Genomic DNA, 45150 nt, shown 5'->3' on the forward strand with positions numbered 1-45150 from the left:
CATTTTTATCGGTAATTATTAAATTTTTAGTATAATTAAATTCCTGATTTAAAGCAACTTGTCTTATAATAGTGTCAATTTCTTCTTTAGAGAATTCAAAAGCAACATATGCATTTTCATAAGCTGGTTTTTTAAATCTAATTTCTGAAGATTTATCCCAAACTACATAATCATTTCCTAAAATATGCATTAATTGAATCATATAAATTGGATCTGTTGCAGAAAACAAACTTCCTCCAAACATTGATCCTACATAATTACGGTTTTTATAACTTAATTTTATTTTAACTTTAACCAAAAACAAATCATCTGAAACAAAAGTAATTTTACCACAACTCCTTTTGTACATTGGAGACAAGTTAAACATGGATTTAAATAAAGTCGCTTTTTTAAAGAATTTATTTAGAAAAACAAAAATCTTATCGTACATATTAATGTGTCAAATTAGAAACTATATCTTTTAAAGGCAAAATTGCTTTTGTAGCTTCAATACTTGGTCCGGCAACCCAAACGGTTTTATATGTTGCTTGTGTTGCAGCTTTTTCTGTAGCTTTCATTCCAATATAAAAACGAACCATTTTTACCCATTTTTTGAGACTTTTGTTTTTATTCAATACCCTTTCTAACCAAGTTTCTTTAGTACCAATTTTTTGAACATAAGGTGTATTTATAACTGTACAAGGTGTTCCAGAAATTCGTTGTGTCATTACGATATCTTTTAAACCATAATCTACACAAGCTTGTTTGTATTCATCTGAAACTCCTGCTTCAATTGATGCTATAAAGGGACTTCCGACAGAAACTCCAACCGCACCATAACTTGTCATTTTATCAATATCTGTTTTACTACTTACGCCACCAGCAGAAATTACAGGTAAAGAAGTATTTTGATTTAATTCTTTAATTAAAGTTTCTGGATCAATATTTCCTCTATGTCCACCTGCTTGATTATTTACTGCAATAATAGCATCACCACCTAAACTCTCTACTTTTTTAGCAAAAGATAAATCAGTCACGTCACAAAAAACTTTTATACCCACTTTATGTGCTTGGTTAATAGTTTCTTCTGGACTACCTAATGAAGTGATAATAAAATCAACACCTTCTTCACAAATAACTTGTAATTGATCTTTGTATTTAGGATTTGATTTGTTTACGATTAAGTTATATCCAAAACTTCCTCCTTCAACTTTAGCCGCTTTTAATTCTTGAATGGAAGCTCTTAATTCTTCTAATGTTCTATAATTTAAGGCTGGGATACAACCTGCTACTCCACTTTTCATGCCTTCAATTACCATTTTTGTATTGGAAACTAAAAACATAGGAGCAATTATTATAGGATGCTTTATATTTAATAACGAAGTAAGAGTTGATTTTTGCATTTTGTACTTATTTAATGAATATCAAATATACTAAAAGTTATCAGACATACTATGCATGCATATAAAAAAATCCGAATTATTTCTAATTCGGATTTAAATCAATTTATTTTTTTGTATTAGTCTTTTTGAGATTTAACTGCTAAGGTATAAATCACTAAACCAAATCCGATTTTGTTGATTGCATCTGCAATATTGTACGCTACATCAATATTTCCAGCTGGAATTAGTCCGTTATACCATCCTGTTGTTCCCATCATGTAACCCAAAGGGTAAATCGCCCATCCAACAAGTACAAACCAACATAAAATTTTGTGTGCTTTTTGAATTTCTCCACCAGCTGCTGCAGCTAATTTTGAAGCTTCTCCTAACCAAATTTCATAAACAATTGCAAAATAAGCAATTCCAGAAACTAGTCCCCAAATCCAAGCATTAGAAGGATCAACTACCTCACCAAAATAACCTGTTACTAGCATTACTATAGAATATACAATCATTTTCCATAATAAAGATTTTTTTGCTCCAGCTACTTTTAATATTAGATAGAACTCTAAACACATTAATGGCACAGTTAATACCCAATCCACATATCTAAAGAATGTTGGTGATTCTCCAAATGAAGCCCAATAATCTCTCATGTAAAAATAGTGAACTGCAGCAATAAATGTAATTAATCCAGAAACTAAAACAGAGGTACGCCATTTTTTATCAAATTGATTTAATGATAAAAAGAAAAAAGCAGATGCTGCCATCATAGCCATACATCCGACAAAAAATGTAAATCCAACATAATCTGTTGGATTAAGTTTAGAAACTAAACCCGAAATCATAATAAAGTTTGACATAATTTATTAATTTTAAGTTAAAAATGTTAATTTGTTAAAGCAAAGCTACGAAACATTAAACAAATAAAAAACATTTTGTTTAATTATTTTTCACTATATTTAAACAAAATTTAGATAAATGTCAGTATTTAATAAGGTTTTACTAGTCTTAAGCTTTTTTGGAATGTGGATTTCACATTTCATTTCAGAAGATAATTTGGTGATTTTAGCTTACTTTTTAATACTTTCCTTTGGGATAATACATGGTACAAATGATTTAGAACTCATTCAAAAAAATAACAACATTAATAAAAAAGGCTTTTCTAAAAAGAAATTTGGTTTTTTAATTTCGTACATAATAAGTATACTTTTTTTTAGTATTTGTTTTTATTTTTACCCATCTATAGGATTTATAATTTTCATATTCTTAAGTGCTTATCATTTTGGAGAGCAACATTTAAATTTTAAAGTTTATAATTCACTAAAATGGACTTTATTAGCATTTAGGTTTTTCTATGGATTATTAATTTTATCTCTATTACTTTTTTTTCACAAAGAAGAAGTATCAAAAATTATTTTAAACATTACAAATTTCGAAGTCGTAAGTGTTTTATTTAATTATTTACTTATTATATCCTTTGCCTATACTCTTTTTACTTTTTATCTAAAAATTATTTGTCACAAGATTTTTCAATCTTTTTTGAAGCTTTCTTGTTGATAGTTTTATCATTAATATTTAAATTTTCTCCTCTCATTTGGGGGTTTTCATTATACTTTATATTATGGCATAGTATTCCTAGTATAAAGAGTCAGAGTGAGTTTATTTATGGAGAATTTAATTCTTCAACATTTATTAAATATCTAAAATCGGGTTTTTTAATTTGGTTGATATCAATAATAAGTTTTATACTTTACTTCTATTTTATGAAAAACAATTCCATGCTAGAAACTATTTTGTTTTCATTTATAGCAGCCATTACTTTTCCACATGTTTTTACAATTTTCAATATATTCCAAAAAAAAACCGAGTAATTGCTTACTCGGTTTAATTTTGAATTAATAATATTTAAATTATTTATCTTCTTTTACTTCTTCGAATTCAACATCTTGAGTTTGATCTCCAGAAGCATCTGCCTGTGGTTGAGCTTCTTGAGCTTCACCTTGAGCGTACATTGCTTCAGTTGCGGTTTTCCAAGCTGCGTTAATATTGTCTAAACCTTTATCAATTGCGGCTAAATCTTGTGATTCGTGAGCCATTCTTAATTCAGTTAAAGCAAATTCAATTGCAGTTTTATGGTCATCAGATAATTTCTCACCTAATTCTTTTAATTGAGTTTCAGTTTGGAAAATCATGCTATCCGCTTGATTTAATTTTTCAACTCTTTCTTTTGCTTGTTTATCAGCATCAGCATTAGCTTCAGCATCTTTTTTCATTCTTTCGATTTCTTCAGCAGTTAAACCAGAAGAAGCTTCAATACGAATATCATGAGATTTACCTGTTCCTTTGTCAGTTGCAGAAACTTTGATGATACCATTAGCATCAATATCAAAAGTTACTTCAATTTGAGGAACTCCTCTTGGTGCTGGTGGAATACCATCTAAGTTAAAACGTCCAATAGTTTTGTTATCAACAGCCATTGTTCTTGCACCTTGTAAAACGTGTAATTCTACAGTTGGTTGAGAATCTGCAGCTGTAGAGAATATTTGTGATTTCTTAGTTGGGATTGTAGTATTAGACTCAATTAATGTTGTCATAACTCCACCCATAGTTTCAATACCTAAAGATAAAGGTGTAACGTCTAATAACAATACATCTTTAACATCTCCAGATAAAACTCCACCTTGAATAGCAGCTCCAATTGCAACTACTTCATCAGGATTAACTCCTTTAGATGCTTTTTTACCGAAGAATTTTTCAACTTCATCAGCGATTCTTGGCATACGAGTAGAACCTCCAACTAAAATTACTTGATCAATATCAGATGTAGATAAACCTGCATCTTTTAATGCTTTAGCAACTGGTTCCATAGAACGTTTTACTAATGTATCAGATAATTGTTCAAATTTAGCTCTAGTTAATTTTTTAACTAAATGTTTTGGTCCTGTAGCAGTAGCTGTTACATATGGTAAGTTGATTTCAGTTTCAGCACCAGATGATAATTCAATCTTAGCTTTTTCTGCAGCTTCTTTAATTCTTTGTAATGACATTGGGTCATCACGTAAATCAATACCTTCTTCAGCTTTGAATTCTTCAGCCAACCAGTCAATAATAACTTGGTCAAAATCATCTCCACCTAAGTGTGTATCTCCATTTGTAGATAGTACTTCAAATACACCATCACCTAATTCAAGGATAGAAATATCAAATGTACCTCCACCTAAATCGTAAACTGCAATTTTTTGATCTGTACCTTTTTTATCTAAACCATAAGCTAACGCTGCAGCAGTTGGTTCGTTGATAATACGCATTACTTTAAGACCTGCAATTTCACCAGCTTCTTTTGTAGCTTGACGTTGTGCATCGTTAAAATAAGCAGGAACAGTAATAACTGCTTCTGTAACTGTTTGACCTAAATAGTCTTCAGCTGTTTTTTTCATTTTTTGAAGTGTCATTGCTGACAATTCTTGTGGTGTATAAAGTCTTCCGTCAATATCAACTCTTGGTGTGTCGTTATCTCCTTTTACTACTTTGTAAGCCACATTCTTTGCTTCTTTAGCGCTTTCAGAAAATTTATTTCCCATAAAACGTTTAATAGATGCAATAGTTTTAGTTGGATTAGTTACTGCTTGTCTTTTTGCAGGATCTCCAACTTTAATTTCTCCACCTTCAATAAACGCAATGATTGATGGTGTTGTTCTTTTTCCTTCTGCATTAGGAATTACTACTGGTTCGTTACCTTCCATTACAGATACGCAAGAGTTAGTTGTTCCTAAGTCGATTCCAATAATTTTACTCATCTTATTTAATTTCTAATTTATTTATAATTTTAAACTCAAATAGTATAAGTCAAGGATTATGCCAACACTTTATTTCTCAATAATTTGTCAGTTTTTGAATAAGTCATATGACAAGATGACATTTATAATTCTATAATTCATGAATTAAATGCATTAACTCCTAACAACTTAACCTCTTAAACTTTTAAACTCTTAAACCCATAAACTCTTAAACTTTCTTCTATCTTTGCAACTATAACGATTTAGCTATGGAATGTATTTCAGTTTTTGATATGTTAAAAATTGGTGTTGGCCCTTCAAGTTCGCATACACTTGGCCCTTGGCGAGCAGCCGAACGCTTTTTAGGGGAATTAAGAGAAAAAAATATGCTAGATGATATCAATCGCGTCAAAGTAGATTTATATGGTTCTCTTTCTTTAACTGGAAAAGGTCACGCTACTGATCTAGCTTTAATGCTGGGCTTAAGTGGTGGAGATCCAGAATACATTCCGGTCGAAAGTCTTGATGTTATTATTACAGCCATAAAGAATAAGAAGGAAATTTTTCTAGGAAACGAAATTATTATCTCTTTTGATTTTGAAAAAGATATTGTTTTCAATCGTGAGTTTTTACCTTTTCATGCTAATGGAATGAAATTTACGGCTTATACTTCTAACGAAGAATATCAAACTACCTACTACTCTATTGGTGGTGGATTTGTAGTTGTTGAAGAACGAATAAATTCTACTAAAAATGAAGAGATAAAATGTGCTTTCCCATTTAGAACTGACAATGCTACAGACTTATTGAAATTCTGTAATCAAGAAAATAAAAAAGTTTGGGAAATTGTTTATGAAAATGAAAAGTCCATGCGTTCTGAAGAAGATATTCATAATGAACTAATGCGTATTTGGGATACAATGCTTGAATGTATGTATATTGGATGTCATTCTGAAGGAACTTTACCTGGTGGATTAAATGTAAGAAGACGTGCTTATGACATGCATAAAAATTTAATTGGCGTTTTACCTTATACTGATCCTCATTCTTGGATGCAAGTTATAAGACAAACTGAAGTTAAATTTAGACAAATATTAAAATGGGTAAGCTGTTTTGCTTTATCTGTTAATGAAGTTAATGCTGCCTTAGGAAGAGTTGTAACGGCTCCAACTAATGGAAGTGCTGGAGTAATTCCTGCTGTTTTGATGTATTATTTGGTCATTGAAAACCATGAAGCGGGTGAAGAAGAAATCAAACAATTTTTAATGACAGCTGGTGAAATAGGCAGTATCTTTAAAAAAGGAGCTACTATTAGTGCTGCAATGGGTGGTTGTCAGGCTGAAATTGGTGTTTCTAGTGCTATGGCTGCTGCTGCATTATGTGAAGCAATGGGTGGAACACCTGAACAAGTAACAGTTGCTGCCGAAATTGCTATGGAACATCATTTGGGATTAACTTGTGATCCAATTGGTGGTTTGGTACAAGTACCATGTATTGAACGTAATACTATGGGTGCAATAAAAGCCATTAATGCAGCTGAACTAGCTTTAGAAACTGATGCAAAAAACGTAAAAGTACCTTTAGACAAAGTTGTTAATACTATGTGGGAAACAGCAAAAGACATGAATACCAAATATAAAGAAACAAGCGAAGGTGGTTTAGCTGTTGCTGTAAATCTAGCTGATTGCTAGGGGTAATATTTTGAAACAAAGATTAAGATATGCACTAATTTCAATTAGTATTTTACTTATTGGAATACTTTCAAGGAAAATTGATTTTATTCCATTATTTATTGGTGATATACTGTATTCCGTTTTAATCTATTTTGGTTTTTGCTTTTTATTTCCAACAAAAAATAGAATTCTAGTGCTACTTTTTAGTATACTATTCTGCTTTACTATTGAAATTTCTCAATTAATTGAATGGAATTGGTTATATAAAATCCGATCAACTAATTTGGGACATTATATATTAGGTCAAGGTTTCCTTTGGACAGATTTACTTTGTTATTCAATTGGTACAATTATAGCCTATTTGATTGAATACAAGACTTATAAAAATTAATTTCGTCTTCGTGTATCTATAATGTAAATAATTTGCCATTCTGTATTTTCCTTAAACAAAGTAAACGAATTAACTCCTTTATGACTTATATTTCCATTTACATAGAATTCATAAGGTGTCCAAACGTGAGCTAAATTACCATCAATTTCAATTTTATAATTCAGTATTTTTTCTTCAATTTTAACTTCATTAGGAATTGCTGAGATAGAAACCAAAAAGGCCTTAAAATCATCAGTTTTAAGTTGATTTCCTTGTTTTGTTTTGAGAATAGTTTGGACTATAACATCCTTATAACATTCTTTTCTGATGGCTATTGTGTCTTTTGAATTTAGTCCCACAAAAAAATCATCTATTGTTTTTTGGACTTCTTTTTCTTGGGAAAAAATCAGACTTGAACTAAACACAACCATTATTGTAATAATTTTTTTCATCTTAAAATGTTTTAATGCATTAGTAAATTAATCACTAAATATGTTACAATTCCAGCTATATATCCAGCAATTGCAAGCGGTGTAATTTTTTTTAAATACCACAAAAAAGTCATTTTCTCCTTTTCCATAATAGCAATTCCAGATGCTGAACCAATTATTAACATACTTCCCCCAGTTCCAGCGCATAGGGCAATAAATTCCCATAAACTATTATCGATAGGAAATTCGGTTAACGAGAACATTCCTTGTGTAGCTGCTACTAAACTACCATTATCAACTAATGAAGATAAAATTCCAATAGTAATAATCATAATATTATTGTTTGGCAAATGAGTTTCTAAAAATGTAGCTAAATGTGTTAAAATATGTACTTCTTGTAAGGCAAACACCATTAATAAAATTCCCATAAAATATAAAATCGAACTAACATCTACTTTGGAAAGTGCTGTTGCTACAGAATATTTATCTTTTTCTTCTTGTGGTTTTTTTCTATGATAAACAATTGAAACCAATGAAACCATACTTAGTGAAACTAAAACACCAATAAAAGGTGGCAAACCAGTAACTGACTTTATTACAGGGACTAATAACAAGCCAATAACACCAGCTACAAAGACACTAAAACTCCCTTTCATTTTTTCTTCTTGCTTAGCTTCGGCCATTGAGATTTGAGCTCTTAAAACTGCAAATCCTTTCATTCTAAAACTCGCAATAACTAATGGGACTAACAAAACCATTATTGAAGGTAAAATTAAGACTTTTACAATTCCAAAAGCACTTACTTGACCACCAATCCATAACAAAGTTGTGGTAACATCCCCAATCGGACTAAATGCACCACCAGCATTTGCAGCTATTACTACAATTCCAGCTAAAGTCATTCGGACTTCACTTTTGGGCATTAATTTTCGTAAAAGTGTAACCATAATTATGGCTGTAGCTAAATTGTCTAGCATTGCAGATAATACAAAAGTCACAAAACCAACTATCCAAAGTAATTCTAAAACCGATTTTGTTCTAATTCTATGAGTAATAACTGTAAATCCTTTATGCAAATCAATTAACTCTACAATAGTCATTGCACCCAATAAAAAGATTAGTAAGCCTGAAATTTCACCAAAATAAGTGACTAATTTTTCTGAAATTATTGGAGCATTTCCTGGATTGAATATAGCTATAACTATCCAACACATTGCTCCAGTTAAAATCGCTGTAATGGTTTTATTAATTCGAATCGGAGATTCAAAAATCACAAATAAGTAGCCTAAAATAGCTACCATTAATAAAATTGGTATCATTTTTTTATTTTCTATAAAATCAAATAAATGTACTCTGTATTTATCAATTAGAATTGAAATAGTAAAAAAATATTTTATTATAATTTAAAAGAAATTTTGATTTACTACATTTGCTTAAATTATATACTATTTACTATGTCAGTTGCAAAGAAAGATTACAAAAGAATTACCACAAAATCATTAATTGAAATGAAAGCTAATGGAGAAAAAATCTCTATGCTAACGGCTTATGATTACACAATGGCCAAGATTGTTGATTCTGCTGGTGTTGATGTAATTCTTGTAGGTGATTCTGCAAGTAATGTAATGGCTGGTCACGAAACAACTTTACCAATTACACTAGATCAAATGATTTATCATGCATCAGGAGTTGTTAGAGCAATTGAACGATCGTTAGTTGTCGTAGATTTACCTTTTGGTAGTTATCAATCAGATCCTAAAGAAGCATTGCGTTCTGCTATTAGAATCATGAAAGAAAGTGGTGGCCATGCTGTAAAATTAGAAGGTGGTTCTGAAATCAAAGAAAGTATAAAACGCATCTTAAATGCTGGAATCCCTGTTATGGGACATTTAGGACTTACACCTCAATCCATATATAAATTCGGAACTTACACGGTTAGAGCAAAAGAAGAGGAAGAAGCAGATAAACTAATTGAAGATGCTAAAATGCTTGAACGTGTTGGATGTTTTGCCTTAGTTTTAGAAAAAATCCCTGCTAAATTAGCCCAAAAAGTTGCCGAAAGTATCTCTATTCCAGTAATTGGAATTGGTGCAGGAAGTGGTGTTGATGGACAAGTTTTAGTATTACACGATATGATTGGAATGACACATGAATTCAGCCCAAGATTTTTAAGAAGATACATGAACTTATTCGAAGATATGACAGCAGCAATTGGACAATATGTTTCTGATGTAAAAGCAGTCGATTTTCCGAATGAAAATGAGCAATATTAATTCTGAATAAAAAATTTAGAATTTAAAAAAATGGCTGGAAAAATAATTTCTACAAAAGATAACCTTCAAATCCTTCATGAAGACAATCATATAATTGTGATTAATAAACGCGTAGGTGATATTGTTCAAGGTGATAAAACAGGTGACAAACCTTTATCTGAAGTTGTTAAAGAATACATTAAAGATAAATATAACAAACCAGGAGAAGTCTATTTAGGCGTTGTACATCGTTTAGATAGACCAACAACAGGAATTATTGTATTTGCTAAAACTTCCAAAGCATTAACTCGTTTAAATGAATCATTTAAAAACAGAGAAACACAAAAAACTTATTGGGCTGTTGTAAAAAACTTTCCACCAAAAGAAAAAGATACTTTGATTCATTTTCTAAAACGAAATCCTAAAAATAATACTTCAAAAGCGCATTCAAAAGAAGTTCCAGAAAGTAAAAAAGCTAGTTTAGATTATTCAATAATTAAAAAATTAGATAATTATTTTGCATTAGAAATTAATCTTCATACTGGAAGACATCATCAAATAAGAGCACAGTTAACAGCCATTGGTTGTCCCATAAAAGGTGATTTAAAATATGGCTTTGACAGAAGTAATCCTGATGGTGGAATTCATCTTCATGCTAGAAAATTAGTTTTGACTCATCCAGTAACAAAAGAAACTTTAACTTTTGAAGCTCCTGTTCCAAATGATGTCGTTTGGAAGGCTATTTAATTGTATTTCGTCGTATTAATGTTACTTTATAGTTTTATATTTGATTATCTCTCTTAAATATTAACATTTTTTTTTACATTTGTTTTAAGACTAAAATCTAAAATCTTATGCAAATAAAAAAAGCACTTTTGTTTTTATCGCTATTCATATTAAATTTGAGTTTCGCTCAAGAACATTTTTCGGGAATTAATATTTCAAGAAGAGTTGGAATACTAAATGCTTCTTTTAATCCAGCTGAACTGACAAATTTATCAAATACATATGAAGTAAATGTTTTTAATACTAGTTTAAATGTATCAAACAATAAAGTCAGCTTTGGTGATATTGTAAATTCTGATAAAGATATAGAAGACTTAATTTTTGACGGAAATGAAGCAGCTAATATGCGTTTAGATCTCCTCGTTAATGGTCCTTCTTTTGCAATGAAATATAATAAATGGGCTTTCGGAATCTCAACAAGTGCCGTAGCCAAAGCCAATATAATTGATGTTGATGTAAATTTAGGAAATGCATTAACCAATTCAGGCTTAAACTCTATTTTTGGAGCAACATCAGTTAGCAGTAACTACAATCAAAAAATTAATGCTGCAACATGGGGTGAAATTGGTCTATCGTTAGCACGTGATATTTATGACACAGACAAATATAAAGTTAGTGTAGGTACGAATATACGTTTACTTTTTCCGAGTTCTTATACAAATTTTGCTGCTGATAAGTTTAATGGAACAATTGTAAATACTGCTGGAAATCTTAGCTTAACAGATACACAAGCCAACTTAAATATCGCTTATTCAGGTCCAATTGCAGATGGTTTTACAGATGCAAACAATTTTAATGATTTCTTTAGCTCAGGAATTAATGGGTATGCAGTAGGTTTAGGTGTAAATTTTAGAATTAAAGCTGCTGACAATCCTAAAGATTACAAATTCAACTCTGGTTTATCTATCAAAAACATTGGTTCAATGACTTTTAAATCAGATAATAATGAATCTAGCAACTATAATTTAAACATTTCAAATACGCAATTTTTAGATTTAAATCAATTTGAAAATGTTGACAATATTAAAGATATAGAACAGATATTATTAAGCAGTGGTTATTTAACTAAGACTAATGATCAAAAAGATTTCACTATTAAATTGCCTACATTGTTTACTGCCTATGCTGATTTAAAATTAGCAGAACGTTTTTATGTAAGTGCCTTTACACAACAAAAATTAGTTGATGACAGTGACAATGATTTTTCTACAACACAAAATAGTATCACATTAACACCACGTTTTTCAGGAGAAAATTATGAAATATTTGTACCCCTTTCCGACAATGAAATTTCTGGATTCACAGGTGGATTTGGTTTTAGATTAGGTGGCTTTTTTATGGGTTCTGGCTCAATTTTAACGGCTATGATTGACGACACAAAGCAAGCTGATGTTTATTTAGGATTTAGAATTGGATTTTAATTATATAAAAAATGAAAAATAAAATTGATTCAAAAATCCAAAACGGATATACTTTAGATACTGGTAGCCTAATTGACGAAAGTATTGCAACTTTTAAAAAGACATTTTTAATATCTGGTGTTGCTATGATATTATTAGGTATAATTTTTGCAATTATTTATGGAACACTATTTATTGTAATTTATGGCTTTTCAGATTTGACTTCAACCATGACTCAATTACAAACAAGTAAATCGACTGCAATTGGTTTGTTAACAACTGTAATAATAACAACTGTAACAAGTGGCTTTTTTGCTCCTGTTACGGCTGGATTTATTCATGCAAATCATTTAGCAAAAAACAATCAAGAAATTGGAATAAATGTATTCTTTGAATTCTATAAAAGTAAATTTTTTAAAGATATTTTCCTTAGCTATTTAATACTTGGATTAACAACGGGTATCTTAAATGCAGGTTTAGTATTAATTAATTTAGAAATTCTGAGTTATATTGTACAATCTGTTTTAGCATTACTAACCGTATTTACATTACCCTTAATTATTTATGGTAATCAAAATTTTGAAAATGCAATAACTAAAAGCATACAACTGTTTTTTAAACAACCTATATTAATTTTTGTAGCCTTATTATTAGCTTTCATTGGAATGATTTTGGGAATATTTGCCCTTTGTATAGGTATTATTTTCACCTTCCCTTATTATTATTCAATGGTTTATGCTATTTATTATCAGGCAATTGGTTTTGAAGAAAAATCAGTAATTGACGAAATTGGACAAGAAGAAATTTAAAACAAAACATTATGAAATGGAAAAAACAATCAAGTGATTCATTTGAAGATAGACGTGGAATGTCTGGAGGTGGAAAAGCTGTCGTTGGTGGTGGTTTAATTGGAATTGTTATATTATTACTAAATATTTTTGGTGGCGAAACCGGACAAACCATTGGAAATGTTTTAGAACAAACTCAAGGTTCTCAAAATCAAACAGAACAAACACAAACAAGAGAGTTAACTGCTGCTGAAATAGAATTAGGTGAATTTGCAAAAGCTAATTTTGTTTATAATAACGAAACTTGGTCTAAAATATTTACTGAAAACAATATTGGAGCTTACGAAGAACCAGGAATGGTTTTATTTTCTGATTCAGTAGAAACTGCTTGTGGTGGAGCAACTGCTGCTTCTGGCCCATTCTATTGCCCTGCTGATAGAAAAGTTTACATGGATTTAACATTCTTTGAAGAACTTCGCACCCGTTTTGGAGCTAAAGGTGGTGATTTTGCCATTGCATATGTTATTGCTCATGAAATGGGACATCACGTGCAAACTTTATTAGGTACTTCAGGAAAAGTGAGACAGGCGCAACAAGGAAAAAGTCAAGCACAAGCCAATAAATATTCTGTAGCTTTAGAATTACAAGCCGATTTTTATGCTGGACTATGGGCGCATTACAACAAAGATTTACTAGAAGCTGGTGATATTGAAGAAGCTTTAAGTGCTGCAAATGCTGTTGGTGATGATGCCATTCAAAGTAAAATGCAAGGTTATGTTAACCAAGAATCTTTTACTCACGGTTCGTCTGAGCAAAGAATGAAATGGTTTATGAAAGGTTATAATTCAGGGGATATAAAATTACACGACACTTTTAAAGAGATTTTATAACATAAACAAAACATCATAAATTAAAAGAGTTGCTTTTTTGTAACTCTTTTTTTATTAACTAATAAATTAAATATACTGAATAATTTATCCCTAAAAATAGATGCTCCAGAATCAGACTATTTATATGTTGAAAATTCTCAAATAATTAATGCTGGAAAAGGATTATTTACTGCAATTGAAATTTACAAATACGAAGTAATTTCAATTTTTAAAGGAGAAATCTTAACCGAAATTGAAGCTAAAAATCGGGTTCAAAATGGCAATGATAAATACTTCATTAACATGATTGACGGAACAATTATGGATTCCATGCATATAGATTGTTTTGCCAAATATGCTAATGATGCTGAAGCTTTTGAAAATTCAGAATTCAAAAACAATGCAAAAATCACATTAGATGATGATGATAATGTATGCATTATATCAACAAAAAATATCAAATCAAAAAGTGAAATTTTTTGTAGTTACGGAAAGCGATATTGGAAAAAACACATTTAATTTCAAATGTATTTTTCTATTTTAAATATTTTTTGTAATTTTGTTTAACTTTTTTAATTAAAAATTAAACAAATGATTATTTCTTCTAAAAAAGACTTTACAGAAATTGAAATTGACAGAATTATAGAAATGGCTTGGGAAGACAGAACCCCTTTCGAAGCTATAAAATTTCAATTTGGTTTAAATGAAGCTAATGTAAAAATTTTAATGAAAAGAGAGCTCAAATTTAGCAGTTATAAATTGTGGAGAAAAAGAGTTGAAAATTGCAAAACCAAACATTTAGCAAAACGAGCAGAAGGCATTGACCGATTTAAATGCAAACTGCAAAGAGCTATAACAAACAATAAAATTTCTAAAAGATAAAAATGAAAAGTAAAATTCCTGATAATGTAGTTTTTTCTGAAGAAAATGGATACAATGCAAATACATTAGCTTATCCTACTAGTGTTGGTGCACCAGCCATAAAAATTGATAATATTGTTGATTGGAAAAATAAAGGGGTTAGAAACGTAAATAAAGAATTTGAAAGTAAGTTCAACGAACTTAAAGTTCAATATGAAAAATTAATGCAAGAATTCGAATGGAATGATATTTTATACAATGCAAAATATTCATTTGAACCTATAATTGGAGAAATTTATCATTTATATTTAGCTGAGGATGGATCAAATTTTCTTTCTTTAATCCATCCTGATAACTGGAATAAAGAACATATTGGTTCCTTTAAATTAAACAGCAACAAAAAATGGATTCATCTTGACTCGAAACAAGATGGTTATTTTGAATAATTTATATTTGCCTCTAGTTTAACTAGAGGCTTTTTTTTTATCCTAGCCATCCATCTCTATCCAAACTTCTATATTGAATAGCTTCCCCAATATGATTTGAATTCACACTTTCTGAAGCTTCTAAATCAGCAATAGTTCTAGCAACTTTTAAAATTCTATCATAAGCTCTTGCCGATAAATTTAAGCGTTCCATTGCTGTTTTTAGCATTTGCAACGAAGCTTCACTCAATTCACAATACTGTCTAACTTGTTTACTACTCATTTGTGCATTATAATGTAAATTTTCAAAATTTTCATAACGCAAAGATTGAATTTCTCTTGCTTTTGTAACTCTTTTTCGAATTTCAACACTAGATTCAGCTTTTCTAGTTTCTGTTAATTTTTCAAAAGGTACTGGTGTGACTTCAATATGAATATCTATTCTGTCTAATAACGGTCCAGAAATCTTGCTTAAATAACGTTGCATTTCCATTGGAGATGAAGTAACTGGTGCATCAGGATCATTAAAATAACCACCTGGACTTGGATTCATACTTGCAACCAACATAAAAGAGGAAGGATAAGTAATCGTAAATTTGGCTCTAGAAATTGTAACTTCCCTATCTTCTAAAGGTTGTCGCATAACTTCAAGAACTTCTCTTTTAAATTCGGGTAATTCATCTAAAAATAAAACTCCATTGTGCGCTAATGAAATCTCTCCTGGTTGTGGATAACTTCCACCACCAACTAAGGAAACAGAACTAGCCGTGTGATGTGGACTTCTAAACGGTCTTTGAGCCATCAATCCAACTTCTTTTGTTTTCCCAGCTACAGAATGAATTTTTGTGGTTTCCAAAGCTTCTTTCATAGTCATTGGCGGCAAAATACTTGGCAATCGTTTGGCTAACATAGTTTTTCCTGAACCTGGTGGCCCAATTAAAATTATATTATGTCCACCAGCAGCTGCAATTTCCATACAACGCTTAATACTCTCCTGCCCTTTCACATCACTAAAATCAAATTCAGGAAACTCTAACGTTTTTGAAAATTCTTCTTTGGTGTCAATTACAGTAGGTTCAATTGTTCCTCGTCCTTCAAAGAAATCAATGATTTGCATTACATTTTCAATTCCGTAGACATCTAGTCCTTCGACTATAGCGGCTTCTTTAACATTCTGAATCGGTAAAAACAAACCTTTAAATCCTTCTTCTTTAGCTTTAATAGCAATAGATAATGCTCCTTTTATAGGCTGCAAACCACCATCAAGAGACAATTCTCCCATAATGACATATTCCGATAAACTTTCAGCTTTTATTTGGTAAGAAGCAACAAGAATTCCGACTGCTAAGGTTAAATCATAAGCAGAACCTTCTTTACGCAAATCGGCTGGAGCCATATTTATCGTAATCTTTTTTCCGGGAAGTTCGTAATTATTATTCTTGAGTGCAGCAGCAATTCGGTAACTGCTTTCTTTTATCGCGGAATCTGGCAATCCTACTAAATGATATCCAATTCCTTTATCAATGTTTACCTCTACGGTAATGGTTGTGGCTTCAACGCCAAAGACAGCGCTTCCAAAGACTTTTACTAACATGGCTTATAATTTTATTTAAATGGCTTATACTGATACAAATATCTAAAAAATAAATTTAATTATCCTAACATTAATTCCACTTTTTAAGGTAAAAAAAAGCATTTAGTTAAATTTTCTTACCTTTGCATAATTATTTATGAAAATAAGACGGTCAATGTGACCATCTGTGATTTAAATCTTAAATCTATCTTATTTTCATCTTTTGCAAAATTTTGCATCTTGTCTTTTGGAAAAATTCCATCGTAGACAATAAATCTAAATTACTAAAGAATGCACACAATAGATTATTTAATCTTTGTGGTTTACATGATAGCAATGCTAGGTGTAGGCTTTTATTTTTACAGAAAAAACACATCCTCCGAAGATTTTTACGTAAGTGGAAGAAACATGAGTAGTTGGCACATCGGTTTATCCGTTGTAGCAACTGATGTTGGTGGTGGATTTTCAATTGGACTTGGTGGCTTGGGTTTCACTATGGGTATTTCAGGCTCATGGATGTTATTTACAGGTTTAATCGGAGCTTGGTTAAGTGCTGTTTTCTTAATTCCAAAAGTGAGTAAATTAGGTCATCAATATAAATTCTTCACTTTCCCACAAATATTTAATCATTTTTACAATGGTAAGGTGGCATTATTGGCTGGAATCATTTCTGCCATAGGTTATATTGGTTTTACCAGTTCACAAGTTTTAGCTGGAGCCAAATTAGCTTCTGCTACTATTGATGGATTAGATTTACAATGGGCCTTAGTCGTTATGGGAGCAATAGCTGTAATTTATACGGCTGTAGGTGGTTTAAAAGCTGTAATTTATACGGATACCATTCAATGGATTATATTAATTGCTGGTTTAGTTTTTATTGGAATTCCTATTGCCTATAATGCTGTGGGAGGGTATGATGTAATTAAAGCATCACTTGCACCTGAATATTTATCCTTAACCAATGTTTCTTGGCATCAAATTTTAAATTGGTCTGTTACTATTATTCCTATTTGGTTTATTGGAATGACCTTGTACCAAAGAATTTATGCTTGTAAAGATGAAAAAGAAGCGAAAAAAGCTTGGTTCATAGCAGGATTATTCGAATGGCCTATAATGGCTTTTATGGGTGTGATTTTAGGAATGTTAGCAAAAGTAGCCGCTAATCAAGGAATGTTTAACGGGATTACTGATGCTGCTTCCATGGATAGCGAAATGGGATTGCCAATTCTTTTGAGTACTATTTTACCCGTTGGTTTAATGGGTTTGATGTTATCTGCTTACTTTTCTGCCATACTTTCTACAGCAGATAGCTGCTTAATGGCTGCTTCTGGAAATATAGTTACAGACATAATTTCGAAATTCTCTAAAAAAGAAATCACAGAAAAGAAAATGCTACAATTATCACAAATAGTTACGCTTTCAGTGGGTGTTTTTGCTATTCTTTTAGCTTCACAAATGCAAAACGTATTAGAGTTAATGCTCTACTCCTATGCTTTCATGGTTTCTGGATTATTTGTACCTGTTATTGGTGCTTTATTTTGGCCTAAAAGTAATCCAATTGCCGCTTTTTGGAGCATGCTTTTAGGAGGCTCAACCACTATTGGTTTAATTTTATCAAATAACAAATTACCATTAAATTATTCATTACCAGAACATTTAGACGCAAATATATTCGGAATTAGCGTATCTTTAATAACGTTTATTTTACTATCAAATTATCATTATAAAAAAAACAACAATGGACTTTAAAATCATTAATCCAGAAACTGGAGAAAATTTAACTTATACACATCAAATCATCGCTGAATTCTTATACACTCACTTAGAACAATATGGTGACAAAATAGAAGATATTTTAAAATGCATCGATTATGCCATGAATCCTTCTAAAGGAGGAAATATTATCGTAGGTATAGACAATGACAAAATTGTCGGTGTTGTTATTCTAAATAATACTGGAATGAAAGATTTTATACCAGAAAATATCTTAGTTTATATAGCTGTTGATAATAGCCAACGCGGAAAAGGTTTTGGTAAAAAACTAATGCAAAAAGCTATTGATACAGCAGAAGGAAATATTGCCTTACATGTTGAGCCAGATAATCCTGCTAAAGGTTTATATGAAAAATTAGGATTTACCAATAAATATTTGGAAATGCGTTTAACGAAATAATACATTTTGGAAGAACTTATTCAATTAAGACAAGAATTACATCAACATCCTGAAGAATCTGGAAATGAAAAAGAAACCGCTAATCGTATACTGCATTTTCTTTCAAAATATCCACCAGATGAAATAATTACTAATCTTGGTGGTAATGGTGTTTTAGCCATTTATAAAGCTCGGGATGAAGGAAAATCAATTCTATTTCGATGTGAATTAGATGCTTTACCTATTCAAGAAACCAATTCGTTTGATTATAAATCGATTTATGAAGGTGTCTCGCACAAATGTGGTCATGACGGTCATATAGCTATTTTGTGTGGATTGGCTAAAAGATTGCATAAAAATCCTTTAAAGAAAGGAACAGTAATGCTTTTATTTCAACCTGCTGAAGAAGATGGAAATGGAGCCAAAAGAGTTTTAAACGATTCAAAATTTGAAGCTATAAAACCTGATTTTGCATTTGCATTACACAATCTTCCTGGTTATAAAAAACACCAAATAATCGCCAAAGAAAACACATTTACTTCTGCCGTTAACAGTATGATTATTCAATTAACTGGAAAAACTTCTCACGCAGGTGAACCCGAAAACGGAATCAATCCAGCTTTGGCTATAGCAGAAATTATTCAGGTTTTCAATTCAAAAATAAATAATGATGTAGCTTCTCAAAAGTATTGTCTTATCACTCCTATTCACATCAACATGGGTGAAAAAGCTTATGGTGTTTCGGCTGGTTATGGGGAAATTCATTTTACGGTTAGAAGCAATAGCAATGTAAAAATGAAAAGTATTGAGTCGAATTTGGCACAAAATGTAAAAGAAATTACGTCAAAATTCAATCTAAAGACAGAAATAAATTGGACGCAGAGTTTTCAAGCCAATGAAAATAATGTTGACGCTGTTAATTATATCAGAAATGCTGCTTCAAATCTAAATTTAGAAATTTTAGAAAAAGAACAACCATTTACTTTTGGGGAAGATTTTGGCATTTTTACCCAACATTTTAAAGGTGCTATGTTAGGATTAGGTTCTGGTGAAAATACTCCTTCATTACACAATCCGGATTATGATTTTCCAGATGAAATAATACAAACCGGAATACAATTATTCCATCAAATTACAAAAGAAATTTTACATGCATAGAAATTCTATCATAGAAATAAATCAGAAAGCTTATCAAAATAATCTCGCATTTTTAAAAAAAATGTTAGGTAAAAAAGTAATCTTTTCTTCAGTCGTTAAAGGAAATGCTTATGGCCATGGAATCAAAGAATTTGTCACAATGGCTCATCAAAGCGGAGTCAATCATTTTTCTGTTTTTGATGTAGAAGAAGCTAAAATTGTATTTGAAACATTAGGAAATGCTGTAACTATTATGATTATGGGGTTTGTGGCAGATGATGATTTGCCTTGGGTAATTGAACATGAAATTGAGTTTTTTGTTTTTGAACGGTATCGATTAGCAACAGCTACAAAAACAGCTAAAAAGCTAAAATTAAAAGCTAAAATTCATGTTGAAATTGAAACAGGAATGAACCGAACTGGTTTTTCTAAAAATGAATTATCTAGGCTTTCAAAATATTTAATAAAAGAATCAAAACATCTTGATTTTGTTGGAGTTTGCACGCATTATGCTGGAGCTGAAAGTATTTCTAATTATTATAGAGTGGAAAGTCAAATTAAACGATTTAATGAAGCTGTAGCGACTTTCAAAGTACATGGAATAGAACCAAAAATAAAACATACAGCTTGTTCAGCAGCTTCCATGATGTTTCCAGAAACGCAAATGGATTTAGTTAGAATAGGTATTTTACAATATGGTTTGTGGCCAAGTCCTGAAGTTTTGGTAACTTACTTAAATTCTAAAAAGAAAAAAGAAGATCCATTGCAACGCGTAATTTCATGGAAAAGCGAAATCATGAATGTAAAACGAGTAAAATCGGGTGAGTTTATCGGCTATGGAACTAGTTATATGGCAAAAAAGAATATGAAAATTGCGACTATTCCTTTAGGATATTCGCATGGTTATAGTCGCTCTTTGAGTAATCAAGGTCGTGTTTTAATTGCTGGTCATCGATGCTCAGTAATTGGAACTATAAATATGAACATGTTATCTATAGATGTGTCTGAAATTGAACATATCAAAAAAGGAGATGAAGTCATTCTAATTGGAAATCAAGGTGATTTATCAATTACAGTTTCATCGTTTGGAGAATTAAATAATTTATTGAATTACGAGTTTTTATCACGGATATCAAAATCAATACCAAGAAAAATAATTGACTAATGGCATTTTTAAAATTATACAAGCAAAAATTAAAAGAAAATTTCACTTTTCTTGATACGATTTTTAAAGAGAGAAATATAGAATGGGGTGTTGTAACCAAATTACTTTGTGGAAATACTATTTACCTCAATGAAGTAATTGATTTAGGTGTAATGGAAATGCACGATTCTAGAATTAGTAATTTGAGGAAAATCAAAAAACTAAATCCGAATATTCAAACGGTTTACATCAAACCACCTTCAAAACTGAATATTGAAAAAATCGTAAAATATGCTGATGTAAGTTTCAATACTGAAATTTATACTATTAAACTTTTATCGGAAGAAGCCAAACGACAAAATAAAACCCATAAAATTATCATTATGATCGAAATGGGTGATTTACGTGAAGGTGTTTTGGGAGAAGAGTTAATGTCTTTTTACGAGCAAATTTTTAGTTTACCTAACATTGAAATTAGAGGAATTGGCACCAATTTAAACTGTTTAAGCGGTGTAATGCCAACTCAAGATAAATTAATTCAATTGAGTTTATATAAGCAATTAATTGAAGCTAAATTTAATGTAAAAATTCCATGGGTTTCTGGTGGAACTTCTGTGGCTATTCCTTTAATGCTTAAAAATGCTAGACCTATGGCTGTAAATCATTTTCGTGTGGGTGAAGCTCTGTTTTTTGCAAAAGATTTGTTCACTGGTGAAACTATTGAAGGAATGCATAATGATGTCTTTAAATTATATGCAGAAATCATTGAGATTACAGAAAAACCTAATAATCCAACAGGTGAATTAGGAGAAAATGTAGCGGGTCACACTTATGAAATAGATGAAAATACCGATTTAAGTGAAACGTCATTACGAGCCATTTTAGATTTTGGTTTATTAGATATGCAACCTCAATATTTATCACCAACAGATGATTCGATTACTATTATTGATTCCAGTTCGGATATGACAGTTATTGATATTAGCAATGCAAAAAACAAATACAAAATGGGTGATTTAGTTTCTTTTGACTTACAATACATGGGTGCATTATATCTTCTAAATTCAGATTACATTGAAAAGAGAGTGGAATAAAAAGTATAGTAAATTTTACAAAAAGTAAAATTTATTTGTCTATATGTAAAATATACTTTACATTTGAAATGAATTTAAAATCATTTCTTATGAAAACACGTTTTCTTTTTCCGAACAGCTTTAAAACTCTAGGTTGGGTTTTATTAGTTCCAAGTTTATTATTAATAATCTCTAGTTCCATTTTTAATGTTTCTACTGATGATTATATAACTGTTAGCGTTTTTGCCATTTATCAAGAAACATTAGGTGAAACTCCTGGTTTTTTTGATGTAATAACCAATAGTATTTCAGATGAATTATTAACTTTTGGGATGATTCTTGGTGGCATTTTTATTGGTTTTTCTAAACTTAAAGAAGAAGATGAAATGATATCGAAAATTAGATATGAAAGCTTAGTTTGGGCAACATACCTTAATTATGGTTTAATACTGTTTTTTGCCTTATTTATTTACGGAATGCCATACTTAAATGTATTATTTTATAACATGTTTACTTTGCTTTTATTCTTCATAATACGTTTTCATTACATGATCTACAAACTAAATAAAACCAATTAAGATGACTAATAATTTAAAAGTATTACGAGCCATCAAAAACATTTCGCAAGAAGAATTGGCCAAACAAATTGAAGTCAGCCGACAAACCATAAACGCAATGGAAAAAGGAAAATATGTTCCTTCTACCCTATTAGCTTTAAAATTAGCAAGATATTTTGAAAAATCAGTTGAAGAAATATTTTCTTTAGAAGAAACAGAATAAAAAAAATCCCAATCAAACTAATGATTGGGATTTTTAATTATAAATATTTATTACTTTTTAAAAGCTGTTAAACCTTTCTCTAACCAAGCCTTATATTCTTCTATATCTGGTGAATATCCAACAGGCTTACTTAAATCTTTTCCATCATCATCTAAGATAATATAATAAGGTTGAGCGTTATTTTGATATCTTGTAATTTGATAGTCACTCCATTTATTTCCTACAGTAACAATTTCTTTTCCTGTTTCAGGAGAAACGTATTGATCTGCTTTTGGTAATTCTGCTTTTGAATCAACATATAATGAAATCAAGACAAACTCTTCTTTCAACATGGGCAAAATTTCTGGTGTTGACCAAACGAAATCTTCCATTTTTCTACAATTTACACAAGCATAACCTGTAAAGTCTAATAAAATTGGCTTTCCAACTTCTTTTGCGTAAGCTAATCCTTGTTCGTAATCATGAAAAGCAACAATTCCGTGTGGTCCTTTGTGTGCGTGTTCTGGTAAAGCTGAAATTTCACCTACATTTCCTTCAAACTTATAACCTACTCCATTTGGACTTTCACTATAAGTCATTGGTGGTGGAAATCCTGAAATTAATTTTAAAGGTGCTCCCCAAAGTCCAGGAATTAAATAAACTGTGAAAAACGACACTAATAAAGCTAAAAACAATCTTCCTACAGAAATATGTGATAGCGGACTATCATGAGGTAATGTTAATTTTCCAAATAAGTATAAAGCCCAAGCTGCAAAAATTACAATCCAAATTGCTAAAAAGACTTCTCTTTCTAACCAATGAGCTTGTAAAACTAAATCGGCATTAGATAAAAATTTGAAAGCTAATGCTAATTCTAAAAATCCTAAAGAAACTTTAACTGTATTTAACCAACCACCCGATTTTGGTAAGGAATTCATCCATCCGGGAAAAGCTGCAAACAAAGCAAAAGGCAAAGCTATAGCTAAAGAAAAACCTAACATTCCAACGATTGGTCCTATTTGACTTCCTCCAGCAGCAGCTTGAACTAATAATGTTCCAACTATTGGTCCAGTACAAGAAAATGAAACAATAGCTAAGGCTAATGCCATAAAAAAGATACCCAAAAGTCCTCCTCTATCTGCTTGTGAATCTACTTTATTTGCCCATTTATTAGGTAACATAATTTCAAAGGCTCCTAAGAAAGAAGCTGCAAAAACTAATAAAAGCACAAAGAATATAATATTAAACCATACATTGGTTGATAAAGCATTTAAGGCATCAGCTCCAAATACTAAACTCACTAAAACTCCTAACAATAAATAGATTATAACAATAGAAAGACCATAAATAATAGCATTTCTAATACCTGCAGCTTTGGTTTTACTTTGTTTGGTAAAAAAGCTTACAGTCATTGGAATCATTGGAAAAACACAAGGTGTTAACAAAGCGGCAAAACCACCTACAAAAGCTAAAAAGAAAATTGTCCAAAGTCCTTTTTTCTCTTCATTTTCTGGTTCATTTGCAGTTGCTGCATCATTTGTTTCAGCTGTTTCTTTTGTTTTAGAAACGTTTGCAGTAGTTAAATCCGTTGAAGCAATATCATTAGAAGCAACTTCTACTGGAACAGCTGCTTCTATTGGTTCCTCTTTTACAACTTCTTCTACTTTTTCAACAACTTTAATAGCTGGCAATTTGAAAGTCAAATTATCTTCTTCCTGAATACATTTTCCTTCAATACATGATTGTCCTTCTAAAAGTACTTTAATCTCTTTTAGATTGGGATTAGTAACTTTTATTAATTGAGTAAATGTTGCTTTTTTAGAAAAATAATATTCATCAACTTCAAAAATATCATTGAATGTTTTTTTGTATTGACTTTCTTTTGTTTTTCCAACTAATTTAAAATCTTTACCACTTCCTTTAAAAGTAAAAACTAAAGGTTGTGCTCCCCCATCTGGTGTGAATTGAGAATACATATGCCAATCGGTATCGATAGCTGCTTCCATTACCAATTCAAATTCTGTGTCTGATTTTTGAACGACTTTTGATTTCCATTTGACTGGATCTAATATTTGTGAATTTCCAATAAAGGAAATTAAAAATACTAAACTTAAAAGAATTTTCTTCATTATTTTGTTTCTAGTTTTATTATGTTTTTTGTTTTGTTATTTGCAATAAATCGTTGATCAGTTCTGTGATTAATTATCCAAATAATTTCGTCATTAGAACAAAGTAACCATTGATTTTGTTTGTCTATCAACGAGAATTTTTCGTCTTTAAAATACTTACTGACTTTCTTTTTTCCATTCATTCCCGAAGGATAAAAAAAATCTCCTTCTTGCCATTTTCGAATGACTAAAGGAAATGATATCTTTTCTTCGTCGACAAATATAGTTGTATTTGTTAAATTAGAAATGTTATCTACCTTACTTATTGCGATTTTTAAGGAAAAATTAACTTCTAAACTATCTTTTTCAATTTTATATATGTCATGCTTATTTTCAAAATTTCTTTCGGAAACAATTAAGTATTCTCTATCTTTTAATAGTACGAAATTTTCTGAAAAAACTTGTTTACCTGATTGAGCTTCAACCAAATCATAAATATCTTCCCAAGCCGAAAATCCTAAAGGTTTTAACCATTGAAAAAGATAAGCTTCATAATTTCCTAGTTGAATTAATTCAGAAATATTAATTTTCTTTTGATGTTCTTCTTCCTGAACCACTTTTCTATAAACAATTAGAGAAGCATCATCAACTAAAGACTGACTTTGTTTTAAATTATGCAAAGTATTTTGAAAGGAATTCATAAAACTTGGATTCAGTTCTTTCAAAATCGGAACTACATCATGTCGCAATTTATTTCGCAAATATTTATTGGATGCATTACTTGAATCTTCTCTCCATTTTATATTATTTTCTTTGGCAAAAGTATCAATTTGTTCTCTTGAAAATTTTAATAAAGGACGAATTGTTTTCTCATTCTTAGCTGGAATTCCAGTCAAACCTTCTAAACCTGTTCCGCGAGTTAAGTTGATTAAAAACGTTTCAATTTCGTCATCCAAATGATGAGCTGTTAAAACAAAATCTAATTTTTTATCCGATAAAAGTTCAGAAAACCAATCATAACGTAATTTTCGAGCTGCTAATTGAATGGAAAGTTTATAATCATAAGCAAATCCATTAGTATCAAATTTCTGAATATAATATGCGATTTTTAATGATTCACAAATTGACTTCACAAATTCTTCATCAGCATCACTTTCAACATCGCGTAAGCTAAAATTACAATGAGCAACAGTAATATCAAATTTTAACTCATGAAATAAATACAATAAAACCATACTGTCAATTCCACCACTAATAGCTAAAAGAAGCTTTTTATCTTTTAGATAAGGAAATTGTTTTTGAAGTTGGTCTTGGAATTGTTTCTGCACTTTCTGTAATTTGAAATGCTAAAATAACACTTCTATAAGAAAAAAACAGAAAAAAGTTTGGCAAACTTTACACTTTACATCATAGAAGCTTTTGCAAAAGCAGCAGCAATCTCTTCGGAAGATTTTGAAACAGAAATTGATGAAATCTCTTTCTTAGTTTTAGCATTTACAAATGTAATTACACCCGTTGCTTTCAACTTTAAATTTTCTAAACCAGCTTTTTTAAGTGTTTCTGAAGCAGTAACCTTTGTTTCTTTGTCAGATAAATCATTAACCAAGATAGCTACTTTTGTGTCATCGATTTTTGAAAGTACTTCTGAAGCTACTCTGTCTTCATTTTTAACACAAGTTGGACACCATTTTGCTTTTGTTACAACAGCAATTACTGTAGGTTCAGTTTGAGCCATTACTTTGTTAGTTAACAATGACATTGTAAAGACTAAAAGGACTAATTTTAACGTTTTCATATTTATTTGTTTTTAAATTATGAAGCCAAATTAGCCTAATTAGATTTTATTTTTCTTAGTAAAAATATAAAACTATGCTTTTTGTAAGGTAGCTAACATAGCTTGAGCCTTTAGAAGACATTCTTCATATTCTTTCTCAGGAATTGATAGAGAAGTTATAGCACTTCCGACAGAAAAAGATAAATATAGATTGCTAGAATTATATAAAATACTTCTAATTACAACATTGAAATCAAAATCTCCATTTGGTGTAAAATATCCTACTGCTCCACTATATAATCCGCGTTTTGTTTCTTCTAATTCTTCAATGATTTGCATGGCTGAAATTTTTGGAGCACCCGTCATACTTCCCATTGGAAAAGTTGATTTTATAATTTGAATAGGAGAAGTTGTGTTTTCTACTTCAGAAACAACCGTTGATATCATTTGATGTACTTGCTTAAAAGTATAAACTTGACATAATTCTTCAACCTCAACACTACCTTTTGTAGCTGTGTGCGATAAATCATTACGAACTAAATCGACAATCATTATATTTTCTGAACGTTCTTTAGCATCTTTAGATAAGTTAACTTTAAGTTCTTCATCTAATTCCATATTAAAACTACGTTTTGCAGTTCCTTTTATAGGTTGTGATATGATTTTTGTATCTACCTTTTTCAAATATCGTTCTGGTGAAGCTGAAATTAAAAAATTATCTTTATTCTTAAAATAAACGGCAAAAGGTGGTTCTGAAATTTCGTTTAAATCATTATAAACTTGTGATGGATTAATTTGTGCATCTTTAGCAAAGAATTCCATGCAAAAATTTGCTTCATAAATATCACCACGATGAATGTAGTCTAACATTTTAGAAACTTTTTCAATATATTTTTCTTTGGAAACTCTTTGTTGAATATTTATTTCTTGCAAATTCTCGAATTCGAAAAGTTCTTGTAAATTAATTTCATTAAAGTCATCTTCTACCTCATCATCACACATATTAAGGTATTGAATTTCTAATTGATTTCCTTTTAAAAAAAATAATTTTTTAGGTTGAAAAAAGTATAAATCAGGAAAATGTAACCCATCAAAATTTTTAGATTTTAAATTTTCAATGTCGTTCTTTAAATCATAAGACATATAACCAAATAACCAATCTTTCATACGGGATTGATATTCATACAAATCTTCAAAAGCATTCGTATAATCCGTTTTTATAGCCATGAAAGCATCAACTGCTAAAACTAAATCATAACTTGAATATTTTGATTTTTGATTATAATCAACATTCGAATCTAAAAAAGTTATTTCTCTAAACTGTTGTGACCAATTTAAAAGTTGTTTTTTAAAAGCATTAGGATTGTCTATTTGTTTAAATATAGAAGTTCTCAAGGATTGTTGTTTTGAATTTCAAAAATACGATAAAATTATTTTGTCTATTCATAACTCTTGAAAATTATTGGCATGATTTTTAATTATACAAATCATCATTAATTTACTAAAATTCATTTTCTATTGATAATAAAACTACTTATTCCTTAAAAAAATTAAATAATTATCAATAAACCTTAAAAGATGAATTTATGAACAAAAAAGTAAACGTTGTATTAGCATTACTAGTAGTTGGTTTTGCTATTTCTTGTAAACAATCACAAGAAAGAACTGAAGCAGCAGCAATGGAATCAAATTATGATGCTGTTGAAAAAAGTGAAGTCGTTTCGTCCTCAGCTGCAAAAGTTGACCCAAAAAGCAATCGAAAATTTGTTAGAACTGCTGACATTAAGTTTAAAGTCAAAAATGTAACAAAATCCACTAATCAAATTGAAGATGCAACCGTTAAATTTGGAGGATTTGTAACTTATACCAACTTGCAAAGCCATATTTTGAATGAAGAAAACACCAAAATCAGTCAAGATAGCAGTTTAGTTACCACAAAATATTATGTAGAAAATGATATTACTATTAGAGTTCCAAACACGCAATTGGATACAGTTATAAAAACAATTGCCAAACAAATTCATTTCTTAAATTATAGAGTTATTAAAGCGGATGACGTTACATTTCAAATGTTATCTAACAAAATGGCTCAAAAAAGAAGTGATTCCTCTGAAAAAAGATTAGCCAATTCAATTGATAACAAAGGAAAAAAGTTAAATCAAATTGTTGAGGCAGAAGACACTTTAGATCAGAAAAAAGAACAAAATGACGCTACTAAATTGCAAAACTTATCTTTAGAAGATCAAATCAACTTTAGTACATTAACGCTTCAAATATATCAGGATGAAGCTCTAAAACAAGAAATGGTTGCCAATGAAAAAAGTCTTGATTCGTATAGACCAAATATTGGTTTACAAATATGGGAAAGCTTAAAAAGTGGATGGTTTATTCTTGAAAATATTTTGGCTTTCCTTGTATCGCTTTGGCCTTTTATCTTTATTGGGTTTATTGGAATATTTGGTTACAAGAAACTTATTAAAAAACAACTTAAATAAAAAACAAAAGTCCCGTTTTCACGGGACTTTCTATATTGCAGGAAATTTCTATATTTTTTTAAACCAATTAAATAAATACTATGAAAACTGCAATAATTTATATTATTAAGGACAATAATTGTACCAGTTAACTTTAAGTTAATTTAAAATAACGTAGAAGTTAATTGTTTATTGCAATTTTAAACGTGTAAAGCTCTATTATCTGTGGCAGCCAATGCAGCTTCTTTAATGGCTTCGGCAAATGTTGGATGGGCGTGACTCATACGTGAAATATCTTCTGCACTTGCTCTAAATTCCATAGCAACAACTGCTTCTGCTATTAAATCAGCACAACGAGCTCCAATCATATGAACTCCTAATACTTCATCTGTTTTAGCATCAGCAAGAATTTTTACAAATCCATCTAAATCTCCACCAGCTCTTGCTCTACCTAAAGCTTTGAAAGGAAAACTTCCCGCTTTATAAGCTACACCTGCTTCTTTTAATTGTTCCTCTGTTTTTCCAACAGCAGCTACTTCTGGCCATGTATAAACTACACCTGGAATTAAGTTATAATCAATATGCGGTTTTTGTCCAGCTAAGATTTCAGCAACCATTGCTCCTTCTTCTTCAGCTTTGTGCGCTAACATTGCTCCGCGAACTACATCACCAATAGCATAAATATTAGAAACATTTGTTTGTAAATGATCGTTTACATCAACCATTCCTCTATCAGTAAGTTTAACTCCTGCTTTATCCGCATTTAATCCAGCAGTGTAAGGTTTTCTTCCTACAGAAACTAAAGCGTAATCACCTTCTAAAGTAATAACTTCACCTTTAGCATTTTCTGCTTTTACAATTACTTCATTTCCTTTTCTATCAACTGCTTGTACTTTATGTGAAACATAGAATTTCATTCCTTGTTTCTTAAGAACTTTTGTTAATTCTTTTGATAAGGAACTATCCATTCCTGGAATAATTCTGTCCATATATTCTACTACAGAAACTTGTGCTCCTAATCTTAAATACACTTGACCTAATTCAATTCCGATAACTCCACCACCAATAATTACTAGGTGTTTAGGAACTTCTGGTAATTTTAAAGCTTCTGTTGAAGTGATTATTCTTTCTTTATCTAAAGTAATAAAAGGTAAGTTTGAAGGTTTTGAACCTGTTGCAATAATGATATTTTTAGCTTCTACTATTTCAGATGAACCATCGTTTTTAGTCACTTTAACGTGAGTTGCATCTTCGAAAGAACCTAATCCTTCAAAAACAGTGATTTTATTTTTGTCCATTAAATATTTTACACCACCAGAAGTTTGATCTACAACAGCTTGTTTTCTATCAATCATTTTTTGAAGATTCACTTTTACTTCTCCAGAAACTTCAATTCCGTGGTCTGCAAAGTGCTTCATTTCATCATAATGATGAGAAGAGGCTAACATAGCTTTTGAAGGAATACATCCAACATTTAAACATGTTCCACCTAAAGTTGAATATTTTTCAATGATTGCTGTTTTTAATCCTAGTTGCGCACAACGAATTGCTGAAACATAACCACCAGGACCAGAACCTATTATTACTACATCAAACTGACTCATATTTGTATTTTTTGTGTGTTATTTTATTTTGTAGTGCAAAATTAAGATTTTTGTAGGGAATATTATAAAAATTATAAAATAATTATAGTTTTAAAATCTAGATACTAAAAATGGTAGTGTTTTTAACTTCTCCAATCATAAAAACACTATGTGTACTTCCAATATGTTGAAGAGTTGTTAATTTTGTCAGCATAAATTCTCTATAAGCTTCCATGTCTTTGACATATATTTTAATGATGTAATCATAATCACCACTTACGTGATAGCACTCTAAAACCTCTTCTAATTTAACGATTTCCTTCTCAAAAGTAGTTACACTATCCACATTATGTTGTACTAACTTAATATGACATATAACCATAAAACCTTTATCGATTTTCTTTTTATCAAGTAAGGCAACATATTTAGAAATTATTCCTTCACGTTCTAATTTTTTAATTCTTTCATAAACAGCTGTTACGGAAAGATTCAGTTTCAAAGATAATTCCTTTGTGGTTTTTTTAGCATCTTGTTGAAGGTAACCTACTAGTTTTTTGTCAATTGCATCCATAATAAATAGTTTGAAGTTTCAAAAATACTAAAAAAAGATGTTTAACAAACTTTATTTAGAATAATTTTCTAAAAATTTATAATTATGATGTATAAAAGTCTAAATATATATCCATGTGTTGATTATTTAATTACAAATCATCAATTTTGAATAACTTTTAAACATATAAACATGAGCAAATTCAATCCAGCTGACAATATTCAAGATTTACAATATTTTGGGGAATTTGGTGGTGTAAACCCATCTATCTCTGATTCTTCAACTTATACTTTTCTTTCTGCAAAAACAATGTTTGATACCTTTGAAGGTAATGCTGAAGGATGTTATTTATATTCTCGTCATTCATCTCCAAGTAATTTATATCTTGACAGAGCTCTAGCAGCTATGGAAGGGACAGAAACTGCAAACGTAGCTGCATCTGGAATGGGAGCAATTACTCCTACTCTTTTACAATTATGTGGTAACGGAGATCATATTGTTTCTAGTAGAACAATTTACGGAGGAACTTATGCTTTCTTAAAGAATTTTGCTCCAAGAATGGGTGTAAAAACTTCTTTTGTTGATATTACTAAGCTAGATCTTGTTGAAGCGGCTATAACTCCAAATACTAAAGTTTTATATTGTGAAACAGTTAGTAATCCTCTTTTGGAAGTTGCTAACTTGGCTGAATTATCTAAAATCGCAAAAAAACACAACTTAACTTTAGTGGTTGACAATACATTTTCACCTTTATCAGTTTCTCCAATTAAATTAGGAGCAGATATTGTTATTCATTCACTTACAAAATACATTAACGGAAGCAGTGATACTGTTGGTGGTGTAGTTTGTGCTTCACAAGAATTCATTAATCAATTGAAAGATGTAAATTCGGGTGCTAGTATGCTTTTAGGACCAACTATGGATAGTATGCGTTCTGCAAGTGTAATGAAAAACTTAAGAACGTTACATTTAAGAATTAAACAACATAGTTTAAACGCAACTTATTTAGCTGAAAAGTTCGAACAAGACGGAATTAAAACAGTTTATCCTGGATTAAAATCTCACCCAAGTCACGAAGTTTATAAGAACATGATTAACCCGGAATATGGTTTTGGAGGAATGATGACTATTGATGTTGGAAGTTTAGATAAAGCTAATGCCTTAATGGAATTAATGCAAGAGAAAAACTTAGGTTATTTAGCAGTAAGTTTAGGGTTTTACAAAACATTATTTAGTGCTCCAGGATCATCTACTTCATCAGAAATTCCACTAGAAGAACAAGCTGAAATGGGATTAACAGATGGTTTAATTCGTTTTTCAATTGGATTAGATAACAACATAGAAAGAACTTATGAAATGATGAAAGCTTGCATGAAGGAATTAAATATTCTATAATATCTTATCACTCTAATAAAGTCCGTTTAAGAAATTCTTAAGCGGATTTTTTTTTATATATTGCGTCTTCAAAAAATAATTCATGGATACACATATTAATAAAAATAAGGAACTAAACATTTGGGAAGCTTTAATTCCTGTTGTTGCTTTAGTAGGAATGTTAGGCTATAATGTTTACGTTTTTGGAGATGATGCCTTAAGTGGAAGCAATCAATTTATTTTATTAATGGGTGCTGCTGTTGCTGCAATTGTTGGTTTCTTTAATAAAGTATCTTTTCAAAAAATGATAGATGAAGTTGCCGAAAACATAAAATCTACAGCTGGTGCAATTCTAATTCTTTTAATGGTTGGTGCTTTGGCAGGAACTTGGTTAGTAAGCGGAATTATACCATCAATGATTTATTATGGATTGCAAGTATTAAGTCCAGGTATATTTTTACCAGCTACATTAATAATATGTTCTGTAATCTCAATTGCAACCGGAAGTTCATGGACAACGTCTGCAACTGTTGGTATTGCATTAATTGGTATTGGTGGAACATTAGGCTTTCCTTTAGGAATGGTTGCTGGTGCTGTAATTTCTGGAGCTTATTTTGGGGATAAACTTTCTCCAATGTCAGACACAACAAACCTTGCACCCGCAATGGCTGGAACAGATTTATTTACACATATTAAATATATGTCATTTACAACTGTACCAACCTATATTATTACTTTTATCATTTTCATTATATTAGGTTTAACAGTAGAAACTACTGGAGTTGCGGATTCATCTGCTTTATTAGCCGATATTCAAAAAGCATTTCATATTACACCTTGGTTATTTTTAGTTCCGGTTATTGTAATTGGATTAATTGTCAAAAAAACGGAACCTTTAATTGCTTTATTTATTGGAACATTATTAGCTGCAGTTTTTGCATTAATTTTTCAACCTGAAATTGTTTTAATGCTTTCGGGAGAAAAAACTATGAATTTTGCAAATGCTTACAAAGGAATTTTAAATGCAATAACAGTTGAATCAGTTATTCCAACAGATAATGAAAATTTAGCTGATCTATTCAAATCTGGTGGAATGCAAAAAATGTTAGGCACAATTTGGTTAATTCTATGTGCCATGGTTTTTGGAGGAATTATGGATGCAATTGGTGCTTTGTCACGTATTAGTCAAACTTTATTAAGTATGGCAAAATCTACATTTGGTCTATTTGCCTCTACAGTTGGAAGTTGTTTAGCCTTAAACATAACAGCCTCAGACCAATATTTAGCTATTGTAGTTCCTGGGAAAATGTTTAAAAAAGGTTATCATGATAAAGGTTTAGCACCTGAAAACCTAAGTCGAACTTTAGAAGATTCTGGAACAGTCACTTCTGTATTAATTCCTTGGAATACTTGTGGTGCTTATCAATCAGGAACATTAGGTGTAGATACTTTTGATTACTTACCTTATGCTATTTTTAATTATTTAAGTCCTGTTATGACATTAATTTTTGCAGCCTTTAATATTAAAATCAGACAATTGGTTTCAACTATCAAAGATTAGCTTAATTATAATCAAAATCTATTGTTTTATAAAAAAAAACCATTACTTTTTTAGTGATGGTTTTTTTTATATTGTAAATTTACATAAGATTCAATTCATTACATAGTAAGTAAATAAACAACCAAACCAAAAAATATGGAACATTCAAACGACATTAGTAAATGCCCTTTTCATCAAAAAGAGGATAACGTAAAACCAAAAACCACAAATGAAAGTTGGTGGCCTGAAGCATTAAATTTAGACATTCTACATCAACATGATTCAAAGACAAACCCACTTGGTGAGAATTTTAATTATGCAGAAGAGTTTAAAAAGTTAGATTTAGAAGCTTTAAAAACTGATTTAAAAAATTTAATGACCGATAGTCAAGATTGGTGGCCAGCAGATTGGGGTCATTATGGTGGATTAATGATTCGATTGGCGTGGCACTCTGCTGGAACATATAGAGTCTCAGATGGTCGTGGAGGAAGTAATACAGGAAATCAAAGATTTGCTCCTTTAAATAGTTGGCCAGATAATGGAAACTTAGATAAAGGTAGAAGATTGTTATGGCCTATTAAGAAAAAATACGGTAATAAAATTTCTTGGGCTGATTTAATGATTCTTGCCGGAAATATGGCCTATGAATCTATGGGTTTTAAAACATTTGGTTTTGCAGGTGGACGAGAAGATATTTGGCATCCAGAATTAGATATTTATTGGGGTGCTGAAAAAGAATGGTTAGCTGAGACTAAAAACAGATATGAAAGTGATGCAAATAGAGAATCTTTAGACAATCCTTTAGCTGCAGTACAAATGGGTCTAATCTATGTCAATCCAGAAGGTGTTGATGGAAAACCAAATCCGTTAAAAACAGCTATTGATGTTAGAACAACATTCAAACGAATGGCCATGAATGATGAAGAAACTGTTGCATTAACTGCTGGTGGACACACTGTTGGTAAAGCCCATGGAAATGGTGATGCTTCAAAATTAGGAAGAGAACCAGAAGCGGGAGAAATAGAAGAACAAGGGTTTGGATGGAAGAATCCAACTAAAACTGGTGTTGGAGCAGATGCAGTAACAAGTGGCTTAGAAGGTGCATGGACAACAAATCCAACACAATGGGATAATGGGTACTTCTATCTTTTATTTACTTATGAATGGGAATTAAAGAAAAGTCCGGCTGGAGCTTGGCAATGGGAACCAATAAACATTAAGGAAGAAGACAAACCTTTAGATGCATTTGATTCTACCAAAAGAAATAATCCAATCATGACTGATGCTGATATGGCCATGAAAATGGATCCTATTTATAAAGAAATATCAGAACGTTTTTATAAAGATCCTGCCTATTTTGAAGATGTATTTGCTAGAGCTTGGTTCAAGTTAACGCATCGTGATTTAGGACCAAAAGATCGTTATTTAGGTGCTGATAGCCCAAAAGAAGAATTAATCTGGCAAGATCCAATTCCAACAGTAGGCTATTCTTTATCAGATATTGAAATTGAAGAATTAAAAGTAAAATTATTAAATAGTGGTTTAACCAGTGCTGAATTAATAAATACAGCTTGGGATAGCGCAAGAACTTTTAGAGGTTCAGATTTTAGAGGTGGTGCAAATGGTGCCAGAATAAGATTAGCTCCACAAAAAGATTGGATTGGAAATGAACCAGAACGCTTACAAAAAGTAATAGATAAACTTACCGAAATTCAATCTGGATTGGCTACAAAAGTTAGTTTGGCTGATTTAATCGTCTTAGGAGGAACGGCAGCTGTAGAAAAAGCAGCTCATAATGCAGGTGTAAATATCAAAGCTCCTTTTTTACAAGGGCGTGGTGATGCTACATCTGAAATGACAGATGCTGAAGCATTTGCCGAATTAGAGCCTACAAATGATGCTTTTAGAAATTTTATGAAAAAAGAATATGCTGTTAAACCGGAAGAGTTAATGCTTGACAAAGCACAATTATTAGGACTTACTGCTCCAGAGATGACTGTGTTATTAGGCGGTATGAGAGTTTTAGGCACAAATTATGGTGACACAAAACACGGTGTTTTTACTGATAAAGTTGGAAGTTTAACTAACGATTTCTTTGTGAATCTAACTGATATGAATAATAGATGGATTCCATTGGGGCAAAATCTATATAATATAAATGATAGAAAAACAGGACAGACCAAATGGACTGCTACACGTGTAGATTTAGTTTTTGGTTCAAATTCTATTTTGAGAGCTTATGCAGAACTTTATGCACAAGATGATGCTAAAGAAAAATTTGCTAAAGATTTCGTAAAAGCATGGACAAAAATTATGACTGCTGATAGATTTTAAATTCATACATCATATTTAAAATAAAAACCACCTTAAAAAAAGGTGGTTTTTTTATTAAATTCATATTTTAATATGATATAAAATAAGATATACATATAAATAAGGTTAATTTTTTGTAAGAAATGTATGTATAATTAATATCTATATATCAATAAGAAGAAAACATAAAAACACCTTTTAAAATTTAGTTGATTTTGTAATTTTGTACTAGAAATTTAATCAATTTAAAAAATAAACACAATGGCATTAGTAGGAAAAAAATTCCCAAACATTACAGTTGACGCAATCTCTTCAATGGGAGATAATTTAAGAATAAACGTTTTAGAAGAAGCAGTAAATAACAAAAAGAAAGTAGTTTTGTTCTGGTATCCAAAAGATTTTACTTTTGTTTGTCCAACAGAATTACACGCTTTTCAAGCGGCTTTAGGTGAATTTGAAAAAAGAAACACTATGGTAATTGGAGCTTCTTGTGATACAAATGAAGTTCACTTTGCTTGGTTAAACACAGCAAAAGACAATGGTGGAATTGAAGGTGTAACTTACCCAATTTTAGCTGATACGACTCGTAATTTATCTGCAAATTTAGAAATTCTTGATGCAGAATGGGTTTACGACGAAGAATTAAACGAAGAAATTTTAGAAGGTTCAAATGTAACATTTAGAGCAACTTATTTAATTGATGAAGAAGGAAAAATATTCCACGAAAGTATAAACGATATGCCATTAGGTAGAAATGTAAACGAATATTTACGTTTAGTTGATGCTTACACACACGTTCAAGAAAAAGGGGAAGTTTGTCCAGCAAACTGGGAAGAAGGAAAAGAAGCGATGAATGCTGATAGATTGAGTACTGCTGCTTATTTAAGTCAAAATTAAAAGTATAAATACCCATATTTGAAGTTCCAAATTCCAATTGTCACATTGATCTTATCAAAGTGATTGGAATTTGGTTTTTTTAATTGAAATTTAAAAAAAAATTATGTTTACAGAAATAGAACAAGATAATTTAGCAGAAGTTGTAGCTTCAAACGATACGGTAGTAGTACAATATTCAGCGACTTGGTGTGGAAATTGTCGTATTATGAAACCAAAATTTAAAATGTTGGCTTCTCAAAACGAAAGTATTCCGTTTTTAATGATTGATGCAGAAAAATTTCCTGAATCGAGAAAATTAGCAACAGTGGATAATTTACCGACTTTTGCAACTTTCAAAAACGGAAAATTAGTTAACCAAACTCAAACAAACAAGTTAGAAGTTTTAACGGAATTAGTAAATGAAGTAATCTAATTATGAAACTACCTGTTATCAAACATTTAACTCAATTTATTGAGGATAATGATCAAGATTATTTAGTAGAAACCATTGAGGTCTTAGAAGCTTTAACTGAAGTTCCATCTTTAAAAGATGAAGAATTGGATGTTATTGGTGAGTTAATCTCAAACATGTACGGAGCTCTTGAAGTCCACAAAATGGTCAAAGAAGGAAAAGACAAAAAAACAGCGCTAAATGATTTTATGAAGCGTGTTTTAGGATCTATTGATAAATAAATTTATGCTCTCAATTTGGGAGCATTTTTATTTATAAAACTTTTTCTTTAACCAAAAAGCCACGTTTACTAAAATTATTAAAGCTGGTACTTCCACTAAAGGACCAACAACTCCAGCAAAAGCTTGTCCACTATTGATTCCGAAAACTCCAATAGAAACAGCAATAGCTAACTCAAAATTATTTCCAGAAGCTGTAAATGATAAAGCTACAGCATCACGATAATTTGCTCCAATTTTCTTAGCCACAAAAAACATTAAGAAAAACATAATGGTAAAGAAAATTACTAAAGGAATGGCTATTCTAATCACATCAAAAGGTAAATCTACTATCATCTCTCCTTTTAAACTAAACATTATGACAATTGTAAACAATAAAGCAATCAATGTAATTGGTGAAACAAATGGAATAAATTTCTGATTAAACCATTTATCACCAACATATTTCTTTATAAAATAGCGACTTGCAACAGCTAACGCAAACGGAATTCCTAAATAAATCCCAACCGTTTTTGCTATTTCAGCTACCGTAATGTCTAATTCTAAACCTTTTATTCCGAATAAAGGCAACATTACTTCCAAATAAAAATAAGCATATAAACTAAAGAAAAACACCTGTAAAAGACTATTGATTCCTATTAAACCTGCTGTTAATTCACGGTTTCCTTCAGCCAATTCATTCCAAACAATTACCATTGCAATACATGGAGCAATTCCAATGATAATTAAACCTGTCATATATTCTGGATAATCTTTCAAGAAAAAAGTTGCTAATAAAAACATTAAAAAAGGTCCAACTATCCAAGTAATTATAAATGAAATTCCAAGTAATTTCGGTTTTTCAAACATCAATGGAACTTTTGAAAAATCAATTTTTGTTAAAGGTGGATACATCATTAAAATTAATCCAATTGCTAAAGGAATATTTGTTGTTCCAGAAGAAAAGGAGTTAATAAAATCTGCTGAATTTGGAATAAAATAACCAATTCCAACACCAATTAACATCGCTAAAAAAATCCAAAGTGTTAAATATTTGTCTAAAAATCCTAATCTCTTTTTCATACTCTTATTCAGTTATTTGAGAAAAAACATAATGCATTTCCGAAGCAATTTCTAAACTTCTTTCAGCATATTTTTCATTCATTAAATCGGTTCCATCAAAAGCTTTTGGATCTTCATATTGAATGGGAATTCTTTTTTCAGCTCCAGCAATAAATGGACAACCTTGATCAGCATTAGAACAAGTCATGATAGCTGTAAACTTTGAAGTTGGATTAAATGCATCATCATATTTTTTTGAAAAACAGATGATAGGGTGAGCGTTTTCGTCATATTTTGCAGCATAAACTGGATTTTCAGATTCACTCAACTTTTGAATTTGAAACCCTTGATTTTCCAATGTTTCAGCCACTTTTGGAAACATAGCTGTTGCTTCTGTTCCACCAGAATAACAAAAAACATTTTGAATATTAAATTGAAAAGCCATGGTTTGTGCCCAAATTTGTGATAAATGACTTCTTCTGGAATTATGTGTACAAATAAAATTCAAACGAATTTCTTCCTTAGCATTTACTTTTTGCTGAACATATTCAACTAATGAATTCAAAATATCTTTTCTTTCTTCTGAAATTGTGAAATTTGAGACTTCATTTATTCTTGTTTCTATTTTTGAATACATATTATAATTTTTTAAAGGAACAAAAAATAAAATTCTGTGTTGAATCAAATGGTGTTTCATGATCTTCAGTAAAACAATTTTCCATTTCAAAAGTATCATCAAAAAGATCTAGTATTTTTTCAACAGAGTATTGAGAAATATCCAATCCACTGCATTTTAAAGGACCTTCTTCTGAAAATGTACCTAGAACAAAATTTCCTTTTAAAGCTAAAGCATCAGAAACAATGGCTTTATATTTTAAAATATCGGATTCATCCGTTAAGAAATGAAACGATGCTCTATCATGCCAAGCATCAAATTTTTCAGTTGGTTTGAAATCTAAAACATCAGAAACTATAAAAGTAACTTTATCTGCATTAGCTCCTAACCTCTTTTTACTTCTTAGAATGGCATTTTCTGAAATATCTAACAAATATAAATTTGTAAAACCAAGCTCAATTAAACTGTCAATTAAATAACTATCGCCACCACCAATATCTATGATTTTTGCGTCTTTTGGTAATTTTAAAGCCTGAATTAATTGGATTGAAGTTTCTGGCTTTTTTTGAAACCAACTTACTTCATTTTCAGCCTTCGTAGTAAAGACTTTTTCCCAGTGTTCTTTTTTGATATTTTCCATATTAACAACAACCTGAACCTGGAGTGCAAGAATTACCTTGTGCACTTAGTTCGTTTAATTTTAGTTTTTGTTTTTCCACTGGAATTCCACATTTGTCTTTTGCTAAACAATCGGTTAATTTGGAAATTAATAGAAAGTTTCTTCCATCAAAATCCAAATCAAATTTACCAATAGTATCTTTCATTTGGTATTCCACTTCAATTTCTAAATCTGGAATTTGTAATTTTTGTTCCGATAGTTCAATAATATGAACCAATTTTTCTGGATGTAATCTGTGGTCATAATCATTTGCTTCCCACAATTGAAAGTTTACAACTTCTTCGTTTCTGACTGTTCCACCACAATCGATAAAGTTTTTAGTCACCTTACCTACTTCTGTAACATGAAAATGAGTAGGCACTAAATCTCCATTCGGTAATTGAAAAGCAATAGTTGTCAGCTTTTTCAATTCTTTTTTAATTTCTGATAATTTCATTTTATGTTTAATTTATTTCAGCATCTCGTCAATGCTGAAGATTAATATTATTTAAGATTTAACAACATTTATTTTTTAATTCTTTGGAAATTCCTCCAAAATAGTTTTCCATTTTCTCCATCTTATCAGGGTTTAAGCAATAACAAATTGCTGTTCCTTCAATAGTTCCTTTAATAATTCCTACATTTTTTAATTCTTTTAAATGTTGTGAAACTGTTGGTTGTGCCAAAGGCAATTCATTAACAATATCTCCACAAATGCATGTTTCTACCGTCAATAAATATTGAATAATAGCAATTCGCGCAGGATGAGAAATAGCTTTAAACAAATTAGCCAATTCATTTTGCTCGTCTGAAAAAAAGTCTGATTTAGAAGCTCCCATATTTTTTATTATTATAATATTGCAATATTACGATATAATAATTTAATAGAACAAATATATCGTGAATTTTATTAAATAAATATGCCTTTCCCTATTCCAAATTAATTTCTTACTTTTGTTGTTTAAAACTTATATCAAAATGGCATCAATTACATTAGGAGGAAATCCAATATTAACATCAGGTGAATTACCAGTAAAAGGGATGAAAGCTCCAAATTTCAAATTAGTAAAAGACGATTTATCAACAGCTTCTTTAGAAGATTTCAGAGGTACTAAAGTTGTATTAAATATATTTCCAAGTATTGATACTGGAACATGTGCCGCTTCTGTTAGAGCTTTTAACGAAGAAGCCAGTAAATTAAAAAACACAAAAGTCTTATGCATTTCTAGAGATTTACCTTTTGCACAAAAACGTTTTTGTGGAGCTGAAGGTTTAGAAAATGTAGTTAATTTATCAGATTTTAAAGAAGGAAGTTTTGGTAAAGATTACGGTTTAGAGATTGTAGATGGTCCTTTAGCTGGATTACATTCTAGAGTTGTAATAGTTTTAGACGAAAATGGAACAGTTACTCATGCACAACAAGTAGCAGAAATTGCTGATGAACCAAATTATGAATCTGCTTTAGCTTCATTATAATTGTATGAAATTCGAAAAAGACGAAACGCTTTTTACAGGAAGGATTAAAAGCATGGGATTTGCTTTTAAAGGTGCCGTAAAGCTTATCACAACAGAACATAGCGTAATGGTTCAGAGCTGTTTAGCAGTTTTGATGATAATTGCAGGTTTTTATTTTAATATTTCCCATGAAGAATGGTTAATTCAAACTTTAGCCATTGGATTAGTTTTAGGTATTGAAGGTTTAAATACTGCTGTTGAAAAAATAGCTGATTTTATTCATCCTGATTATCATGAAAGAATTGGTTTTATTAAAGACATTGCTGCTGGTGCAGTATTTTTTGCTGCCATGACAGCAATTGCTATTGGTTGCATCATTTATATTCCCCATTTATCCTAATTAATTTTTGAAATAAACCTTAATTAAAGGTAATTTTATATGGCAAAAAAACAAACATCAACTTCTAAAAAAGAAACAAATGCTCCTAAAAACTATAGGCAACATAAGTTTATAATAGGTTGTATTTTAGTTTTAATTGCTGTTGCAATATTAATTTCGTTTATCTCCTATTATGTTACTGGTAATTACGACCAAAGTCAAATAGGCTCAATAATAGACCGGACAGAAAAAGCAGAAAATTGGTTAGGAAAAATTGGTGCTTATCTTGCTGATTTTTTTATTTATAGAGGTTTTGGAGTTGCTTCAATTATTTTTGTAAAATCTATTTTAATGATTGGAATCTATTTTATTTTAGATATCAGCATTTTTAAATTAAGAAAATCTTTGTTTTGGGATTTCTATTTAATTATTACTTTATCATTGATTTTTGGTTTTTTCTGGAATCAATTTCCAAACCTTTCCGGTGTAATTGGTTATGAAATAAATCAATTTATACAAGATTATATTGGTAAAATTGGAACTATCCTTTTACTAATTTTAATAACCATATTATTTTTAGTTTTCAAGATGAAAATGTCTCCTGATAAAATTAAAGATAAAGTTGAAAAAATAAAAAATAAAATTCCAACTCCCATTTTTGAGAAAGAAGAACCGATTGAAGCTAATGAAATAGATAATGCAATTCTTAACAAAGAAGGAAATGCGTCTAAAGATTTTGAATTAACCGAAGATGATGAAGCCATTTCTAAAATTGAATTAAAACCAGCATCTGTATTTGAAATTGACAAAGAAAGTTTAAAGCCAACTATTGGACACTCATCTGAATTATCGCTTGAACCTAAGATAAAAGAAGAACCCAAAATAGAACAAACCTTCTCAATTGAAGACAAAGCAAAAAGAATAATTGAAACAAAAGACGAAAATTTTGTGATAGAAACCACAGAAGAAGAGGAAATAGTTGAAGGTGATTTAGCCGCAAAAATCGTTGAAAATTTTGGAGAATTTGATCCAACCTTAGAGCTATCAAACTACAAAATGCCAAGTGTTGATTTACTTAAAGAGTACACCTCTGTTGGTATTACAATTAACCAAGAAGAATTAGAACAAAACAAAAATAAAATTCTTGAAACCTTAAAGAATTATGGTATCGGAATTTCTCAAATTAAAGCAACCGTTGGACCAACCGTAACCTTATACGAAATTGTTCCAGAAGCAGGTGTGCGTATTTCAAAAATTAAAAACTTAGAAGACGATATTGCGCTCTCATTAGCAGCTCTTGGAATTCGTATCATTGCTCCTATTCCAGGAAAAGGTACTATTGGTATTGAAGTACCAAATGCAAATCCGACAATGGTTTCTATGAAAAGTGTGATTTCTTCCGCTAAGTTTCAACAATCTGAAATGGAATTACCTATTGCACTTGGTAAAACAATTTCAAATGAAACTTTTGTTTTTGATTTAGCAAAAATGCCTCACTTATTAATGGCTGGAGCAACTGGACAAGGTAAATCTGTTGGTTTAAATGCTGTTTTGACTTCTCTTTTATACAAAAAACATCCTGCAGAAGTTAAATTTGTCTTAGTAGATCCAAAGAAAGTAGAACTAACCCTTTTTAATAAAATTGAAAGACATTACTTGGCCAAACTTCCAGATACTGAAGATGCTATTATTACTGATAATGCTAAGGTTATCAATACTTTAAATTCATTATGTGTTGAAATGGATAACCGTTACAACTTACTAAAAGATGCAATGGTTAGGAACATTAAGGAATATAATGATAAGTTTAAACAAAGAAAATTAAATCCAGAACAAGGACATAGATTCTTACCGTATATAGTCCTTGTTGTTGATGAGTTTGCCGATTTGATCATGACAGCTGGAAAAGAAGTAGAAACTCCTATTGCTCGTTTAGCTCAATTAGCTCGTGCCATTGGAATCCATTTAATTATTGCTACACAAAGACCTTCTGTAAACGTAATTACAGGTATGATTAAAGCCAATTTCCCAGCGAGAATTGCATTTAGAGTAACTTCAAAAATCGATTCAAGAACTATTTTAGATTCGGGTGGTGCTGATCAATTAATTGGTCGTGGAGATTTACTCTTCACACAAGGAAACGAAATTGTACGTGTCCAATGTGCTTTTGTTGACACACCAGAAGTTGAAAAAATTACAGATTATATTGGTTCACAAAAAGCATATCCAGAAGCTTATCAATTACCTGAATATGTTGGAGAGGAAAGTGGCACAAAACTTGATATGAATATATCCGAAAGAGATTCTCTTTTTAGAGATGCAGCCGAAGTTATTGTAACAGCTCAACAAGGAAGTGCTTCTTTAATACAAAGAAAACTAAAATTAGGCTATAACAGAGCGGGTAGAATAATAGACCAATTAGAGGCCGCTGGCATAGTTGGTCAGTTTGAAGGAAGTAAAGCAAGATCCGTATTAATTCCAGATTTAGTAGCCTTAGAACATTTTTTAAATAATGAACAAAACAATTCTTAAAATGAAAACTTTATTAAAAGTCGTAATATTATTTTTATTTACTTTAAACATTCAGGCACAAGATGCTAAAAAAGCAAAACAATTATTAGATGATGTGGCAACAAAAGCAAAAGGCTACACTAATATTGTTATTGACTTTAAATATTCCCTAAGTAACGCTAAAGAAAATATAAACCAAGAAAGCAATGGAAATGTTGCTATTAATGGAAATAAATATATTTTAAATTTTATGGGCATTACAAAGATTTATGATGGTAAAAAAACCTACACTATTGTTCCAGAAGATGAAGAAATAACAATTTCAAACGGAAAAGATGATGACAAAGCAATTACACCAGACAAAATGCTTACTTT

45 protein-coding genes and 1 pseudogene are annotated in these 45150 nt (G+C 30.5%); 28 read left to right on the top strand and 18 right to left on the bottom strand.

The genetic code is table 11. The features are described 5' to 3' along the window. From AACZ53_RS01630 to dnaK, 4 genes are all read right to left on the bottom strand, one after another. Positions 1–349 (bottom strand): DUF4442 domain-containing protein (locus AACZ53_RS01630; protein WP_339833997.1); only part of this gene is annotated, 349 nt, incomplete at its 3' end. A gap of 82 nt (positions 350–431) precedes the next feature. Further along, on the bottom strand, positions 432–1382 hold the full coding sequence (locus tag AACZ53_RS01635) for a nitronate monooxygenase (RefSeq protein WP_339834000.1): 951 nt from the start codon (positions 1380–1382) through the stop codon (positions 432–434). A gap of 116 nt (positions 1383–1498) precedes the next feature. Next, the gene (locus AACZ53_RS01640; RefSeq protein ID WP_339834003.1) at positions 1499–2224 is read right to left on the bottom strand and encodes a bacteriorhodopsin-like; all 726 of its coding nucleotides are present in this window, start codon (positions 2222–2224) and stop codon (positions 1499–1501) included. A 1050-nt stretch (positions 2225–3274) separates the two neighbouring features. Next, positions 3275–5161, bottom strand: a complete 1887-nt coding sequence (gene dnaK / locus AACZ53_RS01645) for a molecular chaperone DnaK (RefSeq protein WP_339834005.1) — start codon at positions 5159–5161, stop codon at positions 3275–3277. A gap of 248 nt (positions 5162–5409) precedes the next feature. On the opposite strand from dnaK, the gene AACZ53_RS01650 reads away from it, so the two are divergent. Together AACZ53_RS01650 and AACZ53_RS01655 are read left to right on the top strand one after the other, a co-directional pair. After that, positions 5410–6831 carry an L-serine ammonia-lyase gene (locus AACZ53_RS01650; protein ID WP_339834007.1) on the top strand — a complete coding sequence of 474 codons (1422 nt, stop codon included), beginning with the start codon at positions 5410–5412 and terminating at the stop codon, positions 6829–6831. Between the two features lie 10 nt (positions 6832–6841). Further along, a complete protein-coding gene (locus AACZ53_RS01655) occupies positions 6842–7204 on the top strand; it encodes a DUF2809 domain-containing protein (RefSeq protein WP_339834010.1) in 363 nt (120 codons plus the stop codon). Here the strand turns inward: AACZ53_RS01655 and AACZ53_RS01660 are convergent. After that, complete coding sequence (locus tag AACZ53_RS01660; protein WP_339834013.1) at positions 7201–7635, bottom strand: nuclear transport factor 2 family protein; 435 nt, start codon at positions 7633–7635, stop codon at positions 7201–7203. The two genes, AACZ53_RS01655 and AACZ53_RS01660, sit on opposite strands and share 4 nt — an antisense overlap. 11 nt (positions 7636–7646) lie before the next feature. Beyond that, entirely contained in the window at positions 7647–8933 is a 1287-nt protein-coding gene (nhaD, locus tag AACZ53_RS01665; protein WP_339834016.1) for a sodium:proton antiporter NhaD, read from the bottom strand. Between the two features lie 135 nt (positions 8934–9068). On the opposite strand from nhaD, the gene panB reads away from it, so the two are divergent. The 8 genes from panB to AACZ53_RS01705 all read left to right on the top strand — a co-directional run bounded on the left by panB (position 9069) and on the right by AACZ53_RS01705 (position 15016). After that, positions 9069–9887: a 3-methyl-2-oxobutanoate hydroxymethyltransferase gene (panB, locus tag AACZ53_RS01670; RefSeq protein WP_026716005.1), complete on the top strand. Its 819-nt coding sequence runs from the start codon at positions 9069–9071 to the stop codon at positions 9885–9887. Positions 9888–9917: 30 nt separating this feature from the next. Beyond that, on the top strand, positions 9918–10613 hold the full coding sequence (locus AACZ53_RS01675) for an RluA family pseudouridine synthase (protein WP_339834026.1): 696 nt from the start codon (positions 9918–9920) through the stop codon (positions 10611–10613). Positions 10614–10720: 107 nt separating this feature from the next. Next, on the top strand, positions 10721–12073 hold the full coding sequence (locus AACZ53_RS01680; RefSeq protein WP_339834029.1) for a hypothetical protein: 1353 nt from the start codon (positions 10721–10723) through the stop codon (positions 12071–12073). Between the two features lie 11 nt (positions 12074–12084). Further along, positions 12085–12861, top strand: a complete 777-nt coding sequence (locus tag AACZ53_RS01685) for a hypothetical protein (RefSeq protein ID WP_339834032.1) — start codon at positions 12085–12087, stop codon at positions 12859–12861. Between the two features lie 11 nt (positions 12862–12872). After that, positions 12873–13730, top strand: coding sequence for a neutral zinc metallopeptidase (locus tag AACZ53_RS01690; protein WP_339834035.1), 858 nt, complete (start codon positions 12873–12875; stop codon positions 13728–13730). Positions 13731–13874: 144 nt separating this feature from the next. Continuing rightward, the gene (locus AACZ53_RS01695) at positions 13875–14228 is read left to right on the top strand and encodes an SET domain-containing protein-lysine N-methyltransferase (RefSeq protein ID WP_339834121.1); all 354 of its coding nucleotides are present in this window, start codon (positions 13875–13877) and stop codon (positions 14226–14228) included. Positions 14229–14300: 72 nt separating this feature from the next. After that, positions 14301–14591: a TIGR03643 family protein gene (locus tag AACZ53_RS01700; protein ID WP_339834038.1), complete on the top strand. Its 291-nt coding sequence runs from the start codon at positions 14301–14303 to the stop codon at positions 14589–14591. Between the two features lie 2 nt (positions 14592–14593). Then, positions 14594–15016 (top strand): DUF2452 domain-containing protein, encoded by a 423-nt coding sequence (locus AACZ53_RS01705; RefSeq protein WP_339834040.1) that lies wholly within the window; start codon positions 14594–14596, stop codon positions 15014–15016. 37 nt (positions 15017–15053) lie between these two features. Here the strand turns inward: AACZ53_RS01705 and AACZ53_RS01710 are convergent, their stop codons facing one another. Then, positions 15054–16589 (bottom strand): YifB family Mg chelatase-like AAA ATPase, encoded by a 1536-nt coding sequence (locus AACZ53_RS01710; protein WP_339834043.1) that lies wholly within the window; start codon positions 16587–16589, stop codon positions 15054–15056. A gap of 270 nt (positions 16590–16859) precedes the next feature. On the opposite strand from AACZ53_RS01710, the gene AACZ53_RS01715 reads away from it, so the two are divergent. The 7 genes from AACZ53_RS01715 (at position 16860) to AACZ53_RS01745 (ending at position 22854) form a co-directional block, all read left to right on the top strand. After that, the gene (locus AACZ53_RS01715; protein ID WP_339834045.1) at positions 16860–18317 is read left to right on the top strand and encodes a sodium:solute symporter family protein; all 1458 of its coding nucleotides are present in this window, start codon (positions 16860–16862) and stop codon (positions 18315–18317) included. Next, complete coding sequence (locus AACZ53_RS01720) at positions 18307–18741, top strand: GNAT family N-acetyltransferase (protein ID WP_339834047.1); 435 nt, start codon at positions 18307–18309, stop codon at positions 18739–18741. Before AACZ53_RS01715 ends, AACZ53_RS01720 begins: the two co-directional genes overlap by 11 nt. A gap of 6 nt (positions 18742–18747) precedes the next feature. Continuing rightward, the gene (locus tag AACZ53_RS01725) at positions 18748–19878 is read left to right on the top strand and encodes an amidohydrolase (protein WP_339834049.1); all 1131 of its coding nucleotides are present in this window, start codon (positions 18748–18750) and stop codon (positions 19876–19878) included. Continuing rightward, positions 19871–21022 carry an alanine racemase gene (gene alr / locus AACZ53_RS01730; RefSeq protein WP_339834051.1) on the top strand — a complete coding sequence of 384 codons (1152 nt, stop codon included), beginning with the start codon at positions 19871–19873 and terminating at the stop codon, positions 21020–21022. Before AACZ53_RS01725 ends, alr begins: the two co-directional genes overlap by 8 nt. Then, entirely contained in the window at positions 21022–22095 is a 1074-nt protein-coding gene (locus AACZ53_RS01735) for an alanine/ornithine racemase family PLP-dependent enzyme (protein WP_339834054.1), read from the top strand. Before alr ends, AACZ53_RS01735 begins: the two co-directional genes overlap by 1 nt. A gap of 89 nt (positions 22096–22184) precedes the next feature. Further along, positions 22185–22652, top strand: coding sequence for a hypothetical protein (locus AACZ53_RS01740; RefSeq protein WP_339834056.1), 468 nt, complete (start codon positions 22185–22187; stop codon positions 22650–22652). Position 22653: 1 nt separating this feature from the next. Then, complete coding sequence (locus AACZ53_RS01745) at positions 22654–22854, top strand: helix-turn-helix transcriptional regulator (RefSeq protein ID WP_339834059.1); 201 nt, start codon at positions 22654–22656, stop codon at positions 22852–22854. Between the two features lie 50 nt (positions 22855–22904). Here the strand turns inward: AACZ53_RS01745 and AACZ53_RS01750 are convergent, their stop codons facing one another. The 4 genes from AACZ53_RS01750 to AACZ53_RS01765 all read right to left on the bottom strand — a co-directional run bounded on the left by AACZ53_RS01750 (position 22905) and on the right by AACZ53_RS01765 (position 28110). Beyond that, the gene (locus AACZ53_RS01750) at positions 22905–24962 is read right to left on the bottom strand and encodes a cytochrome c biogenesis protein CcdA (protein ID WP_339834062.1); all 2058 of its coding nucleotides are present in this window, start codon (positions 24960–24962) and stop codon (positions 22905–22907) included. After that, positions 24962–26269 (bottom strand): tRNA lysidine(34) synthetase TilS, encoded by a 1308-nt coding sequence (gene tilS / locus AACZ53_RS01755; protein ID WP_339834065.1) that lies wholly within the window; start codon positions 26267–26269, stop codon positions 24962–24964. Before tilS ends, AACZ53_RS01750 begins: the two co-directional genes overlap by 1 nt. Positions 26270–26343: 74 nt before the next feature. After that, positions 26344–26736, bottom strand: coding sequence for a hypothetical protein (locus AACZ53_RS01760; protein WP_339834068.1), 393 nt, complete (start codon positions 26734–26736; stop codon positions 26344–26346). A gap of 72 nt (positions 26737–26808) precedes the next feature. Then, positions 26809–28110, bottom strand: a complete 1302-nt coding sequence (locus AACZ53_RS01765; RefSeq protein WP_339834071.1) for an anthranilate synthase component I family protein — start codon at positions 28108–28110, stop codon at positions 26809–26811. A 191-nt stretch (positions 28111–28301) separates the two neighbouring features. Between AACZ53_RS01765 and AACZ53_RS01770 the strand changes: the two genes are divergently transcribed. Then, the gene (locus tag AACZ53_RS01770) at positions 28302–29210 is read left to right on the top strand and encodes a DUF4349 domain-containing protein (protein WP_339834074.1); all 909 of its coding nucleotides are present in this window, start codon (positions 28302–28304) and stop codon (positions 29208–29210) included. 179 nt (positions 29211–29389) lie between these two features. Here AACZ53_RS01770 and lpdA read toward each other — a convergent pair whose 3' ends face one another. Both lpdA and AACZ53_RS01780 read right to left on the bottom strand, forming a co-directional pair. Further along, positions 29390–30793: a dihydrolipoyl dehydrogenase gene (gene lpdA / locus AACZ53_RS01775; RefSeq protein WP_339834077.1), complete on the bottom strand. Its 1404-nt coding sequence runs from the start codon at positions 30791–30793 to the stop codon at positions 29390–29392. Between the two features lie 97 nt (positions 30794–30890). Then, a complete protein-coding gene (locus tag AACZ53_RS01780; RefSeq protein WP_339834080.1) occupies positions 30891–31343 on the bottom strand; it encodes an Lrp/AsnC family transcriptional regulator in 453 nt (150 codons plus the stop codon). Positions 31344–31514: 171 nt separating this feature from the next. On the opposite strand from AACZ53_RS01780, the gene AACZ53_RS01785 reads away from it, so the two are divergent. From AACZ53_RS01785 to AACZ53_RS01810, 6 genes are all read left to right on the top strand, one after another. Then, the gene (locus AACZ53_RS01785) at positions 31515–32717 is read left to right on the top strand and encodes an aminotransferase class I/II-fold pyridoxal phosphate-dependent enzyme (RefSeq protein ID WP_339834083.1); all 1203 of its coding nucleotides are present in this window, start codon (positions 31515–31517) and stop codon (positions 32715–32717) included. Between the two features lie 82 nt (positions 32718–32799). Continuing rightward, complete coding sequence (nhaC, locus tag AACZ53_RS01790; RefSeq protein ID WP_339834086.1) at positions 32800–34257, top strand: Na+/H+ antiporter NhaC; 1458 nt, start codon at positions 32800–32802, stop codon at positions 34255–34257. A 135-nt stretch (positions 34258–34392) separates the two neighbouring features. Further along, positions 34393–36570, top strand: coding sequence for a catalase/peroxidase HPI (gene katG, locus AACZ53_RS01795; RefSeq protein WP_339834089.1), 2178 nt, complete (start codon positions 34393–34395; stop codon positions 36568–36570). A 240-nt stretch (positions 36571–36810) separates the two neighbouring features. Then, the gene (locus AACZ53_RS01800) at positions 36811–37446 is read left to right on the top strand and encodes a peroxiredoxin (RefSeq protein WP_339834092.1); all 636 of its coding nucleotides are present in this window, start codon (positions 36811–36813) and stop codon (positions 37444–37446) included. Positions 37447–37549: 103 nt separating this feature from the next. Further along, positions 37550–37858 (top strand): thioredoxin family protein, encoded by a 309-nt coding sequence (locus AACZ53_RS01805; RefSeq protein WP_339834094.1) that lies wholly within the window; start codon positions 37550–37552, stop codon positions 37856–37858. A 2-nt stretch (positions 37859–37860) separates the two neighbouring features. Next, complete coding sequence (locus AACZ53_RS01810) at positions 37861–38118, top strand: hypothetical protein (protein WP_026716035.1); 258 nt, start codon at positions 37861–37863, stop codon at positions 38116–38118. 27 nt (positions 38119–38145) lie between these two features. Here the strand turns inward: AACZ53_RS01810 and arsB are convergent, their stop codons facing one another. From arsB to AACZ53_RS01835, 5 genes are read right to left on the bottom strand one after another with little or no spacing between them, the layout of a single operon-like run. Next, positions 38146–39177 carry an ACR3 family arsenite efflux transporter gene (gene arsB, locus AACZ53_RS01815; protein ID WP_339834099.1) on the bottom strand — a complete coding sequence of 344 codons (1032 nt, stop codon included), beginning with the start codon at positions 39175–39177 and terminating at the stop codon, positions 38146–38148. 4 nt (positions 39178–39181) lie between these two features. Further along, positions 39182–39793 (bottom strand): protein-tyrosine-phosphatase, encoded by a 612-nt coding sequence (locus AACZ53_RS01820; RefSeq protein WP_339834102.1) that lies wholly within the window; start codon positions 39791–39793, stop codon positions 39182–39184. A 1-nt stretch (position 39794) separates the two neighbouring features. Continuing rightward, a complete protein-coding gene (locus tag AACZ53_RS01825) occupies positions 39795–40412 on the bottom strand; it encodes a class I SAM-dependent methyltransferase (protein ID WP_339834105.1) in 618 nt (205 codons plus the stop codon). Between the two features lies 1 nt (position 40413). Then, complete coding sequence (locus tag AACZ53_RS01830; protein ID WP_339834108.1) at positions 40414–40887, bottom strand: DUF6428 family protein; 474 nt, start codon at positions 40885–40887, stop codon at positions 40414–40416. Positions 40888–40945: 58 nt separating this feature from the next. Continuing rightward, entirely contained in the window at positions 40946–41269 is a 324-nt protein-coding gene (locus AACZ53_RS01835) for a metalloregulator ArsR/SmtB family transcription factor (RefSeq protein ID WP_339834111.1), read from the bottom strand. Positions 41270–41408: 139 nt separating this feature from the next. Between AACZ53_RS01835 and tpx the strand changes: the two genes are divergently transcribed. The 4 genes and pseudogenes from tpx to AACZ53_RS01855 all read left to right on the top strand — a co-directional run. Continuing rightward, positions 41409–41906, top strand: coding sequence for a thiol peroxidase (tpx, locus tag AACZ53_RS01840; protein ID WP_339834113.1), 498 nt, complete (start codon positions 41409–41411; stop codon positions 41904–41906). A gap of 4 nt (positions 41907–41910) precedes the next feature. Next, on the top strand, positions 41911–42285 hold the full coding sequence (locus AACZ53_RS01845; RefSeq protein WP_339834115.1) for a diacylglycerol kinase family protein: 375 nt from the start codon (positions 41911–41913) through the stop codon (positions 42283–42285). Positions 42286–42324: 39 nt separating this feature from the next. After that, positions 42325–44796, top strand: a complete 2472-nt coding sequence (locus tag AACZ53_RS01850; RefSeq protein ID WP_339834118.1) for a DNA translocase FtsK — start codon at positions 42325–42327, stop codon at positions 44794–44796. A gap of 1 nt (position 44797) precedes the next feature. After that, positions 44798–45150, top strand: a pseudogene (locus tag AACZ53_RS01855) (outer membrane lipoprotein carrier protein LolA); the annotation flags it as partial.

It is taken from the genome of uncultured Flavobacterium sp., from assembly GCF_963975005.1.
Taxonomy (GTDB): domain Bacteria; phylum Bacteroidota; class Bacteroidia; order Flavobacteriales; family Flavobacteriaceae; genus Flavobacterium.

Excerpts from the sequence above, each read along its gene's own strand:
- AACZ53_RS01760 (WP_339834068.1), bottom strand. The coding sequence starts at position 26,736 with ATGAAAACGTTAAAATTAGTCCTTTTAGTCTTTACAATGTCATTGTTA.
- AACZ53_RS01660 (WP_339834013.1), bottom strand. The coding sequence starts at position 7,635 with ATGAAAAAAATTATTACAATAATGGTTGTGTTTAGTTCAAGTCTGATT.
- dnaK (WP_339834005.1), bottom strand. The coding sequence starts at position 5,161 with ATGAGTAAAATTATTGGAATCGACTTAGGAACAACTAACTCTTGCGTA.
- katG (WP_339834089.1), top strand. The coding sequence starts at position 34,393 with ATGGAACATTCAAACGACATTAGTAAATGCCCTTTTCATCAAAAAGAG.
- AACZ53_RS01740 (WP_339834056.1), top strand. The coding sequence starts at position 22,185 with ATGAAAACACGTTTTCTTTTTCCGAACAGCTTTAAAACTCTAGGTTGG.
- AACZ53_RS01820 (WP_339834102.1), bottom strand. The coding sequence starts at position 39,793 with ATGTATTCAAAAATAGAAACAAGAATAAATGAAGTCTCAAATTTCACA.
- AACZ53_RS01735 (WP_339834054.1), top strand. The coding sequence starts at position 21,022 with ATGGCATTTTTAAAATTATACAAGCAAAAATTAAAAGAAAATTTCACT.
- alr (WP_339834051.1), top strand. The coding sequence starts at position 19,871 with ATGCATAGAAATTCTATCATAGAAATAAATCAGAAAGCTTATCAAAAT.
- AACZ53_RS01705 (WP_339834040.1), top strand. The coding sequence starts at position 14,594 with ATGAAAAGTAAAATTCCTGATAATGTAGTTTTTTCTGAAGAAAATGGA.
- AACZ53_RS01685 (WP_339834032.1), top strand. The coding sequence starts at position 12,085 with ATGAAAAATAAAATTGATTCAAAAATCCAAAACGGATATACTTTAGAT.
- AACZ53_RS01780 (WP_339834080.1), bottom strand. The coding sequence starts at position 31,343 with ATGGATGCAATTGACAAAAAACTAGTAGGTTACCTTCAACAAGATGCT.
- AACZ53_RS01845 (WP_339834115.1), top strand. The coding sequence starts at position 41,911 with ATGAAATTCGAAAAAGACGAAACGCTTTTTACAGGAAGGATTAAAAGC.
- tpx (WP_339834113.1), top strand. The coding sequence starts at position 41,409 with ATGGCATCAATTACATTAGGAGGAAATCCAATATTAACATCAGGTGAA.
- nhaC (WP_339834086.1), top strand. The coding sequence starts at position 32,800 with ATGGATACACATATTAATAAAAATAAGGAACTAAACATTTGGGAAGCT.
- AACZ53_RS01785 (WP_339834083.1), top strand. The coding sequence starts at position 31,515 with ATGAGCAAATTCAATCCAGCTGACAATATTCAAGATTTACAATATTTT.
- AACZ53_RS01810 (WP_026716035.1), top strand. The coding sequence starts at position 37,861 with ATGAAACTACCTGTTATCAAACATTTAACTCAATTTATTGAGGATAAT.
- lpdA (WP_339834077.1), bottom strand. The coding sequence starts at position 30,793 with ATGAGTCAGTTTGATGTAGTAATAATAGGTTCTGGTCCTGGTGGTTAT.
- AACZ53_RS01710 (WP_339834043.1), bottom strand. The coding sequence starts at position 16,589 with ATGTTAGTAAAAGTCTTTGGAAGCGCTGTCTTTGGCGTTGAAGCCACA.
- AACZ53_RS01675 (WP_339834026.1), top strand. The coding sequence starts at position 9,918 with ATGGCTGGAAAAATAATTTCTACAAAAGATAACCTTCAAATCCTTCAT.
- arsB (WP_339834099.1), bottom strand. The coding sequence starts at position 39,177 with ATGAAAAAGAGATTAGGATTTTTAGACAAATATTTAACACTTTGGATT.
- AACZ53_RS01825 (WP_339834105.1), bottom strand. The coding sequence starts at position 40,412 with ATGGAAAATATCAAAAAAGAACACTGGGAAAAAGTCTTTACTACGAAG.
- AACZ53_RS01680 (WP_339834029.1), top strand. The coding sequence starts at position 10,721 with ATGCAAATAAAAAAAGCACTTTTGTTTTTATCGCTATTCATATTAAAT.
- AACZ53_RS01805 (WP_339834094.1), top strand. The coding sequence starts at position 37,550 with ATGTTTACAGAAATAGAACAAGATAATTTAGCAGAAGTTGTAGCTTCA.
- AACZ53_RS01690 (WP_339834035.1), top strand. The coding sequence starts at position 12,873 with ATGAAATGGAAAAAACAATCAAGTGATTCATTTGAAGATAGACGTGGA.
- AACZ53_RS01750 (WP_339834062.1), bottom strand. The coding sequence starts at position 24,962 with ATGAAGAAAATTCTTTTAAGTTTAGTATTTTTAATTTCCTTTATTGGA.
- AACZ53_RS01715 (WP_339834045.1), top strand. The coding sequence starts at position 16,860 with ATGCACACAATAGATTATTTAATCTTTGTGGTTTACATGATAGCAATG.
- AACZ53_RS01640 (WP_339834003.1), bottom strand. The coding sequence starts at position 2,224 with ATGTCAAACTTTATTATGATTTCGGGTTTAGTTTCTAAACTTAATCCA.
- AACZ53_RS01650 (WP_339834007.1), top strand. The coding sequence starts at position 5,410 with ATGGAATGTATTTCAGTTTTTGATATGTTAAAAATTGGTGTTGGCCCT.
- AACZ53_RS01800 (WP_339834092.1), top strand. The coding sequence starts at position 36,811 with ATGGCATTAGTAGGAAAAAAATTCCCAAACATTACAGTTGACGCAATC.
- AACZ53_RS01830 (WP_339834108.1), bottom strand. The coding sequence starts at position 40,887 with ATGAAATTATCAGAAATTAAAAAAGAATTGAAAAAGCTGACAACTATT.
- AACZ53_RS01720 (WP_339834047.1), top strand. The coding sequence starts at position 18,307 with ATGGACTTTAAAATCATTAATCCAGAAACTGGAGAAAATTTAACTTAT.
- nhaD (WP_339834016.1), bottom strand. The coding sequence starts at position 8,933 with ATGATACCAATTTTATTAATGGTAGCTATTTTAGGCTACTTATTTGTG.
- AACZ53_RS01770 (WP_339834074.1), top strand. The coding sequence starts at position 28,302 with ATGAACAAAAAAGTAAACGTTGTATTAGCATTACTAGTAGTTGGTTTT.
- AACZ53_RS01745 (WP_339834059.1), top strand. The coding sequence starts at position 22,654 with ATGACTAATAATTTAAAAGTATTACGAGCCATCAAAAACATTTCGCAA.
- AACZ53_RS01700 (WP_339834038.1), top strand. The coding sequence starts at position 14,301 with ATGATTATTTCTTCTAAAAAAGACTTTACAGAAATTGAAATTGACAGA.
- panB (WP_026716005.1), top strand. The coding sequence starts at position 9,069 with ATGTCAGTTGCAAAGAAAGATTACAAAAGAATTACCACAAAATCATTA.
- AACZ53_RS01850 (WP_339834118.1), top strand. The coding sequence starts at position 42,325 with ATGGCAAAAAAACAAACATCAACTTCTAAAAAAGAAACAAATGCTCCT.
- AACZ53_RS01635 (WP_339834000.1), bottom strand. The coding sequence starts at position 1,382 with ATGCAAAAATCAACTCTTACTTCGTTATTAAATATAAAGCATCCTATA.
- AACZ53_RS01835 (WP_339834111.1), bottom strand. The coding sequence starts at position 41,269 with ATGGGAGCTTCTAAATCAGACTTTTTTTCAGACGAGCAAAATGAATTG.